This window comes from Belliella kenyensis, assembly GCF_022549675.1.
Classification (GTDB): domain Bacteria; phylum Bacteroidota; class Bacteroidia; order Cytophagales; family Cyclobacteriaceae; genus Belliella; species Belliella kenyensis.
On the sequence record NZ_JAKZGR010000014.1, the window covers coordinates 57,672 to 115,342 of the forward strand.

46 protein-coding genes and 6 tRNA genes (1 of these 52 only partly in view) are annotated in these 57,671 nt (G+C 38.0%); 16 read left to right on the top strand and 36 right to left on the bottom strand.

The window, feature by feature from the left end:
* From MM214_RS14635 to MM214_RS14655, 5 genes are all read left to right on the top strand, one after another.
* Positions 1–665 carry the 3' portion of a mechanosensitive ion channel family protein gene (locus MM214_RS14635; protein ID WP_241296446.1) on the top strand. 235 nt of this gene lie to the left of the window's left edge, so only the last 665 of its 900 coding nucleotides appear in the window; its start codon lies off the left edge, out of view; it ends in the stop codon at positions 663–665.
* 114 nt (positions 666–779) lie between these two features.
* Positions 780–1,682 carry a hypothetical protein gene (locus tag MM214_RS14640; RefSeq protein WP_241296547.1) on the top strand — a complete coding sequence of 301 codons (903 nt, stop codon included), beginning with the start codon at positions 780–782 and terminating at the stop codon, positions 1,680–1,682.
* Between the two features lie 91 nt (positions 1,683–1,773).
* Complete coding sequence (gene leuS / locus MM214_RS14645) at positions 1,774–4,548, top strand: leucine--tRNA ligase (RefSeq protein ID WP_241296448.1); 2,775 nt, start codon at positions 1,774–1,776, stop codon at positions 4,546–4,548.
* 161 nt (positions 4,549–4,709) lie between these two features.
* The gene (locus MM214_RS14650; protein WP_241296449.1) at positions 4,710–5,027 is read left to right on the top strand and encodes a hypothetical protein; all 318 of its coding nucleotides are present in this window, start codon (positions 4,710–4,712) and stop codon (positions 5,025–5,027) included.
* Positions 5,028–5,198: 171 nt separating this feature from the next.
* Complete coding sequence (locus tag MM214_RS14655) at positions 5,199–5,723, top strand: FKBP-type peptidyl-prolyl cis-trans isomerase (RefSeq protein ID WP_241296450.1); 525 nt, start codon at positions 5,199–5,201, stop codon at positions 5,721–5,723.
* 83 nt (positions 5,724–5,806) lie between these two features.
* Here MM214_RS14655 and MM214_RS14660 read toward each other — a convergent pair whose 3' ends face one another.
* The 5 genes from MM214_RS14660 to MM214_RS14680 all read right to left on the bottom strand — a co-directional run bounded on the left by MM214_RS14660 (position 5,807) and on the right by MM214_RS14680 (position 10,105).
* Positions 5,807–6,760 carry an ABC transporter ATP-binding protein gene (locus MM214_RS14660; protein ID WP_241296451.1) on the bottom strand — a complete coding sequence of 318 codons (954 nt, stop codon included), beginning with the start codon at positions 6,758–6,760 and terminating at the stop codon, positions 5,807–5,809.
* Positions 6,757–7,110, bottom strand: a complete 354-nt coding sequence (locus MM214_RS14665; protein WP_241296452.1) for an MmcQ/YjbR family DNA-binding protein — start codon at positions 7,108–7,110, stop codon at positions 6,757–6,759. The genes MM214_RS14660 and MM214_RS14665 overlap by 4 nt, the downstream gene beginning before the upstream one ends.
* 87 nt (positions 7,111–7,197) lie before the next feature.
* A complete protein-coding gene (locus MM214_RS14670; RefSeq protein ID WP_241296548.1) occupies positions 7,198–7,389 on the bottom strand; it encodes a DUF6728 family protein in 192 nt (63 codons plus the stop codon).
* A gap of 22 nt (positions 7,390–7,411) precedes the next feature.
* Positions 7,412–9,391 carry a (E)-4-hydroxy-3-methylbut-2-enyl-diphosphate synthase gene (ispG, locus tag MM214_RS14675; RefSeq protein ID WP_241296453.1) on the bottom strand — a complete coding sequence of 660 codons (1,980 nt, stop codon included), beginning with the start codon at positions 9,389–9,391 and terminating at the stop codon, positions 7,412–7,414.
* 6 nt (positions 9,392–9,397) lie between these two features.
* Positions 9,398–10,105 (bottom strand): SDR family oxidoreductase, encoded by a 708-nt coding sequence (locus tag MM214_RS14680; protein WP_241296454.1) that lies wholly within the window; start codon positions 10,103–10,105, stop codon positions 9,398–9,400.
* Positions 10,106–10,234: 129 nt separating this feature from the next.
* On the opposite strand from MM214_RS14680, the gene MM214_RS14685 reads away from it, so the two are divergent.
* Positions 10,235–12,505, top strand: a complete 2,271-nt coding sequence (locus tag MM214_RS14685; protein ID WP_241296455.1) for a helix-turn-helix domain-containing protein — start codon at positions 10,235–10,237, stop codon at positions 12,503–12,505.
* A gap of 71 nt (positions 12,506–12,576) precedes the next feature.
* Here the strand turns inward: MM214_RS14685 and MM214_RS14690 are convergent, their stop codons facing one another.
* The 18 genes from MM214_RS14690 to MM214_RS14775 all read right to left on the bottom strand — a co-directional run bounded on the left by MM214_RS14690 (position 12,577) and on the right by MM214_RS14775 (position 36,746).
* Positions 12,577–15,912 (bottom strand): hypothetical protein, encoded by a 3,336-nt coding sequence (locus MM214_RS14690; protein WP_241296550.1) that lies wholly within the window; start codon positions 15,910–15,912, stop codon positions 12,577–12,579.
* A 209-nt stretch (positions 15,913–16,121) separates the two neighbouring features.
* Entirely contained in the window at positions 16,122–19,847 is a 3,726-nt protein-coding gene (locus MM214_RS14695; RefSeq protein WP_241296457.1) for a sensor histidine kinase, read from the bottom strand.
* A 293-nt stretch (positions 19,848–20,140) separates the two neighbouring features.
* The gene (locus tag MM214_RS14700; RefSeq protein WP_241296459.1) at positions 20,141–20,422 is read right to left on the bottom strand and encodes a hypothetical protein; all 282 of its coding nucleotides are present in this window, start codon (positions 20,420–20,422) and stop codon (positions 20,141–20,143) included.
* Between the two features lie 31 nt (positions 20,423–20,453).
* Entirely contained in the window at positions 20,454–21,008 is a 555-nt protein-coding gene (locus MM214_RS14705) for a DUF420 domain-containing protein (RefSeq protein WP_241296461.1), read from the bottom strand.
* Entirely contained in the window at positions 20,998–21,663 is a 666-nt protein-coding gene (locus MM214_RS14710) for an SCO family protein (RefSeq protein ID WP_241296463.1), read from the bottom strand. The genes MM214_RS14705 and MM214_RS14710 overlap by 11 nt, the downstream gene beginning before the upstream one ends.
* Before the next feature lie 80 nt (positions 21,664–21,743).
* Positions 21,744–22,073 carry a cytochrome C oxidase subunit IV family protein gene (locus MM214_RS14715; RefSeq protein ID WP_241296465.1) on the bottom strand — a complete coding sequence of 110 codons (330 nt, stop codon included), beginning with the start codon at positions 22,071–22,073 and terminating at the stop codon, positions 21,744–21,746.
* Positions 22,074–22,198: 125 nt separating this feature from the next.
* Positions 22,199–22,975, bottom strand: a complete 777-nt coding sequence (locus tag MM214_RS14720; protein ID WP_241296467.1) for a cytochrome c oxidase subunit 3 — start codon at positions 22,973–22,975, stop codon at positions 22,199–22,201.
* A 23-nt stretch (positions 22,976–22,998) separates the two neighbouring features.
* Positions 22,999–23,580, bottom strand: a complete 582-nt coding sequence (locus tag MM214_RS14725; protein ID WP_241296470.1) for a cytochrome c oxidase subunit 3 — start codon at positions 23,578–23,580, stop codon at positions 22,999–23,001.
* Between the two features lie 4 nt (positions 23,581–23,584).
* Positions 23,585–24,487, bottom strand: a complete 903-nt coding sequence (gene cyoE / locus MM214_RS14730; RefSeq protein WP_241296472.1) for a heme o synthase — start codon at positions 24,485–24,487, stop codon at positions 23,585–23,587.
* Positions 24,484–25,566 (bottom strand): COX15/CtaA family protein, encoded by a 1,083-nt coding sequence (locus tag MM214_RS14735; protein ID WP_241296474.1) that lies wholly within the window; start codon positions 25,564–25,566, stop codon positions 24,484–24,486. The genes cyoE and MM214_RS14735 overlap by 4 nt, the downstream gene beginning before the upstream one ends.
* On the bottom strand, positions 25,547–27,436 hold the full coding sequence (locus MM214_RS14740; protein ID WP_241296477.1) for a cytochrome c oxidase subunit I: 1,890 nt from the start codon (positions 27,434–27,436) through the stop codon (positions 25,547–25,549). The genes MM214_RS14735 and MM214_RS14740 overlap by 20 nt, the downstream gene beginning before the upstream one ends.
* A 17-nt stretch (positions 27,437–27,453) precedes the next feature.
* A complete protein-coding gene (locus MM214_RS14745) occupies positions 27,454–28,491 on the bottom strand; it encodes a cytochrome c oxidase subunit II (RefSeq protein WP_241296479.1) in 1,038 nt (345 codons plus the stop codon).
* A 24-nt stretch (positions 28,492–28,515) separates the two neighbouring features.
* Complete coding sequence (locus MM214_RS14750; protein WP_241296481.1) at positions 28,516–29,808, bottom strand: quinol:cytochrome C oxidoreductase; 1,293 nt, start codon at positions 29,806–29,808, stop codon at positions 28,516–28,518.
* Positions 29,809–29,810: 2 nt separating this feature from the next.
* Positions 29,811–30,437, bottom strand: a complete 627-nt coding sequence (locus tag MM214_RS14755) for a c-type cytochrome (RefSeq protein WP_241296483.1) — start codon at positions 30,435–30,437, stop codon at positions 29,811–29,813.
* 13 nt (positions 30,438–30,450) lie between these two features.
* Complete coding sequence (locus MM214_RS14760) at positions 30,451–30,981, bottom strand: DUF3341 domain-containing protein (protein ID WP_241296485.1); 531 nt, start codon at positions 30,979–30,981, stop codon at positions 30,451–30,453.
* A 2-nt stretch (positions 30,982–30,983) separates the two neighbouring features.
* Positions 30,984–32,348: an NrfD/PsrC family molybdoenzyme membrane anchor subunit gene (nrfD, locus tag MM214_RS14765; protein WP_241296487.1), complete on the bottom strand. Its 1,365-nt coding sequence runs from the start codon at positions 32,346–32,348 to the stop codon at positions 30,984–30,986.
* Positions 32,349–32,366: 18 nt separating this feature from the next.
* Entirely contained in the window at positions 32,367–35,450 is a 3,084-nt protein-coding gene (locus tag MM214_RS14770; protein WP_241296489.1) for a TAT-variant-translocated molybdopterin oxidoreductase, read from the bottom strand.
* Between the two features lie 36 nt (positions 35,451–35,486).
* A complete protein-coding gene (locus tag MM214_RS14775; protein WP_241296492.1) occupies positions 35,487–36,746 on the bottom strand; it encodes a c-type cytochrome in 1,260 nt (419 codons plus the stop codon).
* A 329-nt stretch (positions 36,747–37,075) separates the two neighbouring features.
* On the opposite strand from MM214_RS14775, the gene MM214_RS14780 reads away from it, so the two are divergent.
* The 3 genes from MM214_RS14780 to MM214_RS14790 all read left to right on the top strand — a co-directional run bounded on the left by MM214_RS14780 (position 37,076) and on the right by MM214_RS14790 (position 40,263).
* Positions 37,076–37,146, top strand: a tRNA-Cys gene (locus tag MM214_RS14780).
* A 426-nt stretch (positions 37,147–37,572) separates the two neighbouring features.
* Positions 37,573–38,037, top strand: a complete 465-nt coding sequence (locus MM214_RS14785; protein ID WP_241296494.1) for a (2Fe-2S)-binding protein — start codon at positions 37,573–37,575, stop codon at positions 38,035–38,037.
* Positions 38,038–38,040: 3 nt separating this feature from the next.
* A complete protein-coding gene (locus MM214_RS14790; protein WP_241296496.1) occupies positions 38,041–40,263 on the top strand; it encodes a xanthine dehydrogenase family protein molybdopterin-binding subunit in 2,223 nt (740 codons plus the stop codon).
* 422 nt (positions 40,264–40,685) lie between these two features.
* Here the strand turns inward: MM214_RS14790 and rpsA are convergent, their stop codons facing one another.
* A complete protein-coding gene (gene rpsA, locus MM214_RS14795) occupies positions 40,686–42,455 on the bottom strand; it encodes a 30S ribosomal protein S1 (protein ID WP_241296498.1) in 1,770 nt (589 codons plus the stop codon).
* Between the two features lie 310 nt (positions 42,456–42,765).
* Between rpsA and MM214_RS14800 the strand changes: the two genes are divergently transcribed.
* A complete protein-coding gene (locus MM214_RS14800; protein ID WP_241296500.1) occupies positions 42,766–43,494 on the top strand; it encodes a lysophospholipid acyltransferase family protein in 729 nt (242 codons plus the stop codon).
* Between the two features lie 66 nt (positions 43,495–43,560).
* Here the strand turns inward: MM214_RS14800 and MM214_RS14805 are convergent, their stop codons facing one another.
* Genes MM214_RS14805 through MM214_RS14820 form a run of 4 tightly spaced genes read right to left on the bottom strand, consistent with a single transcriptional unit; the run spans position 43,561 to position 47,037 of the window.
* Positions 43,561–44,298 (bottom strand): 3-keto-disaccharide hydrolase, encoded by a 738-nt coding sequence (locus MM214_RS14805; protein ID WP_241296502.1) that lies wholly within the window; start codon positions 44,296–44,298, stop codon positions 43,561–43,563.
* 3 nt (positions 44,299–44,301) lie between these two features.
* Positions 44,302–44,727 carry a c-type cytochrome gene (locus MM214_RS14810; protein ID WP_241296504.1) on the bottom strand — a complete coding sequence of 142 codons (426 nt, stop codon included), beginning with the start codon at positions 44,725–44,727 and terminating at the stop codon, positions 44,302–44,304.
* 32 nt (positions 44,728–44,759) lie between these two features.
* Positions 44,760–45,812, bottom strand: coding sequence for a sugar phosphate isomerase/epimerase family protein (locus MM214_RS14815; RefSeq protein WP_241296506.1), 1,053 nt, complete (start codon positions 45,810–45,812; stop codon positions 44,760–44,762).
* A 55-nt stretch (positions 45,813–45,867) separates the two neighbouring features.
* Positions 45,868–47,037: a Gfo/Idh/MocA family protein gene (locus MM214_RS14820; RefSeq protein WP_241296509.1), complete on the bottom strand. Its 1,170-nt coding sequence runs from the start codon at positions 47,035–47,037 to the stop codon at positions 45,868–45,870.
* Between the two features lie 276 nt (positions 47,038–47,313).
* Here MM214_RS14820 and MM214_RS14825 point away from each other — a divergent pair, with 276 nt between their 5' ends.
* The 5 genes from MM214_RS14825 to MM214_RS14845 are packed head-to-tail and all read left to right on the top strand — an operon-like array spanning position 47,314 to position 52,680.
* Positions 47,314–48,549 (top strand): nucleoside permease, encoded by a 1,236-nt coding sequence (locus MM214_RS14825; protein ID WP_241296511.1) that lies wholly within the window; start codon positions 47,314–47,316, stop codon positions 48,547–48,549.
* Positions 48,550–48,558: 9 nt separating this feature from the next.
* A complete protein-coding gene (locus MM214_RS14830; protein ID WP_241296513.1) occupies positions 48,559–49,434 on the top strand; it encodes a hydroxypyruvate isomerase family protein in 876 nt (291 codons plus the stop codon).
* A 32-nt stretch (positions 49,435–49,466) separates the two neighbouring features.
* Positions 49,467–51,143, top strand: coding sequence for a GMC oxidoreductase (locus MM214_RS14835; RefSeq protein ID WP_241296515.1), 1,677 nt, complete (start codon positions 49,467–49,469; stop codon positions 51,141–51,143).
* An 18-nt stretch (positions 51,144–51,161) separates the two neighbouring features.
* The gene (locus MM214_RS14840; RefSeq protein WP_241296517.1) at positions 51,162–51,719 is read left to right on the top strand and encodes a gluconate 2-dehydrogenase subunit 3 family protein; all 558 of its coding nucleotides are present in this window, start codon (positions 51,162–51,164) and stop codon (positions 51,717–51,719) included.
* Positions 51,720–51,777: 58 nt separating this feature from the next.
* Positions 51,778–52,680 (top strand): sugar phosphate isomerase/epimerase family protein, encoded by a 903-nt coding sequence (locus MM214_RS14845; protein ID WP_241296519.1) that lies wholly within the window; start codon positions 51,778–51,780, stop codon positions 52,678–52,680.
* A 190-nt stretch (positions 52,681–52,870) separates the two neighbouring features.
* On the opposite strand, the gene MM214_RS14850 is transcribed toward MM214_RS14845, so the two are convergent.
* From MM214_RS14850 to MM214_RS14875, 6 genes are all read right to left on the bottom strand, one after another.
* A complete protein-coding gene (locus tag MM214_RS14850; protein WP_241296521.1) occupies positions 52,871–53,533 on the bottom strand; it encodes an MCP four helix bundle domain-containing protein in 663 nt (220 codons plus the stop codon).
* Between the two features lie 432 nt (positions 53,534–53,965).
* Positions 53,966–54,039: transfer RNA gene (locus tag MM214_RS14855), tRNA-Arg, on the bottom strand.
* A 218-nt stretch (positions 54,040–54,257) separates the two neighbouring features.
* Positions 54,258–54,330, bottom strand: a tRNA-Lys gene (locus MM214_RS14860).
* 85 nt (positions 54,331–54,415) lie between these two features.
* Positions 54,416–54,489: transfer RNA gene (locus MM214_RS14865), tRNA-Arg, on the bottom strand.
* A gap of 33 nt (positions 54,490–54,522) precedes the next feature.
* A tRNA-Pro gene (locus tag MM214_RS14870) sits at positions 54,523–54,596 on the bottom strand.
* 187 nt (positions 54,597–54,783) lie between these two features.
* Positions 54,784–54,856: transfer RNA gene (locus MM214_RS14875), tRNA-Lys, on the bottom strand.
* Positions 54,857–54,971: 115 nt separating this feature from the next.
* Between MM214_RS14875 and MM214_RS14880 the strand changes: the two genes are divergently transcribed.
* Positions 54,972–55,700, top strand: coding sequence for an SH3 domain-containing protein (locus MM214_RS14880; protein ID WP_241296523.1), 729 nt, complete (start codon positions 54,972–54,974; stop codon positions 55,698–55,700).
* A gap of 24 nt (positions 55,701–55,724) precedes the next feature.
* On the opposite strand, the gene MM214_RS14885 is transcribed toward MM214_RS14880, so the two are convergent.
* Positions 55,725–56,387, bottom strand: a complete 663-nt coding sequence (locus tag MM214_RS14885) for a hypothetical protein (RefSeq protein ID WP_241296525.1) — start codon at positions 56,385–56,387, stop codon at positions 55,725–55,727.
* 183 nt (positions 56,388–56,570) lie between these two features.
* Entirely contained in the window at positions 56,571–57,575 is a 1,005-nt protein-coding gene (gene gap / locus MM214_RS14890) for a type I glyceraldehyde-3-phosphate dehydrogenase (RefSeq protein ID WP_241296528.1), read from the bottom strand.
* Positions 57,576–57,671: the final 96 nt, after the last annotated feature.

A 57,671-nucleotide genomic window follows, 5' to 3' on the forward strand; every position in this document is an offset into this window, starting at 1 on the left:
TGGGCACGATAATCAAATACATCATAATCATAGCCGGGTCATTTTCTATTTTACAAACTACAGGTCTTGATTTGAGTGCTTTTGGGATTTTGGCAGGTGCTCTTGGTGTAGGTATAGGTTTTGGTCTTCAAAACATTACTAACAATTTCATTTCAGGATTGATTATACTTTTCGAACAACCCATCAAGATAGGTGACAGAATAGAAGTTGGTGATATTTCAGGGGATGTGGTGAAAATCTCCGCAAGATCTACCATGATCGTGACCAATGATAATATTTCAGTAATCGTTCCAAACAGTCAATTCATCGATAGCCAAGTAATCAATTGGTCTCATAATGACCGCAATATAAGGTTCAATTATCCAGTGGGAGTTTCCTACAAGGAAGATCCCGAAAAAGTCAAAACTATACTGATTGAGGTCGCAACGGCGAATATAGGAGTGCTAGATAAGCCAGCGCCTGATGTGCTTTTTGATGAGTTCGGTGACAATAGCTTAAACTTCACCTTAAGAGTATGGACTTCAGACTACATCAACAAACCCAAGGTGCTGAAAAGTCAACTCTATTTTGAAATCTTTAAAAGGTTCACAGAAGAGGGAATAGAAATCCCTTTCCCACAAAGAGATATTCATGTAGTATCTGGATTAGAAAAGTTGAAAAGTTGAAGTTTTTTACTTTATTTACCCTCTGAAAAATGATCACCACCTGTTACTCTTAAAGTTGTGTCAAAACTCTTATTAAAAAACTTAAAGTTAGCATTAACTGTAGGAACTCTTTTTATAATAGGTGAGCAAACATCTGCACAAAGCTTGTACAGGTATAGATTCGAAGAACCTTGGTCCATTTCTATATCTGGAGGTCCCACACAATATTTTGGTGAGTTGTATTCTTTATGGAAATACCATGAGGGGATACAGCCTGATTGGAATGCAAACATTGCCATCAGACGGACAATGGGAACAAGATTAAGAGCAAGAGCAGAATTTTCTTATTACCAGATTTCTGGAGGGGATCTTCCTTCGGATAGAAGGGCCAATCGAATACCTAGAAACCTTCACTTTAGAGCTAGAAATGTAGAGGCAGCACTTTTAGGTGAATATCATTGGAAACCTGTAAAACTATACAACATTACAAGGAACTTCTTCAACTTGTACGCCTTTGCTGGAGTAGGTGTATCTTCCAATAATCCCAAAGCCATGCTTAAAGGTGAATGGATTGACTTGAGACCTTTGCAATTAGAAAACAATCCATATAATAAATACATCATGGTATTCCCAACTGGAATTGGCGCAAAATACAAGCTGAATGTATACATGGATCTCACTTTGGAAATGAATTACCGCTGGACGCTTACAGATTATATGGATGACATCAGTGCGTACAATGTAAGTGAATTCTATATGGATCTGATCAGAGACTATGGTACTTTTGGAGAAGGACCAAACCCAGACAGGCTGCGTCTTGCTATCAGAAACCCAAATTTTTTGACTCCAGATGGTGAGCCGAACGTGGAGAGAATCCTTCAAAATGGGGGTAGAATCCGGAGAGGTTCAGGGCTCGACGAAAGGTATGACGGGTATCTAAGCTTTAATGTGGGGCTAGAAATCTACCTATCACCGGACATTTGGGACAACTGGATTTTTAGAAATCGACTTTACGAAAAACGATTCAGGTTCTGGTAATCAAATTGCTTTGCTTTCAGATAGGTCTTTTATGCCTATTTTTTCTATTTTTGCAATCAACTAGATAATATTTAAGCTTTTATTCAAAAAAATGGCCGATTACAATCCTTCCGTTATAGAAAAAAAATGGCAACAATACTGGGAACTAAACCAAGTATTCAACGCTAAAGTAAACCCTGACAAACCTAAATTCTATTCATTGGACATGTTCCCATATCCATCAGGAGCGGGGTTACATGTAGGTCATCCATTAGGATATATCGCCTCCGATATCATCACCCGATACAAAAGACTACAAGGCTTCAATGTACTGCATCCCATGGGTTACGATTCCTTTGGTCTACCAGCAGAACAATATGCTATACAAACAGGTCAGCATCCTGCAATTACCACAGAAGAAAACATTAAAAGATACACAGAACAGCTAAAAAACATAGGTTTTGCTTTTGATTGGGAAAAAGAAGTACGAACATCCAACCCTGACTATTACAAGTGGACACAATGGATCTTCATGCAGCTATTCAACAGCTATTACGACAAAAATGAAGGCAAGGCAAAATCTATATCTTCACTAATCGAAAGGTTCCAAACCAAAGGAAATATAGGTTTGAATGCAGTATGTGATGAAGATACAGTAGATTTTACTGAGGAAGATTGGGGGAATTTTTCTGAAGAAGCTAAGCAAAAAACACTTCTCAAATATAGATTGACTTATTTGGCTGAGACTACTGTGAATTGGTGTGCGGCTTTGGGTACAGTATTGAGTAATGACGAAGTCAAGGACGGTTTTTCAGAAAGAGGAGGACATCCTGTAGAGCGCAAGAAGATGATGCAGTGGTCAATGAGAATCACTGCCTATGCGGATAGACTTTTGGAAGGATTGGAAAAAGTGGACTGGAATGAGCCAATCAAAGAAATGCAAAGAAACTGGATTGGAAAATCCAAAGGTGCAGAGATGGTGTTTCAAATAAAAGGGCAAAACAAGGAGATAAAAGTCTTTACCACAAGAATAGATACAATATATGGTGTCACATATCTGGCACTAGCACCTGAGCATGACTTTGTAACAGAACTGATCACCAAGGAGCAGGAGAAGATAGCAAAAGAATATATCGCAACTGCAAAAAACAGATCTGAAAGAGATCGAATGTCAGATGTAAAAACTATCTCTGGAGCATTTACAGGCTCCTACGCCATCAATCCATTCAACGGAGAAGAGATCCAAATCTGGATAGCTGACTATGTATTGGCAGGATATGGTACAGGGGCTGTCATGGCCGTACCAGCACATGATGAGCGAGACTACAACTTCGCAAAGCATTTCGACTTAGAAATCAGACAAGTGATCGAGGGAAGTATGGAAAATGGTTCTTTCCCCGGAAAAGGTGGCACTATTATCAACTCTGGCTTTCTTTCGAATCTTCCTATGCAGCAAGCTATGGATAGAGCTATTGCATTTTTGGAAGAGAAGAAAATAGGAAAAGGCAAGATTCAATACAGGATGCGTGATGCGATTTTCACTCGTCAGAGATATTGGGGAGAGCCACTTCCTGTTTATTTCAAAGATGGCTTACCTTACCTAATAAATGAGCAAGACTTACCATTGGTTTTACCTGAAGTAGATAAGTACTTACCCACCGAGGATGGAGAACCACCCCTTGCCCGGGCTTCCAATTGGACCTATACTACAGATTCAGGAACTTTCCCTTTGGAAAAGAGTACCATGCCAGGCTGGGCAGGATCTAGCTGGTACTTCTTCCGCTATATGGACCCAAAGAATTCTGAAGAATTTGTATCACCCGAAAAAGCAGCTTACTGGGGCGCCGTAGACTTGTATATTGGAGGAGCTGAACATGCCACAGGTCATTTGCTTTACTCAAGATTTTGGACCAAGTTTTTGTTCGATATTGGCGCTGTTCCGATAGAAGAGCCTTTTCAAAAAATGATCAACCAAGGAATGATCCAAGGAAGATCAAACTTTGTCTACAGAATCAAAGGTTCAAATCAGTTTGTAAGTTATGGTTTGAAAGACCAATACGATACATCTGCCATGCATGTGGATGTGAATATTGTGCACAATGATCAGCTTAACCTTGAGAAATTCACCGCATGGAGGCCTGACTTGGTAGATGCTACATTCATACTTGAAGATGGGAAATACATCTGTGGATCAGAAGTAGAAAAAATGTCCAAATCAAAATACAATGTTGTCAACCCAGACGATATTATTGAAAGATATGGGGCTGATACCTTAAGGCTTTATGAGATGTTTTTAGGACCGCTGGAACAGTTCAAACCTTGGAATACTAACGGGATAGACGGTGTCTCTAAGTTTCTTAAAAAACTTTGGAAATTGTATCATGATAACCAAGGCAATGTAGCTGTCTCAAATGATAAAGCAAGTCCTGAAGAGTTGAAAACACTTCATAAGACCATCAAAAAAACTAAAGAAGATTTAGATAATTACTCATTCAATACTTCAGTAGCTTCATTTATGATTTGTGTAAATGAATTATCAGCTTTGAAATGTAATAAGAAGGAAATATTAGAACCATTGGCAGTGATCATTTCACCATACGCCCCTCACATTGCTGAAGAGTTGTGGTCGTTATTAGGCCATGAGACTTCAATAGTGGAAGCAGCATTCCCAGTGTTCAATGAGTCCTACTTGGTAGAAAGTAGTCATGAGTATCCAGTTTCCATCAATGGAAAAATGCGAACTAAACTAAGTTTATCCCTTTCCCTTAGCAAAGAAGAAATTGAAAAAGCTGCACTTGAGGATGAAACAGTCCAAAAGTGGCTTGAGGGTAAAGCACCTAAAAAAATGATCGTAGTACCAGGGAAAATAGTGAATATTGTTATCTAACACCGCTAATCATTAAAGAAAAATAAATCAGCTAAATAAGGTCAATTATGTCCGACCTATTTGAGACCCCAAGTTGTCAAAAATAGGTCGGAATATAATACAATCCATTCATTTGGATTGATTGTGCATCGCTAAAGTAGTGATGAAAGAACAAACACAGAATGAACAAAATTTTCATCAACATCGCTGCATGCCTATCCTCTGGAATTTTTGCTTATGCATACCTAAGAGAGTTTATAGGCGCTTTTTTCTTTGGTGAGGAAGTACAGCTACAGACTGACAATCCTGACGCACCTTATTACCACAACAGTTTAGACCTGTATCTCTGGAACACACTCACTTTTGGCCTCATATTTACTGGGATTCTGGGACTTGCTATATATGGTATATTCAAACGAAAGCATGGACTAGTATTTCTAAGCTTTGTATTGAGTATGATGAGTATTTTTCTAATGATGTTCAATGGTGCATTTAAGTAATGCCTTTTTGAATTCCCATTCCACCAAAAAATAAACGTACCTTTGTCCTGCAGATGTAATCAAAAAAGGGATAGGCATTGTCTATCTTGGTTATTCTCAAGTCAAGAAATTATTTAGGCAATTCTGATTTCGATTAGTCTTTGCCATTAAAAAAACACAAAATTCAAAGAGATGAAAATCACTCAGAATACAATCGTAGGACTTACTTACGAGCTTAAAGTAAGCAAAGAAGAGGAAGAAGTAGAATCTGCACCCTTCAGTGTGGAGGTAAGAGATGAGGAAGACCCTTTTTATTTCCTATTCGGAAATAGTGGCTTACCAGAAAAATTTGAAGAGTTGTTGGCAGGGAAAAAACAAGGTGAGTCCTTTGAGTTTACCTTGACAGCCGAAGAGGCTTATGGACAGGCGGACGACGACATGATCATGTCCTTACCTAAGGATCAGTTTTCCCAAGAAAGAGGTTTCGAAGCAAGTATGCTAGAAGAAGGTAATTTCTTACCATTGGTAGATGAAAATGGCTATCAAATGCAGGCAAAAGTATTGAAAGATCTTGGTGAAGAGGTACTATTGGACTTCAACCACCCTCTTGTAGGCTTTGATTTGCATTTTGAAGGAGAAATCCACGAAGTGAGAGAAGCTACTGCAGAAGAAATTGCCCATGGACATGTGCATGGTGAGCATGGACATCAGCATTGATTTAAATAATGATCACTGACTTTGGAATCAATTTTCAAAAGTTCAAAATTGATTCCAAGGTCGGTGATACTTCTTTCAATGTGTTAAAAAGAAATCTCATTTTTCTCTAACCACTTCAAGTAAACCCGATCTCCAATTTTGAAAGACCTTTTTTTATCTTCCGCTTTCCATATTGTCCCATCTTTCAACTGAAGTGTCAGTTGATCAAAGTGAATCAAGTATTGCTTATCCACTACCTTCGCAGACAAACCTTTACTTTTGTAAATCTCCAAATCTGAAGGCCTAACAAAAGTTTTATCTTTTCCTGGAAGCTCATTCAAATGGCTAAAGAGCTTGGCAGCATACATATTGTTTGGCTTCGAAAACACATCTTCAGGAGCGCCTCTTTGAATCAATTTACCTCCTTGCATGATCGCTAAGTCGTTGGTCATTTGCAATGCATCATCCAAATCATGAGTCACGAAAAGTACAGTGACTCGCAAAGACTCAAATATCTCCTTTAGTTCTCCGATCAACTCCCTTCGCTGAATACCATCCAAAGAAGAAAATGGCTCATCTAAAAGTAAAACCTCTGGCTCAAGACTCAAGGCCCTACCTATCGCAACTTTTTGTTGCTGCCCACCGGATAAGTTCCTAGGCAAAGTATCTTTAAAAGGCTCTAATCTCAGCATTTTCAACAAATGAGCTACCCTCTCCTTTCTGTAAGCTTTATCATACTGTATCAATGGTCTAGCTATATTCTCTTCTACTGTAGAATTGGGGTAAAGCTGGTATTCTTGGTAGACAAGCTGCACGTCATCATAGCCAGGCACAAGTCTTTCATTAGGATTTTGGACTTCAAGATCACCTATCACTACCTTCCCAGAATCTTTGTTTTCTAAGCCAGCCACGATTCTGAGTAAGGTACTTTTACCTGATCCACTTTCACCTACAAGTGAAAGTACTTTACCCTTTTCTAGGGATAGCGAAAAATCATGAACTACTTCATTCCCTTTTTGATAAGCTTTGCTGACAGCTTTGATTTCCAAAAAACTCATTTTATGGCTATTTCCTGTTTCACCTTTTTCGATAGGCTGTTATATACTAAATTATATGAATGATCCACCCATTGCAAAAGTTTAGAATCTGGCAAATCACTGTTAAAAGCAATTGTATTCCAGTGTTTTTTATTCATATGATATCCTGGAGATACTGCGTGGTACATTTCCCTTAATTCTACAGCCTTTTCTGGATCACATTTCAAATTGACACTTTCGAACTTTGTGATGTCAACAATTGCAAATATTTTCCCACCAACCTTGAAACAAAGCGTATCTTCATCAAAGGGTGTATCTTCTGTAACGCCAAGTTTGTCAAGGCAATATGATCTGAAAGCTATGATTTCCAATGTGATCTACGGATTAAAATACACTTACAAAATAATGAAGCTAGCATTTTGAATATTCAAAACAAATTGCCCCGACCTAAGGAATTATCAAAGTACTCGTTTCAAAATCCAAATGATAATCGCTGCCAAAAACATCACAATGGAAATCTTGTTGATTCCATGCATCATCCTCAGGTTGAAATTCGATTTTTGATTTGGATCGGGTTTTTGGAACACCCTCACAAAATAATTCCCCAACTCACCTAATTGAAAGAACTCCCTTAACTTACTATTTCCCATGATCTTTTCGTTCACTTGATTATCAATTCTCTGGATCAGTCCACATACCATCTTTCCTGATGATCTCTATCAACTCATCCACTGCCTTCTCAGACGGGACTGATCTTTTTACAACTTCTTTGCCTCTGTACAAGGTGATCTTGCCTTTACCAGAACCGACATAGCCAAAATCTGCATCTGCCATCTCCCCTGGACCATTCACAATACATCCCATGATTCCAATCTTCACTCCTTTGAGATGATCCGTACGCTTTCTGATCATCGCCGTGGTCTCTTGAAGGTCAAACAAGGTTCTGCCGCATGATGGGCAAGAAATGTACTCTGTTTTGGACATCCTAGTACGTGCTGCTTGAAGAACCCCAAAGCTCACTGAGTGGTTCAGTTTTATATGAGTAAAGCACGCTTCCCTCTCTAAGCCATCATCTCCTACATTTTCTATCATGATACCATCACCTAGACCATCTATCAGTAAGCCGCCAACGTCTGTGGCTGCATAAAGCATGATTTGATCTTGAGTATGTTGACTATACTTCACCTTTGGAACTACTGGAACCTTCACTTGGTTTGAAATCAAAGACACAAATGCCCTTCGTAATGCTGGATAAGTATGAGAATTTTCACTTGAAAGTATCACCACCAAGTCTTTTCTTCCTTTGACATATGGGATAGCATCTTCAATCTCCGTATCATTAATCATCAAAAAATTAAGATACTGGTGATAGACTTTTGATTCTTGAAATGCTTTCAATGAAAATGCTGGATACTTGTTTTGCTGATCGTCTGCATTTTCCCAAGTTGTAAAATCTTGAATTTCCTTCATTCCATTAGGAAGCATGAATGGAATAGGATTGCTTCCTGTATAAATATAGTCAGCACCTTGGTCATTCATCTTCCATTTATCAAGTTCCGGTAAATAAAAATGGCCTACATTCTTCATCTCTTTTGGGAGAATCTCGGATACATTCGAGATGTCTGTAATCACCCTAGGTACATTTGTCCCTCCAAAATTTGCCACTTCTACCGACTCTCTTCTCTGATATTCAAAAGGATTGATAGGGTATGTAGTTACTGATGGAATAGTATCATGCCCTACCCTTTGATCATATCTATCGACCAAAGCTTTGGCTACTGGGGCTTCGAATTCTGGATCTTCGGTCAGAGAAACCCTGACAGTATCCCCTAAACCATCCTCAAGCAATGTCCCAATTCCAACAGCAGATTTGATCCTTCCATCTTCTCCATCTCCGGCCTCTGTCACTCCTAAGTGTAGAGGATATGGTTTAAACCCTCCTTCATCTAACTTCTGAACCAACAGTCTATACGCCTGTACCATCACTTGGGTATTGGAAGATTTCATCGAAATCACAATATCATAAAAGGCTTCTTCTTCACAAATCCTCAAAAATTCTAAGGCGGATTCCACCATGCCCAAAGGTGTATCTCCATACCTACTCATGATCCTATCAGAAAGAGAACCATGATTGGTACCTATTCTCATAGCTGTACCATGTTCCTTGCATATTTTCACCAAAGGAAGAAATCGCTCCTTTATCCTTTCCAACTCTTCCTGATAGCTTTCATCAGAATAGTTGATGACTTCAAACTTCTTCTTGTCAGCATAATTCCCAGGGTTGATCCTGACCTTTTCTACAATTTTAGCTGCCAGCTCTGCTGCGTTTGGGGTAAAATGAATGTCTGCGACAAGCGGTGTGGTATATCCCCTCTTTCTCAGTTCATCTTTTATTGCTTTTAGATTCTCAGCTTCTTTGATGCTTGGGGCAGTTATTCTCACCAATTGACAACCACTCTCTATCATCCGGATACATTGCTCTACAGAACCTTGAGTATCCATGGTATCTACCGTGGTCATGGACTGCACCACAATAGGATTATCCCCTCCGATGATCACATCCCCTACTTTGACAGGTATCGTCTTTCTTCTAGAATATGAAGTCAGGCTATTGCAATAATTGACCTTCTCCAGCAATGCTTTGGTTTCCATAAAATTTTATAAATCTCCTAATTGTGGTCTAATCACTATTTCTTCAACTACTGCACCAGGAGAAAGTCTGAATGCTCCCCAGACTGACTCTGCCACATCTGAAGCTTTCATCAACCTTTCCTCTGCCACATCTACACCTTCCCAACTAGCCGTGTATGTGGCTCCAGGAAGTATTGAAGTCACTTTGATGTGAAATGGACTTAGCTCTTGACGTAAGCATTTGGTAAAACCTAACATCGCCCATTTTGAAATCGCATAACTTCCCCCATTGGGATATGCTGTAAGTCCTGCTATAGAACCCATTGAGAATATATGACCATATGCTCTAGCGATCATTTCTGGTACAAAAGATCTCGTTAAGTAATAGGCCGAATATAAATTTGTCTCTATCATTTTCTCCAAATTCCCCTCTTCTTCAGTATGAATTGCTCCTGGTAGAAACACCCCTGTATTGTTCACCAACACATCCGGGGTACCTAGCCTTTCTTTTACTTCATTAGAAAATTTCAGTACATCTTCTCTTTTAGACAAATCTGCTCGAAATGCCAACAGCTGTTGATTTGGATAGTTGCTTGAAAAAAAAGTTTCCAGATCTTTCAAGTCTTCCTCGCTGCGTGCACAGGTGGACACATCAAATCCTTCCTTCGCAAATCGCTCAACAATTGCTCTTCCTATACCCTTGGTACCACCAGTTACTAATATATGCATTGACATTTCTTGTTATCTTTAATAGTTAGCATAACAACTATCTTCCTTGAGCAAAGTTACGTTTTTTTAAAAGATTTGCGAACTTAAACGGTTAATCCTAGGCAGCTCATATTTTTTTCTACTAATTTTATCCTTATGGAACATCAAAGAACGGATAGACTGGAGCTAGCGGCACATTTTGTCAATACGACAAACAGTCCAATATTTTTGACGGGAAAAGCAGGAACTGGAAAAACTACTTTTTTAAGAAATCTAACTTCATTGACGCATAAAAACCATATCATCATCGCTCCCACTGGCATAGCAGCACTTCATGCTAAAGGTGTAACCGTTCATTCTCAATTTCTCCTTCCATTTGGATCATTTTTACCAACGAAAGAGCCCGAGGGAAATTTCTCTGGAGATGGGAATTTCTATACCCAATACACGCTCAATAGAAAGCATCCGCTTAATGCTGCTAGAAAAAAAGTCCTTAACTCCATTGACCTTATCATCATCGATGAAGTCAGTATGCTCAGAGCTGACCTGCTTGATGCCATAGATTATAGAATGAAAAGGGTCAAACAAAATTATGATGAGCCATTTGGCGGAGTACAAGTCCTCATGATTGGTGACCTCTTTCAGCTGCCGCCAATTGTCAAGGATCAAGAGTGGCAAGTGTTAGCCAAGTTTTACAACACGATGCATTTCTTTGCTGCAAAAGCATTGCAGCAAGTGGGACTAGTCTATATAGAACTCAATAAAATCTTCAGACAAAAAGATGATATCTTCATCGATCTTCTAAATCATTTGAGAGATAATCGCATCACCAATGAAGACATCAAATTTCTAAATGGATACTATAAAACACCAGAAGAAATTGAAAAATTGAAGGAAGTAATTATCATTACTACACATAATACCAAAGCAGAAAATCACAATAAAAAAGAACTTTCTGCACTTAAATCTCCATCGCATAAATTTGAGGCTGTTATTGATAAAGACTTTCCTGAAAGTCTCTACCCGATTCCAAAAACTTTGGAAATCAAAGAAGGTGCTCAAATCATGTTTATCAAAAATGATAGTAGTGGAAACGCATCCTATTTTAATGGAAAAATGGCGACAGTAAAATCTATCCATGATGATGAAATCACCGTTTTCCTAAATGAAGAAAAGGCCGATTATATCCTTAGAAGAGAAACTTGGGAGAACAAACGCTACATTGTCAATGAAGACACCAAAGAACTTGAAGAAGAGATAATAGGAACCTTCGAGCAGTTCCCTATCAAGCTAGCTTGGGCTGTCACTGTCCACAAAAGCCAAGGATTGACTTTTGACAAAGCCATCATTGATGTGGGTCAGGCCTTTGCTCCAGGGCAAGTATATGTAGCGCTTAGTAGGTTGAGAAGTTTGGACGGACTAGCTCTTCGCACGAGGATTCAGTCTCATATCATCAGCTCCGACCCTCAAGCTGTTCAATTCACAAAGCAGACTACTGATCATCAACAGCCTTTGGATACATTGCTAGAGCAGCATCAAAAGCAATACATTCAAAAATTGCTAGCGAATACTTTCGACTTTCAGACTCTTGGTCTAAGCATCGTCAACTTTCAAAAAGAGCATGCTAGCAGCATGGTGTTTGAAGATGAAGAGATCAGAATGGCTATGGGGCTCATTCAACAGCTTCTGAAAAACGAGGAAGAAAATACTTTCAAATTTTCAAGACAACTCCAGCACTTACTGTATAAAAATGACTTGCTTTTTATGATGGATAGGCTTGAAAAAGGTAGTGAATACTACAGCAGACTATTCAAAAAAATCCTTAAGCAACTTCTTGTACACCAAGCAGAGGTAGAACAGTTCACGCAGACGAAAAATTATCTTGAAGGTGTATCGGAAATTGAAATCATTCTATTGAGAAAATTGAATGAAATCATGAAAATCAGCACCCTTGTACCTGCCATATTGAATGGAGAAGAGATTGGAAGACTCTCATCCATCACTGATAGTATTACCCAGCTCCGTATCAGTTTAGCTCATGAAGCCAAGCAAGAAGTGAAAGACAACCCAAAATTCACAACAAATAAAACAGGCAGAAAAAAAACAAAGGACAACAAACCAAAAATGAAACTTGAGAAAGGTGAAACCTATGAGATCACCTTTCAAATGAGTCGTGAAGGAAAAAGCATAGAAGAGATTTGCCAGATCCGAAATATGGCTAAATCTACCATAGAATCTCATCTTACAAAAGGAATTGCTCAGGGGAAAGTGGATATTAACCAACATTTGACATACGAACAGATCAGTGAAGCTGCTGTACTTTTGGAAATTGAAAACGGTGAAGTCGGAGAAGTATTCAAAAAGTATCCGGAAAAATTCCCCTACGCAATCTTAAGAATGGTGGCTGCTCACATGGCTCGAGACTAGTTTGAGAATTGGATAGATGAATTTCAAAGCATCAAATTTATTTCACTTTTACTCATAAATCATTGCCTTTGTCAAAACAAAGCCGTCACCTGCATCCTCCCCACATGAACCAGTCTTCCTAAGCCCTCGGAATTCCTGCCTTCATACACCATATTCATCTGCAACCCTTCTCCGATTTTTTGTAGCCAATTGAATGTCCAAGTTAAATTATTGCCCGTATTCAAAGCTTGAAGCATTTCATAGCCAGTTGGGGAGTTAGCTTGTCCATTATAGTCGATATATATGTACTTCAATTGTGCATTCAAAGTAGTACGTATGGCACGAGCAAATCGTAAATCTAACCCAATTTGGTGGATTATTGCCTTTTCATCTTGCAATTCATTACTCAAATTGACCTTGTCTGTATATTGATACATGATCGTAGACCGAAAAGTACTCCCAAGCTGCCAAGCAAGTTCTGGACCTAAGCCATATTGCTCGATCAAATAATTTCTATTATCCAAAAAATCTGACCCTGCATACCTACTTCCTGACATCAACAGGAATCTCATATTCCAGTTAGGGTTAAAATTAAAGCGTGTATTCAGCCTTAAGTCTTTCTGTGCCAAATCTTCAAATCCCCCAGCAAGCAACTGTTTGTTTTGACTGTCAAAAATTGAAAAATCAAATCCATATTTGGGTGAAGATCTATTGAAAAAAAATGAACTTCTGATCACTTGCCTCACAGACACCAAGTCTTCGTCTGTGAATCCTCCCACAAAGGGATTTACCCTATCCCAAAATTGATCGGAAGTGATCTTCTTTTCAATACTCAAGCTAGTATTATTAGAGAATTTTTGTAAGATCTTTCGAAGTCCAGATGCTGCTTTCCAAGTATCTGGAAATTTTGCATTCAATCTGTAATTGAGTATTGTGGAGTAAGCTTGAATGAAATCTGTCGTAGGCACAAATACTTTTATAAAGTTCTTTTCTTCTGGGTTTACTGCAAGATAAAATTCATTGAGTTGCTGAATACCATCACCATTATCGTCTCTCCAGGCATGTGTCCCTTCTCCAGCGGGTACAGGAAGAAAAACAAATTCTCGTCTAAATTCTCTCCCATTGCCTAAGGCATAAGAAAGTTCATTTCTAAAATTACCCTTAAGTAAATCACTGTAGTAATCAATTTTTCCTAGGACAGTAGTCTCTACTTCACCTGACAACCTTGAAAATCTCAATTCTCTGTAGGTAAAAGTGCCCTTAAAATCATGTAACCCAAAACGTCTCTTCAGACCAATGTTGGTGGCAAATGCTTCAGTATCTTTCACTAACACACCCTCTACTGGAAACTTATCTTCTCGCTTACTCACATCTGCAAAAAACGAATAGCGTAAGGTATCATTACTTTTGATGTATGCTGTGTGGTCGATAAAGTTCATCGCCGTACTTACTACAGAATCTGTTGCTGCATCTCTTACTGTATTGCGATCTAACGTTAATCTATATCCCGGTACGATCACATTACCTCTAAAACTTATATCCCCCGTATATCTTAGCCAATGAGAGTCAAGGTTTCTCACATCACTATCTAGTTGAAAAAAATCCTGTTTCAGGAAAATTCTATTCCCTATTACCTGATTGACAGTAGCGAGATGTTGTGTTCCAGCCAGCACCCCCTCACGGTTGCGCAAGTTGAAGCGATAAAAAAGTCTCCTATCTGCATCTTTTTCCAACGCAAATTGGGTGTTGAATATTCGCTCTGCTCCATGCTCCTTGAGATCCTCTGGATTCAAACTCCAGTCCCTATCAAATTCAATGTACCTGATACGATCTATAAAACTAAAATGCGCTGAATTGTACTCAAACTCAGTCAGCGCATTGAACTTATATCCTTCAAGTTTCTCAAAAGTTCTGTTTTCGGATGAAATACCTGACTTGATTCCAAAACCAGTGTTATCCTCATTATCTAATGTTGAGAAAAGGTTGTTGTCTGTATTTGAAAAAGCGACTTCAGTATAGGCATTTTCAAATGCGCTAAGCTTCACTTTAGTGCCAGCAGTCATCATCTGTCGTTTATTTGGCGCAGGAAGCTGAGAAAAAATGCTAAACCTACCTTGAGGCTGACCATTGATACGGGGCACATATTCATATACGGGACCGTTAGCTACTTGAGCTGATCTGATATAGTCCCCATTCCCCTGCCCTACTTCTGAAAAACCTACAGCAAAAAATGCTTCTTCCGGATTGGTCGAATATTCAAAAAAAGACACTGGATTCCCAGCAGCATCTATGGTATCAATTCTTCTATACAAAATCCTACTCGGGTCAAAAGAAACAGAATCTATCCTAGGTACAGCAGCAGCTTCCAAATCATCTCCTACTGAGGCTAGAAGGCGTTTTTCAGCGTCAGAAAACTCAAAAAAAAGCGGACGATTCCTATTATCTTGCTCACGATAATAATTCATATAGAAAGCAAGCTTATCAGACTCTTGAATATGGTTAGCTGTCAAAATTGATCGTGAGTAATTTCTCTCAGCATATTCATAATCTATCCTTACACGTGAATACTGAGTAATCAGGACATTGGGTGTAAATGTAATTTCTCCTTGATTATAGTCGATCACATAGTCGTAATTGAATCCTCTCTGAAGTTGCTTTCCATCTAAAAAAACACGCTCTGAGTTCGCCATGATAATCACAAATCGTTCGTTTTGAGGCCCAGGGATCCTGTATGGCCCGAGTGTTCCTTCAAAAACATCGAGTTGAATAGAAGCAAATTTCCCTTTGGCTACTGAAGCTGCGGCCTGAGTAGATGCTTTCCATTTGTCGTTCAGCTGATAGTTTGTAGTCACTTGAGCACCTTGTACATTTTTATAATATCTCAAAAACTCCGACTCACGTTGTCTCAATACGACATCTCCAGCGGACAAATTGAACTTATCATTGTATAATTCCACAAGCACATTATCAAAATCCTGTAACTGCTGGGTATTTCCCTCTGGCTGAAAAGGTACATTTTGATCTGTGATACTTGCTCGGATATTCAAGTTATCTGCCAATTGTCCTGACATTTGGAGATTGAGTGAAGAGTTTACAAATACGTTTTGAGTATTGCCAAAGGATACTCCTCGGGTCAAGTTGCCAGACTTCTGCAGATTAGTCGCCGGAAAAAGTTCTTCCCTAAAATCAAATGCCGGAATAGCCTGTACTCTTCGGTCTTTAAAAAAAGCCATTGAGTCATAGTCAGTATCCAAAGATCTTTTTGCTACTGGCAGATGGAAACTATATGGGAAAGTTTTATAGCATATACGGATAGAATCAAGAGCATCTACAGACTCTATATCCACCTTGATCATTCCTGTATTCAAATTATACTCGTACTCAAAATATCTATCGACACCATCACTGACCTGAATATACTCCTCCATGACCGACAAGGAATCGAGCAAAACCCAACTTGAAAGCTGATCTGTTGACCACCATTTACAATGATTTTCCTGAGCATAAAGCTCTGTCAATACGAGTAAAGTACACCCTAACAGTAAAAGTTTCTTCAATTGAATTCTTGATGATGAATACTTTTACTAAGGTAGTATATTAGATCAAAAAAAATAATCACTACAAATCTAGATTGCTATCAATCGATCTGGATATCTTGCTGTACTATATCAAATGAAAGGAAAAAACTGGTCCCTTTACCTTCCTCAGTCTCAAACCATATCTTACCTCCTGCTGTCTCTACTCCTCGCTTAGCAATGGCCAATCCTAAACCTGATCCTTCGGACTTGGTGCTAAAATTAGGGATGAAAATTTTATCCTTTAGATCATCAGATATACCCTTTCCATTATCTCTTATCTCCAAAACCACTTGTTGATATGGCTCAACTTTTAGTACAACATCGATAATTGGTTGCTTTCCAGATTCCACTGCTTGTATACCATTGATAATCAAATTCCCTATCACTCGACCAAACAACTGGTCATCACCCATTATGCAAAGGCTGTTGTTTTGGCTAAAATCATGAAGAATAACCGTGCCTTTGTCTCGGTTTTTGAAAAGTTCAACACTCTCTTGAACCACTTTCCTGAAGTCCATGAGTTCATTTTTTGGAAGTGGCATTTTTGCAAATGTCGAAAAAGAAGTAGCTATATCGCTTAGGGTATCCACTTGATGAATGAGGGTTTGTATTGGCTTCTTGAGCTTATCTGTATCATCAAGGTTCCCCATTGCCTGAAGTCTTAGCAAGTGTTGCAAAGTCAATTTCATTGGAGTAAGCGGATTCTTGATTTCGTGTGCCACTTGCTTAGCCATTTCTCTCCAAGCAGATTCTTTTTCGGTATTAGCTAAGGTTTTTTTACTGGCCTCTAATTTAAAAAGCATATTGTTGTACTCATTCACCAATAGGCCAATTTCATCATTTGAAGGCCAATACATAGGCTCATTACTATCCAAATCAGTATCTTTTAATTTCTGTGTGAGCAGATTAAAAGGGAAAGTGAGTTTTTTGGACACAAAATAAGACACAAACAAAAACACAATAAATATCAACACAAATATATTGGCAATATTACTCAACACATCCGCGATAAGCATATCTAGCTCCGACTCCGACTCAAAGAATGGAATGGAAACTATAGCGCGCACTTGTTGACCATCTGTAGATCTTATAGCTACATAGACAGTCTTAAAATTCAAGTTTCCTATTTTTTCTTCGAGAATCGCCCTGTTATTTTGTTCACTTATGATTTGTGACCAAGCGGCTGGATTGATGTAGTGGGTAACAATTCGCTTATCGAAAATATTAGGTTGAGAAGTTGCTAATATGGTGCCATTGGACTGGTATACGTTGACTTCCACATTTGTAGTACCTGCCAGATTATTTACCATTTCTGCTAAGTCGTCTCTATCAGCCTCACGCATTGAGAGACGCTCTAAAACCGCAGAAAGATTATCCGCAACCAAGGAGGCCTTTTGAAAGTACTGTCTATGCAATTCCTCTTTGTAAGAGCTTGTCAATAGACCTATTATAATAAGGCTTATAGTCAATATCGGAAAGAAAAAGGCGAAATTAAGATACATCTGAAGTCTAGTAGCGTAGTTAAAACTGAACTGCCTCAAACCATTCCTTAGCGTAAATGCCAATATGCTAATTAAAGTCAATAAGATAAAAGAAACAAAAAATAAGGAAATGTCAGCAAGTATATAGTAAACTGGGTAAGTTGGAGAAGAGACCACGACCTGACGGTCTTCATTTTCCACGCTAAAATGATGATACTTTTTCACATATGCTCCTTTGCCTCTTAGTTTACTTGAACTCAAAAATTCATCCAAATCTAGTACCCTATAGTTGAAAACACCTACTGAATACTGCAATTTACCATCTTGAAATATTGCATAGTCAAAATTACGCTCTCCAATATTTGCGTTGTACTTTCTGTCCAAAATCAATCGCGGGAAAACCGCAGTAGGATGAATTTTTAATTGCCTCATTTCTAATACCACAGTACCTACAAAGATGTTTTCACGATAAAGTGGTATAAAAACCACATACTTATTACCTAAACCTTCTCCTGATCCTTTGACAAAGTACAAGTCGCGCACTGATGTAGCATTGTCACTCTTGATAAAGTCTAATCGTAAATCTTGTAAATTCTCTGAACTTGTCCTTTCTATTGCGTTGTCCCCTCGTACATTAAATACGCGAATCTTTACATCATACTGTTCAAAATAATTTGTAATATGAAACTTCCTTATCTTCCTCTCGATCACATCGTTGGGTTGAAATGGGTCTGTAAGTGTATTTTTGATAAACAAGTCACCCTTAATTCTCTCCATGATGCCACCAAGATAAAATTCCGCCATCACATCATTTTCGACCAATTGCTGCATACCAAATCTAACCTTGGCTTGATGTTGACGATCCAAAAACACCTCATGGGATGCTATTCCTGTCACAACTGCTCCTATCAGGCATCCAAAAAAGAATGTAAGAAAAGTATTAAGTCCAAGCTTAAATATATTCTTGTACAGCTCAAAACTCACAATAGAGAATAAAAGGAAGAAATGAGATAAAAATGCTATAAAATACACCCAATTATAATATCCGAGAAAAATCCCAATTGGCACTGAAAAGTAAACTAGAATCCTCAATGCAAATATCTTCTCGATTCTATCCCCACTTAACACCAGGTTGATCCCAAGTATTGAGAACAACAAATACATAGCACCACCAAAGAAAATAATCAACAAACTGATCATTTTGAAATAATCAAATGAAGGCAAGGTAAGTATATTAAGATCCCATTGAGCATTACTTAGAATATTAATATAGAGACTGTAGAAAAGTGCTAAAAGAATCGTAGAAACCAAATAGGATAATAAGACGAAAATCCCTGGCTTGAAACGCTCTCTAAACTTATTGAAGTTGATCTGAAAATGTTGACTAGCAAATACCTTCAAAATCAAACCAAAAACAATCATGTAACAAATGGTATTCAAGAGCAAATCTCCCAGACTAGGATTGACCCAAGAAGATGCATATTTACTGGGATCAAACAGCTCAAATTCAAAAAAGTCCTGAGGAAAATGAAAAAACAACATAAATGAACGGATAATTAAGAATATCACACTCGTATAGATAATTGCTAATGCACGCTTACCACGTCTCCATATCATAGATATAAAGCCATAACCCACTATCAATACCAACAGCAATAATGAAAAGAAAAATATGAGAACAGTATGATTGCTTTCTTTGTGAACAGGTTGGTAACCATTATCAAATCGAATAGAAAATATAAAATCTCCCTTTATGCTTTTGACTTCATGTGCAGATGAGATTTTATCCGGAAATAAATTTAGCTTGTTATTTCCAAAAAGCTTTGGATTATATCCGGAAACTAGAAAGTCATTTTGAATTTCACTTTTATAATTAAGTGGAAATAATTGAACCAACCAATAATTTCCCTCTCCCCTTTTGATTTGCCTTATTTTGGAGTAGTAGATACCTCTAGCGTCCTCATACAATTGGTATGTCTTAGATTTTTTCAACCCTGATAGATCAGGTAAATGTTCAAAATTTGACCAAAAGATCAAACTATCCTTGTCATCAAAAAGAAAAAATGGCTGTCTATTATTTTTAATAAGCAAATTTTCAAATTTCAATTCGTCCTCTGGTCTATTCTTCATGAGGATTTCGATAAAATCCTCATCAAAGTCTCTTTCTACATCATGAAGACTATTCTCTATATCTTTCAAAAATTGATCTGAACGTGCAGGTTGACCAAAAAACTGATGAATTGCTAATAGAATTCCTATAGCAATGATGGATGAAAATAAAATAAATCTTCTCTTCTTAAGCATATTTTTTTGCAAAGTAAAAAAGCAAAGTCATATTACAAACCTTGCCTTTTCACTAAGTATCTATTAAAATCTTTTAACTTAAAATTGAAACCACAGCTTTTGAATAAAGTTTACATTTACACTAAAAAAATCATATTATTTCTACAAAAACATCACGTTCATACCACTAAATCTCTGAGAGTAATTATAGAAATCAATAGTTGCGCTTGAAAATCATTTTACCCCAAGCTAACCACTAGTCTTATTCTCAATTATTTGGAAGAAAATTCCCTTGACATTGCTACTTTTCGAAATTACATCATAGCGTTTCGACGCCTGTAGAGTGGGTTAGACAATTCTTTCAATCTCCTTTTTTTGGCGTTTTTGTACCAAAAGTATCCAATCACAGCTGCTATCAAATAAGGCATAGTAAATAAATATAAAATCCCTGTATTCAAGCCCGCGCCTATAGTAGTTTCCCCATTGCTCACATTATTCTCTACAGAAGCCCTACACATCGCACATTGTGCCATAGATTGAAAGCTCAGCATCATTACTCCCAATACCATAAAGCCTATTTGTACTATCTTATTCATACTAAAACAACGAAAGGTTCTTCAAATAAGTTTAGAAACTATAATATGGGCTAATCATCAAATAAACTACCACACCAGTAACAGTGACGTACAACCAAATTGGATAAGCATACTTAACTATCTTTTTGTGCTTAGATCTCTGATCTGTATAACCATAATAATAGGCCAAAAGAATGGGAAACAATGCTACAGCAGCAAGTAAAATATGGGTGATCAAAATAAAATAATACACAGACTTAATCCATCCCACTCCACCAAAAGTAGTACTTTCAGCAGCAGCGTGATATATCACATAAGAAACCAAAAAAACAGCACCAAGTGCAAATGCTGTTGTCATCGACGCCTTATGAAGCTGAATATTCCCACTTTTAATAAAATAAAGTCCAGCAATCAGCGCTAAGGTAGAAGCACTGTTAATGACAGCATTGAGATGAGGAAGGAAATAAACCCATTCCGCAGCCAAATCCAATTTGGAGGGCATGAACAATAAGATAGCCACTACTATTGGTACAATTACAGCAATCACTGTAACCCATTTTATGATTGCCTTGTCATTCGAGTTGTTAATCACGTTACTATTTTCCATAAAGTAATATTTTGGTTTCTAAAATCAATCTGTCTACATCCTCGCGGCTTGTCCCACTATAATACCCCCTTATTCTACCTTCACCATCTACCAATACGAACTTGTCAGAATGTACAAAGTCATCTGCTACACCTTCACCATCTATCGTTGGTAATATAAATCCACAGCGTGCGAGTTCATAAATATCAGATTTATCCCCTGTCAAGAAATGCCATTTATCAGGATTTGCATTATGCTTCATCGCGTAGGACTGTAGCACTTCAGGTGTATCATACTCAGGGTCTATAGAAATAGAAAAAATTTGCACATCTTCTACATTTCTAAATACATCATCCACACGTTCCATTTCAGTAGACATCACAGGGCAGATACTTGGACAAGAGGTAAAGAAAAAATCTACAATAGTAACTTTACCGTTCATATCTGTTCTACCAATTGTTTCATTATTTTGAGAAATCAAATTGAACTCTGGAATTTGATGTTGAATGCCTTCCTCAAATTCACAAGCTTGGAGAGGGTTTTCAACACCAGCCTCGTAGAAAACGGGGATTTCATAAGTGTTGGTTGTCATTGTCTTAAGAAAGACAATAATCAAAACAGGAACCATCAAGATACAGAGTAAAACAAAACCTTGTAATATTCTTAACCCTTTCATAAATTTCATTTAGATACATAACAAAAAAGTAGGTTGAAGAGTCTCTCTCCAACCTACTTTTTTTTAAAATTATTTGAAGATTACCACCTCAAATTAAATATATCTGAGCCTTCTCTTACCAAAGCAATAACTAACCAAACTAAGAAAATCAAAGGAACAATGATAGAATAAAACAAAGGTTTAGCCTCCTCACCTAAGTGCATGAAGTCCATCATGATGTATTTTGCTTTCCAAATGGTCAAAGCAATAAAAAGGAAATATAATAGCACACCTCTTTCCATTGTGAATGCCATCAAAAATTCTACAGCCGTTATTGCTAATAGAATACCTGCTGTTTTCCAGATTTTCCAAAACTTCGCATCATCTCTTGGAGTCACTTCCAAAGTCGATTTATTTTCTTGTATAGCCATAATTGTAAATTTTTAAATTTTGTAACCTTCATACAATCAAACGATTTTTGAAGGAAGTATTTTGATTACTATTGAAATCAGTATAAATCTTTCATTAAAGAAACTGTCTCTGACTCGGCTTTGAGTTAGATAAGGTAGAAGAAGGTAAAGACAAATACCCAAACCAAATCAACAAAGTGCCAGTAAAGACCGATTTTTTCGATCATCTCGTAGTGACCCCTTCTTTCATATACTCCGACAGCTGCTTGATAGAAAGCCAAGAAAAGGAGAACTACACCGATGGTAACGTGAAATCCGTGGAATCCAGTAATAAAAAAGAACAATTGTGCAAATGCAGCTGGACCATATTCATTGACTGCCAAATTAGCTCCAAATACTGTTTCTGTTACTAACTTATTGACAGAATTCACATATGTGATCACTGATCCTGAATCTGAACCATGAATAAAGTGAGACCACTCCCATGCTTGACAGCTTAAGAAAGCTATACCTCCTAATAAAGTCCAAAGCATCCATTTAACTACATCTTTTCTATCATTTCTATGTCCAGCTTCTACTGCAAGTACCATTGTAACTGAACTCAAAATCAAAATAAATGTCATCAAACCAACAAAAACCAAAGGCATATGCACCCCATGGAAAAATGGAAAAGCATCGAATACAAGTTCAGGAATCGGCCAATATTCATTAGATCCCTGGAATGTATCCATTGAGCCAGCATATCCTGGATAACTTACCCTGATAGCGGCATAAGTAATCAGAAATGCAGCAAAAGTAAAGATATCAGATAGTAGGAAAAACCACATCATTAGCTTTCCATAACTGGCTTTAAGTGGCTCATTACCACCTCCCCAGATTCCTCTTTTGGAGCTCACTCCAATCGCTGTTGCAGTCGTAGACATATAAAGTAAATTAAATTATATTTTTAATGATTTAATTGCAGAAACATAAATAAATACAACCATAAGCCTCCTAAGAAGTGCCAATAAGTAACACACATCTCCATAGGCGTCATAGATTGTGAATGAACTTTGTATCTAAAGGACGAAATTAATACAATAATTAGAAATATCACACCACTAATCAAGTGTAATGCATGAAGTCCTGTAAATACATATAAGAAAGAACCCGCCGGATTACCTACAAAATAAACATCTTTATCAACTAGAGCTACCCAACTATACCACTGTCCTATCAAAAATAGTATACCCAATATCGTAGCTATAGAAATACCAATCCTTAACTGAAGCAATTCATCCCTCTTTGCAGATACATATGCCCAATGAAGAAATATACTACTCAGTATTATAACTGCTGATGTATAATAAAATATTGCAGGCAAGTCATATTCCAGCCAATTCCCCTCAGATTGACGAACTATATAAGCACTTGTCAAAGCAGCAAAAATCATCACCACTGTCACCATGAACAACCAAAGTGCAAACTTTTTTGGATGCATGGCTATGGGCTGTTCGGCGCCTTCTACATAAGCTAACTTCTCTTCCATTTCCCTAAACCTTATCTAATAAATATGCAATCTGAACAATTGGCAAGTATAAGAAAGATCCAAACATGATCTTTAATGCTGATTTCCTACTACAATCTCTCATCAATGAGAAAGTTTGAGCTAGAAAAAGGACACCACAAACAGTAGCTACTATACCTGAATTAATCCCAGTCAGTCCAAAATAAGTAGGAAGTAAGCCTAAAGGCAATAAAAATAAAGTATAAATCATTATCTGAATTGCTGTATTAAGATCTTTCTTTCCACCAGAAGGAAGCAATTTGAATCCAGCTTTTTTGTAATCTTCATCTCCTACCCAGGCTATAGCCCAAAAGTGAGGGAACTGCCAAATAAATTGAATTCCAAATATGATTAAAGCTTCATGACTGATCATTCCTGTAGCAGCTGTCCAACCTAATAACGGAGGCATTGCACCAGGTATAGCACCTACAAATACAGCTACAGGGCCTACACGCTTGAGTGGAGTATATACAAAAACATACAAGATCATACTTAAAACCCCTAGAGCAGTCGTCAAAGGGTTTGTAAATAACCAAAGTATTGCAACACCAGATACAGCCAAAATAACCGTAAACCAATAGGCTTCATAAAGGGATATTTGATTTTGAGGAAGAGGCCTGTTTTGGGTCCTTTTCATCAGCTTATCATAATCTCTTTCTAAAATCTCATTGGCTGCACCAGAAGCACCACTGATCAAAAATCCACCAATCATTAAAGCAAAAAATCTAACCCAAGAAAATGACGTACCAGAGTCACCCAAAATAAAACCAAATACCGCAGAAAAAGTGACGAGTGCACTTAATCTAAACTTGATTAATTCATAGTATGCCTTAGCTCTAAAAGCTATTGCATCCAATAGAGTGTTTTCAGAAATATTTATAGTTCTCATGAACTTAATGAATCTAAATTAATATTTTTTTGATCATTGAGATTAAGCAACAATAGAAACTGAATACCAATAATCAATGAACCAAACAAAAGATGTATTGGCTGCAAGAATGCAGGAATACCAAAGTAGGCCATTCCAACACCAGTCAATATCTCCAATATTATAATTGCCAAAAGCCAAAAAGACATTTTATAAATACCTGAATGTCTCAAGGCATATTTATACACTTTAAATAGAAATACAATATGTATACCTAGTAATAAAAGTGAATATGATCTATGTATAATAAACGCTATGCCGAGTTGATCTATCCATGAATGGCGAAGTAAATTACCAAAGGAATTGGCTACAACGTCAATCTGTTCCCTTACTTGAGTCCCCAATATAATTTGAATAAACATCAAACTAAGACCAATAAGTAAAAGGTTATAAAGAACATTTGCCTTTTCTGTCCTTTTGATGATAGTTTTTTCAATATGATGAACTCGAAAATGAACGTAAATTAATACGCAAACTAGAAGCAAGGCTAGCACCATGTGAATAGTTATAATCCAAGACAATAGATTTGTAGAAACCACTATAGATCCAATCCATCCAATAAATAAGACAAGAAGCAAACTGAATATACTCATAATTGGGATAATCCTATCATACTTCCACAAAGACAAAGACCTGTATGTGGTAAGTATAATAAAGAAACCAATAAGAACTCCAATAAGCCTATTGATATATTCTATCCATGTTTTGGTTGCATTAAACTCTTCTTCTACAAGAATCGACTTGTCATTTCTTATTTGAAAAGCCAGTTCTTTGAACCCCAACTTTTCAAGGCTAGCAACAAAACGAAAATTTTTCTGAACTCTTTTGTCCAAATAAACTTCCAGATAATCATTTGGGAGCTGATCCTCGCTTGTAGGCGGAACCCAGCTCCCAAAACATTTTGGCCAATCAGGACAACCCATACCTGAGCCCGTACTACGTACTATCCCTCCAACCAATATCAGAAAGTAAACAGCTATCACAGTGATCAAAGAGATCCTGCGAAAGCTGTTAATATTTTTAAGCTTCTTTTGATCCATTAGCTACCAAAACTTGCTCTTCTTCTGCGATGATTTCTTTTTCCAACTTAACAAGCTCTTGCTCATGAGGAAGATTAGATTCAGGAGTAGCAGACAAAGGTACTGTTTGAGGGATAAAATCCTCTTTTGCACCAGGTTTAGAGTAGTCATATGGCCATCTGTATACTGATGGAATCTCACCTGGCCAGTTACCATGACCTGGAATCAATGGTGTAGTCCATTCAAGCGTAGTAGATCTCCATGGATTGAGCGATGCCTTTTTACCCCTATACATGCTATAGAAGAAGTTGAATAGGAATATAAACTGAGCTGCAAAAGTGATTATTGCCGCAGCAGAAACAAACATATTCAGGTCAGTATACATGTTGGAGAATTCGAAGTTCGTCCAAGAATAATATCTCCTAGGGAATCCAGCTATACCGATGTAGTGCATTGGGAAAAACACCAAGTAAACACCTACGAAGGTTAACCAGAAATGGATATAACCAAGCTTAGCATCCATCATTCTGCCAAACATCTTAGGGAACCAATGATAAACACCAGCCATCAATCCGAAGAATGATGCAGAACCCATTACTAAGTGAAAGTGAGCTACTACAAAATAAGTGTCGTGTAATTGAATATCAATGGCGGAATTTCCTAGGAAAATACCAGTAAGTCCTCCTGATATAAAGAATGATACAAGACCTATTGAAAACAACATACCTGGAGTAAATATCAAATTACCTCTCCAAAGCGTAGTTAAATAATTGAATACCTTTACGGCTGAAGGAATAGCGATGATAAGAGTCAAGAACATGAAGATAGAGCCCAAGAAAGGATTCATTCCTGACACAAACATGTGGTGAGCCCATACTACGAAAGAAAGGATCGTAATACCTAGCATCGAAATGATCATAGCTTTGTATCCAAAGATTGGCTTTCTAGAATTGGTAGCAATAACTTCTGAGGTAATACCCAATGCAGGAAGTAAAACAATGTATACCTCAGGGTGACCTAAGAACCAGAACAAATGCTGATACAATACTGGGCTACCACCCGTATTTGGCAAAGCACCTTCACCTGAAATATAGATATCAGCAAGGTAGAATGAAGTACCAAAACTTCTATCAAATACAAGTAATAAAGCAGCGGCAAATAAAACAGGGAAAGACAATAGACCAATAACTGCTGTCAAGAAGAAAGCCCAAATGGTCAAAGGAAGTCTAGAAAAAGACATACCCTTAGTTCTCAGGTTGATAACAGTCGTTATATAATTGATACCACCTAATAAGGATGAAGCAATAAAGAAGGTCATTGCAATCAACCAAAGTGTCATACCCATTCCAGATCCAGGTATAGCTTGCTCCAAAGCAGATAATGGAGGATAAACCACCCAACCACCACCAGCAGGTCCATTCTCTAGGAATAGAGAGCAAAACATGATCACACCAGAAATAAAGAAGAACCAGTATGACAACATGTTCATAAAACCAGAGGCCATGTCTCTGGCACCAATCTGTAGTGGAATCAAGTAATTGGAAAATGTACCACTCAATCCAGCTGTCAATACAAAGAAAACCATGATGGTTCCATGCATCGTTACTAGCGCTAGGTAGAAGTTAGGATCGAGCTTTCCAGCATCATCTATCCATCCGCCCAACAATGGTTTCAAGAAGTACAACTCCATATCTGGAAAACCAAGCTGCAACCTAAAGAGAATAGATAGGAAACCTCCAATCAAAGCCCAAAAGATACCAGTAACCAGAAACTGTTTACCGATCATTTTGTGATCCGTACTGAAGATATACTTGGTGATGAAGTTATCGTGATGCTCATGATCATGATCGTGATCATGGGTATCATGCAAAGCGACGTTAGCTGCTGCCATAATTTTACCTTTTATAATTACTTATATTCGCTGATTGTGATGTCAGCCAATTCTTTCAATTCAGAGGAAACATTTTCTACTAAAGTAGGATCATTCACAATATATGGTTTCTGCTCTTTTAACCATTCCTGATATTCTGCTGGCTCGACCACTCGAATCTCTCTTCTCATAGAAAAGTGACCTCTACCACAGATTTCTGTACAAGCGATTTCATAAACAAAATCATCATCTCCTAACTCCTGGCGCATTTCAGCAGTAGTTTTAGTAGGTGTGAACCAAAATCTAGTCGGCATACCTGGCACTGCATCCATTTTAAGTCTCATGTGAGGAGCAAATACAGAGTGCAATACATCTCTTGCTCTAATCTTCAACAATACTGGTTCACCTTTAGGCAGTACCATCACTGGGGAAGTAAAATCGTCGAAAGCATTTTTATCAGAGAAATCAACACCCGATGGGTTATTTACTTCATTGATCAATCTATAATCATGATCTCCTAATACATTATCAACGCCAGGATATCTAATTTCCCATGCAAACTGATACCCCATGATTTCCACAACATGCGCATTTTCTGGAGCCGGTGCAGTTATATCTGACCAAGCTTTCCACCCACCAATTACCAATACTGCAAGTACTACAGCTGGTACAATTGTCCAAATAACCTCAAGTTTGTTATTATCTGGATAGAAAGTTGCTTTTCTACTTTCTTTATATTGGTATTTGTAAGGAAATATAAATAAGAGGATATGAGTGATGATAAACACAATACCTGTGACAGCCATGGTTATCCAAAATAGATTATCCGTAACTGCTCCATGCTCTGATGCCAAAGGCAGGTTATAGTTATCAAATTCCTTTATAGAATACCAGAACATTAAGAAACCGGCTCCTAATAGAAAAACAATAAATAAAATGGCATTGATTTTATTACTGCTTGACGCAATCTTCTTGTCTGAACCTTTGACTACCGAAACTAAAGTTTGTATCCTGTATACCATCCATATTAAGGATAATAATAGTAGAACACCAACTGCAATAAGAAATCCGTACATAATTATAACTTTTTCGGATAAATATTAAATATGATGATGATAAGACTCTTCTAACATCGGATGATTTTTAGCTACCAAGTTCTTACCAGCAAGTGACTTGAAGACTACAAAGGCGAAAGCAGATCCGTAGATCAAAAGCATTCCGATTTCCATCAATCCAAATCCACCATTGTGACCCAGAGTACCTGGTTGCACCATGAGAAAGAAGTCAAACCAGTGACCTAAGATGATCAAAGAGCAGACAACCTTAAGGAATATTCCATGTCTTTTCGCATCTCTTGTCATAAGAACAAGGAAAGGAAGTACAAAGTTTAATACTAGGTTTACAAAAATGAACGGGCTATACACATCACTTTGTAACCTCTCTACGAAGTACACTGATTCTTCTGGAATATTGGCATAATAGATCAATAAGAACTGAGAAAACCAGATATAAGTCCAGAAAATAGAGAATGCAAAAACAAACTTACCAAGGTCATGAATGTGGTTTTCGTTAACCATTTCCAAATATCCCTTACCTTTAAGATAAAGCGTAATTAAAGTGATCACTGACAAACCAGCCACAAACCAAGAGGCAAATACATACCATCCAAACATTGTAGAGAACCAGTGAGTATCGATTGACATTACCCAATCCCAAGCGGAAATTGAAGAAGAAACAGCGAAAAGAATCAAAAAGATTGCTGACCATTTTCTAATGTTAGACCAATCATGTGCCCCACTCAAATTATCTTCTGCGAAAGAAAGATTCTTTAACTTATTAAAGAAAAAGACCCATATGCCAAAGAATGCTACCATTCTAATGATATAGAAAATAGGGAATGACCCTTTTTCCATTGGCCAATAAAAGAAGCCACCTTTTCCATCTATGATTTTGTCATAATGAGGATCATTTTTATCAAACAAGTAGCTATGCGTCCAGTGAAATAAGTCATGATTGGCAATAAAGAAAACAACGATCATCAAAACACCAGCAATTGGTAACCAATTACCAAGAGAAATCATTACTCTTAGCAAACCAGCAGACCAACCAGCCTGAGCGGCATATTGAATCGCAAAGAAGAAAACACCAATAACTGCAATTCCCGTAAAATATACGTTATTAATCCAAAGGTTTGCAAAAACTCTCTGATACCAATGAAAAGCATGACCACCAGCATCAGCAGCCTCATCATGGTGACCACCGCCTACCAATGATAGGATAACACCTGCAACAAATAAAAGTACTCCAATACCTAAAACAATCAGGATAGACTTTTTTAATGAAGCTGTGAAATCAAATTTCTGATCTAAATTATAATTTGAAACGTGCGCCATGATTATTGCTTCTGTATTTCTTGTTTAACATAGTGAACAATTTTCCAAATCCTCTCTTGAGGAATTTGGCTTCCGTGAGCTCCCATTCTTCCTTTACCTTTCATGATAACATGGAAAATATGACCTTCTGGCAAATCAACGTAAGCTCCACCTTTAAGATTGGCAACACCTCCGATTACTTCTCCAGCAAGACCATCACCTTCTCCATTGATACCATGACAGGCTTTACAATACTGAAGAAAAAGTAGACGACCATCTTCTAATACTTCATCATTGAGTTCGATTGGATTTTTTAATTCTGCTGCTTTTTCTAATTCAAAAGCTTTTAGTCTATAAGGAAGTAAACCATCCTTCGTTCTAGGAACAGTGTTCGCTACTGGCTCACGCATATTCATCCTATGAGGATTGTTTACGTTTGAGTTAAAAAACTCACCCTTTTCATCTTCTCTAGTTGATACCCACTTACCTTCTTCTTCATTGACTATCTGAGTCAATGGCTCATAAGCTACTGAGTTATACATCTGAGGCGCATATTCGTAGCCTGGATGATCTCCAGAAGCTCCGCAAGATGCAAAACCCAGTGCAACACCTGCTGTAGCAATTACATATATGGATCTAATCAGTTTCATATTGTCTGAGTTACTATTCAAAACTTTTTTTATTTACCTCCGATGCACCAGAAGATTTCAAAATATCACCTATTTTTTCTTCTCCAAGACCTGCATTAGTTGCCAAATCAATCGCCACGACATGTTTATCATCTGTAATCCTAAGGTCAAAAATCCTAGGCTGAGCCCAAGGCTTAAGATTAGAAGAAACGAAGAATACTCCACACATACCAAAAGCTGCAAGAAGAACTGTCAATTCAAAGGTAACTGGAATAAAATCAGGAAAAGCAGCGTGGTCTTTACCACCAATGATCATTGGCCAATCAAATTTCATCATGTAAAACTGCATGGTCAGAGCCAATGTAGTACCAAGTAAGCCAAACAAGAAAGCTGCGATAGGGAGCTTGCTTCTTTTGTACCCCAGTACATCATCTATTCCATGAACAGGAAATGGAGAATAAACTTCATGAATCTTAACTCCATTACCTCTTACTTTGGCAATAGCATCTAATAATACATCCTCATCATCAAATACACCGAGGACAAAATTCTTATCTCTTTCCATGATTATTTATTTACTTTTTCTGATGAAGACTTAACAATTGACTTAACCTCTGCCATGTTGATTACTGGGAAGAATTTAGCAAACAATAAGAACAAGGTGAAGAACAAACCGAAGGTAAACAAGTACACACCTATATCTGACAAAGTTGGGTAGAACATCGCCCAAGAAGATGGCAAGAAATCTCTGTGTAGTGAAGTTACAATAATTACAAATCGCTCAAACCACATTCCTATATTAACCACAATCGAAAGTGCAAATGTCGCCACAATAGAAGTTCTGATTTTTTTGATCCAGAATAATTGTGGTGAAATAACATTACATGTCATCATCGCCCAATATGCCCACCAATATGGCCCAAACGCTCTATTGATAAATGCATATTGCTCTGCTTCTACACCCGAATACCATGCTATAAAGAATTCAGTAATATACGCGATACCTACTATGGAACCAGTGATGATAATTACAATATTCATCAATTCTATGTGGCCTATGGTAATGTAGTCCTCAAGTTTGAAAACTTTTCTGGTAATAATCATCAAGGTCAATACCATAGCAAAACCTGAGAAAATCGCACCTGCCACGAAGTAAGGAGGGAAGATTGTAGTGTGCCAACCTGGAATCACAGAAGTAGCAAAGTCAAAGGATACAATCGTGTGAACAGAAAGTACAAGCGGAGTCGCAAGACCAGCCAAAATCAAAGCCACAGATTCGTATCTGCTCCAAGTTTTAGCAGCTCCATCCCAACCAAAAGATAGGGCGCCATAAATGGTTTTTCTTAAACCAGTAGCTCTATCTCTAATCGTAGCAAAATCAGGAATCAAACCAATATACCAGAAAACAAGGGATACTGAGAAATAAGTAGAAATCGCAAACACGTCCCAAAGTAGTGGTGAGTTGAAATTCACCCAAAGAGATCCAAATGTGTTTGGAAGCGGTAGGGCCCAGTAAGCACCCAACCATGGTCTACCCATGTGGATAATTGGGAACATCGCTGCACAGATTACAGCGAAAATTGTCATAGCTTCTGCTGCTCTATTGATAGCCATTCTCCACTTTTGTCTGAATAGCAACAATACAGCTGAGATCAATGTACCAGCGTGACCAATACCAACCCACCAAACGAAGTTGGTAATATCCCAAGCCCAACCAATAGTTTTATTCAAACCCCACATACCAATACCTTCCCATAGGGTAGCTACCAGTGCAAGGCTTCCTAATAATAATGTACCTACTGCTACCAAAAGTCCAAGTATCCAACCTAAAGTTGGTTTGCCTTCTACCTGTCTTGATACGTCATGGGTAACGTCTTTTAAGGTTTTACCGCCTGTAATCAGCGGCTCACGTACGGATGAAGTAACCTGCATATCTTATAAAATTATTTATTAAGCTTCTGATTTATCCTTATTTCTGATTTTGGTAAAATACCAAACGTTCGGGTTCACATTAACCTCTTCCAATACATGGTATGCTCTCTCTTCATTTACCTCTTTGGTAGCCGAAAGGGTGTCTTCCTGTATCTTCAAAGTAGCTGTAATCTTACTGTTTGGATCATTCATATCACCGAATACGATCGCATCAGTAGGACATGCAGTAGCACATGCAGTATTAATCTCTCCGTCCTGAATTTTTCTATTCTCTCTCTTCGCAGTCAATTTACCTGATTGAATACGTTGCACACACATAGAGCATTTTTCAATAACTCCCCTTGCTCTTACAGTCACATCTGGATTTAGTACCATTTTACCTAAGTCATCATTCTGAGCTACGTTTACTGTAGCAAATGATTTGTTGTCATGGTATTTGAACCAGTTGAATCTTCTTACTTTATACGGACAGTTGTTTGCACAATATCTTGTACCTATACATCTGTTATATGTCATTTGATTCAGCCCCTCAGAAGAGTGAGTCGTTGCAGCTACTGGACATACAGTCTCACATGGAGCATTGTTGCAATGCTGACACATCATAGGCTGGAACACAACTTCTGGATTCTCTGAAGCAATCTCTAAACCTGCATTATCTCCAACTTCTGCATCAGAGCTATAGTATCTATCGATACGAATCCATGCCATCTCTCTTCTATTGAGAACCTCTTGCTTACCAACTACAGCCACGTTGTTTTCAACTTGACAGGCTACAGTACAAGCTCCACAACCAATGCAAGAGTTCATATCAATAGCAAGTCCCCAGTGGTGTTGGCTATACTGATGTCCTTTCCAAAGTGATATTTTGGATGGTTTTACAAACTCACCTTCTTTATATATTTTTGGTTGATATCTTCCTGCAAAAGCATCCTCTTTATACTCAGGCAATATAGACTCTTGAACCACAAAGTCACGCCCCATATAAGTCTGGTGTGTTTGTGTCTGAGCTATTTTGTATTTATCCGAAGTCAATTCTACAGATACTCCCTCAGTTATTGCAAAATTAACAAAACCATCTTTTAAGCTAAGTAATTCGTAAGCATTGACACCTACTCCATTTGCAACTCTACCAGCCTTTGTTCTACCATACCCTAGTGCCAAACCTACAGTCCCATTAGCTTGACCTGGTTGTACAAGCACTGGAACTATTACAGACTTATCACCTACGGTAAGTTTAGCCTTTTGAGTAGCTCCTTCAAACATTTTTAAGCCATTATCATTAGCCCACTTTTGAGAAACTGTCAAATAGTTATCCCAAGTGGCTTTTGAAATTGGATCAGACATTTCTTGAAGCCAAGGATTATTAGCAAAAGTACCATTACCAATACCAATTTTAGTGTAAACAACTAATTCAGTACCAGTATTATCTGCCTTGTAAGCTTTAGCTACAGCAGATGCCGCAGCTGAAATATCACCCACAGCAGAGGCTGCCACAGATTCTGAGGCAATGCTATATACACCGTTGAATAATGATCGATCCCAGAACTCTTGGAAATCTGAAATTTCAGATTGAGTTCCATATACATTCGATCTCCAATTTTCTTGTAAGAAATCGTAGTAGTTAGTAGTATCGCCTGACCAAGTCAAGAAGCTTTCTTGTGCTTGTCTTGTGTCAAAAAGTGGTGAAATAGTAGGTTGAGACAACGAGTACTCTCCTTTTCTAGGATTGAAATCATTCCAAGACTCTAAATAGTGATGATCTGGTGCTACATATTGTACCAAAGAAGCTGTCTCGTCCATTGTACCATTTGTAGCCACTGAGACCTTCGCTTTTGCAATTCCCGCAGACAGTTCTGCACCTTTTGCAAAATCATACGCTGGGTTACAGTTGTAAAATACGACTCCTCCTACTCTACCTGCATTCAAATCTGCTACAAATTGATTCATTCTAGCATCATCACCTTTTCTAAAGTAAGAAGGCTTTGAGTAATCTACTGTAATTCCATTGTTATTTAGCAAATCATTGATTGCATTGATCACCACTTGCACATTAGGATCATTTGATCCTGATACCACTATAGATGACCCTCTATTTGCCCAAAGTTCATTTGCAGCTTTTTCTAAATAAGCAACTTCTACAGCTGAAGCTGTGTATGTTGAAGAGCCAGCTTTCTTTGCAATAGCATTGTAAAGTGCTAAAACTGCAAGTCCACTTTGAGAAGCTTTGATTGGTGTTCTATAATCAGCGTTCGAACCAGTCAAAGAAAGGTTTGATTCAAACTGATAATGTCTTGACATTTCTGGTTTCTCCTTTGTAATCTTTCTGCCCTTTGCGTATTGCTTAGCAAATTCGATTGGAGAAATCCACGTTCCTAAAAAGTCTGCTCCAAAGCTTACTATTACCTTAGCCTTGTCGAAATGATAGGTAGGTAGTGCAGCAGCACCATAGCTTACTTCAGCAGCTTTTGTGATACCGTAATTGGAAACTGGATCATAAGTGATTATTTCTGCACCCCCAAAAGCATCTGCGAATTTTGCCAAGGCTGCTTCTGTAGAGGGGGAGATTAGGGTATTGGTGACGATTTTAACTGCACCAGCAGAAGCTAGTTTAGATTTTACTTCTGAATCTAATTTCGCCCAGTCAGATTTTTCTCCATTGATATAGGGACCAGTTAATCTTTGTTTGTCATACAATGACAAAACAGAAGCTTCAACGATAGCACTTACACCTTTTCCATTGATTGAGGAAAGCTCATTTCCATCAACTTTTATTGGTCTACCCTCTCTAGTTTTCACTACGATGGACGCATAGTCCCCACCAGAAGCAAATGTAGAGGCGTAGTAGTTAGGAATAGAAGGATTTATGTCTACGGGCTTGTTCACATAAGGAATCGCCTTTCTTACAGGCGCTTCACAAGCTGCTAAAGAAGCTGCTGCCAAACTGAAACCCATTAATTTTAGGAAATCTCTTCTTGAAGGGCCTTCTTCTCCACTTCCAGAAGATGCAAACTCAGGAAATTCCTTATCTGCATTTTTAACAAACTCAGGATCGTTTGTTAATTGTTCAATTCCTTTCCAATATTTCTTGTTATTTTCTTTCATTTTATATTCAAGAAAAGTAGTTCTCAATAGATTTAATTAATAGTGACATTTAGCACATTCCAAGCCACCGATATCTTTCACCTTCAAGGCGTTCTTGCTGTCAGAATGTAGTTGCACCAATTTATCATAATATTCATTTCCAGCTGTATTGATATTAGTCTGTCTGTGACAGTCTATACACCAACCCATTGTCAATGAACTATGCTGATGAACAACTTCCATTTCTTGTATTTGTCCATGACATGTCTGACAATCGATCCCACCTACTGCCACGTGCTGTGCGTGATTGAAATAGGCTAGGTCAGGTAAATTGTGAATCCTTACCCACTCAATAGGCTCATTCTTCTCAACAGCGTTGTAGATTTTCTGTATCTCTGGAGAAATACCATCTTTTCCACCAACATTCTGAATATGAGTATGGCAATTCATACAGATATTTGCAGATGGTATATTGGCAGATTTCCCAAGTTCTACACCTGTATGACAATATTGACATTCAATTTCATATTGACCTGCATGTAGTTGGTGTGAGAAAGCAATTGGCTGCTTCGGTGCATATCCTTGCTGAATACCTACACTATACAACCCATCGATTGCTGTTTTTGCAACCAAGGCAATTACTAACGCAGTAACGATGATCACAAAAGCATCACTCTTCAATATTTTACCAAAATCAAATTTTTGGTTGATGAATTCTTTATCATCTTCATCCAAGTTCTGATTGTTCAAGTATTTCGTCAATACAGAAATAATCAACCCTAGAACGATAAGAATGAGTAATAATACGACAACCATTACCGCTACGATAATAGTCAAATACTCACTAGGTACTCCTGAACCACCCGAAGATGCCTGAGATCCTTCACCAGCTGCTACTTCACCTCCAGTAGATCCCTTATCTCCATACTCGATGTAGGAAAGTAGATTTTCTAAATCTGTGTCACTTAAGAAAGTGTGAGAAGGCATGGCAAGGTTATTGAACTCCTTGTAAATGGCTACTGCCTGAGCATCCCCAGAGGCTATCAATGCACTTGAATTCTTGATGAAATTCTTTGCCCAGTCTATGGTTCTTCTCTCTGTCACACCGCGAAGGGCTGGCCCGGTGTATTTTTGATCTAGTTTATGACAGGTCTTACAGTTGGCATTGAAGAGGGTTTTACCCGCCGCAATGGCTTCTTCACTGTCAGAAACATCCGGATGAGCAGCGAAGGCTTGTGCTCCTATCATTAGGAATAACACCATAGCCAGCGTGCTAATTCTTAAGGGAACACTTAATAATGAGCGTTTGATTGACATATTTATTACTTATTAAACAGTTTAATTCACGGTTTTTAAATAAACAGTGCAAATGTACTACCCCGTTTCTACATTTCAAACTTGACATCATTTCTTGACAATGAAGCGCACAAAGCTGATAGTATATCGTATTTAATTGTTTATCAATTATTTACATCACAATAAATCATTTTAACATTAATTTAGAATCTTTATAAATAAATCTTTGTTTGCAGATTTTGGATGATTGGAGAATTCCTAATACTTTCAAAATTTTCATTTACATAAATTTCTAATCATTTTTTGGAAAATTTGATATTATACCTACATTTGCATTCCATTTACATAATGGTCGGGTGGCCGAGTGGCTAGGCAGAGGTCTGCAAAACCTTGTACAGCGGTTCGAATCCGCTCTCGACCTCAAAAGCACTTCATTTAAAGAAGTGCTTTTTTTATTTAAATTCATCTATTTCTCACCATTTCAGTTTTCATACTAGTAGATATTTTTTTACTAAAATTCAGCATCATTTCTTTTTCCATATTTATCGACAACTAGCCTTTTACCAAAGACATCAAGTTCCCACTTAAGTCTGATTTTCAATAAAATTCTCAATGATGTAATTTCATTTACCTTTGCAGCTATGTAGCTTACTTTTTACTCATTTGACATATTGCCGTTATATTTTTCGTTAGTGCCAATTTCACATTTTTGGAAAAATGATTTGATTTTACGCCCCACTGAGAACATATATCTTCCTCTCTTCAAAACACTTCTGTCAACAATGGCTTATTTCAAGTATATTAAAAGTTGTTAATCACATTCCTGAAAAATGACAAATGATCGGCCATGAAAAAAATCACCCTTAAAGTAAATGGTAAAAAAACCAAACATGAACTAGACCCAGAGGAGCCTTTACTCTATGTGCTGAGGGAGGAGTTTAAATTGTCTGGTGCCAAATATGGATGTGGCCTTCATCAATGCGGCGCATGCATGGTTTTAGTAGATGATCAAGCGGAGCCCACGTGCATGAACTCGTGTGAATATTTTGAAGGCAAAGACATTGAGACTATTGAACACTTATCTCAAAATAATAAGCTCCATGCAGTTCAGAAAGCATTTTTTGAAGCACAAGCGGCTCAATGTGGGTATTGCTTGAATGGCATGCTGATATCAGCTGTAGCCCTTTTACGCAATATTCCCCAGCCTAATAGATTACAAATCAAGGATGCACTACAACAAGTAATCTGTAGGTGTGGTACCCATGTCAGATTTATTAGAGCTGTAGAAAATGCTATAGCCCAAAAAGAATAAGATATGAAAGACACCACCACCAACAATCAGAACAGAAGATCATTTCTCAAAACAAGTGGTCAATTAATCATTGGTTTCAATTTGTTCCCATTTTTACAGTTTTGTACAAACCCAGAAAATCAAACGGATCTAAGTACATACCCAGGCATAGCGATAAGACCTAACGCTGGAAAGGATATTATGGACTCTTGGATCAGATTAGATGCTAAGGGTTTTGTCACGGTTTTAACTGGAAAACAAGAATTAGGACAAGGTATCAGAACAGCACTTTTGCAAATAGCCGCAGAAGAATTAGAAGTGCCCTTTGACATTTGCCATATCATCAATGGAGATACTGCTCAGACTGCAAACGAAGGCTATACCGCAGGAAGCAACTCTGTAGAGGGCAGTGGTAGTGCAATAAGACAAGCTGCAGCAGAAGCTAAATACTATTTGATCCAAGAAGCTGCCAAACTTTGGCAAGTCAATATCGATCAAGTAGAAGCAAAAAACGGAGCAATTCTGGGGCCAGAAAACAGGAAAATCAGCTACTGGGAACTATTAAATGGAGAATTTATAGAAGGCAAGATCACTGGTGAAGCTCCTATCAAAAACCCTAAAAATCATGTAATTGTCGGGAAATCCATCCCAAGAGCTGACATTTCAAAAATGATAAAGGGTGAGCCACATTTCATACATGATCTTCGACTCGAGGGAATGCTTCATGCCAGGGTAGTCCACCCTCCAAGCTATAATGCTAAGCTAGAAGCATTAGACGAAAGTAAAATTTCTCAACTACCCGGAGTCGTGAAACTTATCGTTGACGGTAGTTTTGTAGCTATTGTGGCCAAAAGAGAATATCAAGCTATCAAAGCTCGTGAAAAGATAATAGAGATCGCTAAATGGGAGTCCACCAATATTGAGCCAGCTATGGGAGACCTTTTCTCCAATATGAAAAATAAAGCTAGCAATCCAAAAGAAGTAGAAGCTAGCCCCACCATCAATCAAACGATAAAACAAGCTAAAAATCAGCTAAAATCAACTTATAGAAAGCCATATACCATGCATGGGTCAACAGGACCTGGTTGCGCCGTTGCCCAATGGGATAATCAAAAATTAACCGTTTGGTCACCTACACAAGGTGTGTATCCATTGCAAAACACTTTGGCAGACTTGTTTTCTATAGAGAAAGAAAGTATTCGATGTATCGGTATGCCTGGCTCGGGATGCTATGGACACAATAGTGCTGATGATGTCTCAGCCGAAGCAGCTATGATTGCAAGACACCTACCGAATCAGCCTGTGAGGCTTCAATGGATGCGCGACAATGAGCATCGATGGGAGCCTTATGGAAGTGCTATGCAGCTCACTTTAGAGGCGGGCTTGGATCAAAATGGAAATATCACCTCTTGGAAAACAGAGATATGGTCTGATACACATAGCACAAGACCAAATGGGAATGCTGGGCACTATGTTTCTGCTAGACATCTTGCGAAGCCGTTTGAGTTTAAGAAGGGCGGATTTTCTGGAGGATCTTATAGGAATGCTTCACCATTATATGAGATCACTGACAAGGCATTATTGCTATATGATTATGAAGGACCACTTCGAACCTCTGCCTTGAGGGGTCTTGGCGCTTATGGAAATATTTTTGCCTTGGAATCTTTTATCGATGAGCTGGCAAGTATAGCCAAAATGGACCCATTCGATTTTAGAATTCAAAACCTCAAAAACAATAGGGCCATAGAGGTCTTGAAAACTTTAAAATCTAAAACTGAATGGGAAAACCTTTCTGAAAGAACAAAATCAAAAAGCGGAATTGCCTTCGCTCAATATAAAAACTCGGCTGCTTATTTTGCTGTAATGGTAACCTTAGAAAATGAAGGAGAAAAACTGAAAATCAAGAAAATGATCAGCGTAATAGAAGCTGGACAATGTATCAACCCTGACGGCTTGATCAATCAGACTGAAGGCGGCATGATACAATCTGCAAGTTGGACAATCCTTGAGGCAGTTCAATACAATGAAAAAGAGATTATCAGCAAAGATTGGAACTCCTACCCCATCTTTAGAGCTAAAGATATTCCTGATATCGAAGTACACATCATTAATCGTCCTGAAGAAAAACCACTGGGCGCAGGTGAGGCTGCTCAAGGCCCTGTTGCTGCGGCAATAGTAAACGCATTATCAAATCACCTAGGGAAAAGAATTTATGAATTGCCTTTAAGGGAGTATTTTGAAAATTAAGTCTTACAAAATACTCTATCCAACAAAAAACACTTTCATTAATTCCCTTCCTCCTTCTGGAGATAAAACAGGTATTAGCTAAGCTTCACCGTCATCCAAACAAGAAATTGTAACAACAACTTTGCTCACGCTGTAATCAGTCTCGATTATGCTAAAAAAGTCACCTGGTTCAAAGCCATGGAAACCAAATCAAAAATCCAAACCTGAGAAACTCCAGAAGAGTCAGAAAGAAAGTCCATCTCATAGAAAAACATTACTATTTGAGGAGAAAGCTAGGTTTTGAAAATCGACTATTGACCACAGAAAGAAAAATAGCTTTTCCCAAGACTAAATAGAATAAAAAAAGTGGCCACCTCTTGGTAGCCACTTTCTGAAATATGGTATAAGCTAAGTCTAAATTCTTACGTCTTTAGTCTATTCTCTTATTTCTTTCCACCTTCCATTTTCTCTTTCAACTCTGCCAAAGCATCTAAGTCACCAAGGGTGGACTTTTCAGCTGGTGCAGATGATGCAGGAGCATCTTCTTTCTTCTTAGCTTTCTTAGGAGCAGCCGCTGGCTTAGCTTCTTCTCTGAAAGTAGCTGTATGAGAAAGAACGATTCTCTTATCGTCTTTAGAGAATTCAGTTACTTTGAACTCGATAGACTCACCCACTTCTACAGAAGTACCGTCAGCTTTCTCTAGGTTTTTGGTAGTTGCGAATCCTTCTAATCCGTAAGGAAGTTCAAGTACTGCGCCTTTATCATTTTTAGACACTACAGTACACTTGTGATCAGATCCTACTGGGAATACATTTTCAAAAGTATCCCATGGGTTTTCTTCCAACTGCTTGTGACCAAGAGCCAATCTTCTGTTTTCAACATCAAGTTCAAGAACTGCTACTTCTAGCTCATCTCCTACTTTTACGAATTCAGATGGGTGCTTGATTTTCTTAGTCCAAGAAAGGTCAGAAACGTGAACTAGACCATCAATACCTTCTTCCAATTCAAGGAATAAACCGAAGTTAGTCAAGTTTCTTACCACACCTTTGTGCTTAGTACCTACAGCGTACTTAGCAGCCATGTCACCTTTGGTCCATGGATCTTCAGTCAACTGCTTGATGCCAAGAGACATTTTTCTTTCGTCTTTGTCAAGTGTCAATACTACAGCCTCGATTTCATCACCTACTTTTACGAAATCAGCAGGGTTTCTCAAGTGCTGAGACCAGCTCATTTCAGATACGTGAATCAAACCTTCTACACCTGGAGCAAGCTCAAGGAATGCACCATAGTCAGCTACGTTTACAATCTTTCCTTTTACTCTAGAACCTACCTCAAGTTCAGCAGAAAGCGCATCCCAAGGATGAGCAGTAAGCTGCTTCATACCCAACGAAATTCTCTTCTTATCATCATCGAAGTCAAGAACAACGATCTGAACTTTGTCATCAAGGTTAAGAACTTCTTCTGGGTGATTGATTCTACCCCAAGAAATATCAGTAATGTGAAGCAAACCATCAACACCACCCAAATCGATGAATACACCGAAATTAGTCATATTTTTGATCACACCTTCAAGTACTTGACCTTTCTCAAGGTTATTCAAGATCTCAGCTTTTTGCTTCTCAAGATCTTTCTCGATCAATACTTTGTGAGATACTACAACGTTATCGTTAGTGTGGTTGATTTTCACCACTTTCACTTCCATTTTCTTACCTACATAGATATCGAAATCTCTGATAGGCTTCACGTCGATCTGAGAACCCGGTAGGAAGGCTTCTACACCGTAGATATCTACGATCAAACCACCCTTAGTTCTTCTCTTAACAAGACCTTCGATCACATTGTCATGCTCAAGCGCTTCTTCGATATCGCTCCAAGCACGTACCATTCTTGCTTTCTTTCTAGAAAGTACAAGCTGACCCAAAGCATTCTCTTGCTCTTCGATGAACAATTCTACCTCGTCACCGATCTTTAGGTCTGGAAGGTCTCTGAATTCTGTTCTTGGAACCAAACCATCAGATTTGAAACCAATGTTGATGATCACATCTTTATCATTGATACCAACTACAGTACCTTTGATAACTTCTTTTTCTGTGATCTCATTCAGAGTTCCAGCATAAAGAGCTTCCATTTCGGCTCTTTTGTCTTTGGAGTAACCTTCACCAAAACCTTTGGTTCCGAAATCGTCCCAGTTAAAATCTTTTTGATTAGACATATTATAAAATAATCCTGATTTTCAACAACCCTAGGATCATCGGGTTGAGGTTTTTAGTTTTAGAAAAGTCCCTGATAATCAACACCAGAAACCCCGTCCGACCGAACGGATTGCAAAGGTAGTGATTTTTAATTAATTGAAAATATTGAATAGAAAAAGTTTTGTCTAAAGCCTCAGCTTCATAAAGCTTTACCAATAAAATGAATATAGAAAAATAAAACCCTTGAGAACGTTCTCAAGGGTGAATTTTGCAAGCAAAGAGTTAGTAAATTGTTTAAACTTGTACAAAAATAGCAAAATTAACCGAGCTATGAAAATCATTCAGTGGGTTTATACAATATATGCAGCTTTATTATTTACCTTATTCATGCTGACATTTGGCTGGTTTGTGGTGATTCCTTATGCTTTATCTCCCAAGGGAGGCAAGATAGCCTTTATCGCTATCAGAATATGGATCAGTACATGGTCTACTTTGGTAGGAATTCGATACCGAGTCCATGGCAAAGAACATATCGACTTAAACCAGCCGTACATTTACATCTTCAATCATCGCTCATTCATAGATGCTCCTGTAATCCCTATGGCCATAGCTCAAGAAGTAAAAGCAATTGGCAAAAAGGAATTATCTCGGATCCCGGTTTTTGGCATAATAGCCTCCCGACTGGCTGTTTGGGTAGATAGAAAAGACGCTTTGTCAAGGAAAAAATCGGTGAAAGCATTATTAGAAATTCTACAATCGGGCATTTCTATTGTCGTGGCACCCGAAGGAACTAGAAATAACAGCAGCCATGCTCTTCTCCCTTTTCAAAAAGGTGCTTTTCGAATTGCAATAGAAACAGGTATTCATATCATTCCCATGGCAATCATTGGCGCTGACAAAGTAATGAAGAGAGGATCTATCTTGCTTAAACCTGGTTTGATCAATATCTACTTCTCAAACGCAATAGACCCAGCTTCTTTCCAAGCCAATCAAAACATCAATGGACTAGCTGAAAAGTGCTTCAATAGGTTAGAGGCTATGATTTTGACACACGAATAAAAAAACCGAGTGGCAATCACTCGGTTTTTCATTGAAATACGGATTTCTATTAAAACTTAGAAAAAGTTACAGTTTTTTGATTTCAATATTTCTAAACCAAACTTCATCTCCATGATCCTGAAGAGCAATCTTGCCTTTTTTGAACGTCCCAAAACCAGGCATGTCTTTAAATTTGCTCCCAGCTATTAGCTCTTCCCATTCAGGAGTCCACATGGTAGTCTCCACGATCTTCACACCATTCAAGTGCAATTCTAAATGACCATTGTCAGCAATGATTTCTGCAAGATTCCACTCACCTACTTCTTTCACAGTCTCTTCTGATGACTCGATCAAGTCGTACAAATCACCTGCTCTGTGTGTAGTGATTTTAGCATCCGGGTGGCCATCATTGTCGAGGATTTGCATTTCCATTCCTGTATTCCAAGGATAGCTGTACTCATCAGATTCGTGTACAAAGAAGATAATACCACTATTGCCATTTTTGGCAATCTTCCACTCTAATCTCAAGTGAAAGTTATCAAACTCTTCCTCAGTTACGATATCTCCACCATCCCCTGTTTGCCAATCAGCCTTGTTTGTAGCATCAAGATAAATTGTGCCATTTTGAACTTTCCAAGCCTCTCCTACTTCTTCCCCTCCATATTTTTTCCAGCCTTTAAATGATTCACCATCAAATAGGCTTGTCCATTCGGGCTCAACTTCGATTTCTTCTGCTTGTATCGTAACTTCCCTTATTTCTTGTGTTCGGCTACAAGAAAATGCTAAAGAAGCAGCAACAATTGCAGCAATCATAGGTTTTTTCATGATTTATTTTTTAAGTAATAAGATGTATTTGATCATATCCTCCACATCAGCTCTTTCCAAGTGTGGATGCGAAGGCATTTGAATTTCTCCCCAGTTTCCAACATTTCCATTGATCACATGATCGGCTAGCATGGAGATATTTTCTGGAGTATTTTCATATTTCGCTGCCACATCTGCATAGGAAGGACCTACTACTTTTCTCTCTATCATATGACAAGCTGTGCAACCAGCTTCCTTTGCCTTGGCAGACCCAGTGATAAATACTGGGTTATCTTTATACTTGTCTTCTAAGCTGATATTTGCTTCCTGTGTAGAGGCCGAATTGGCACCATCAGCCGATTGTGTTGACTCTTGACTGCCTCCTCCACATGCATAAGCAAGAGTGGTAAGTGCTACTAAACCAAGGGAAAGTGTTTTTCTTGAATTCATTATGTGTTTTGTGTTATTAAGGTATGGTAATATTAAATTCCTAAAATCTTTTTATTGAATGCTTCATCTGCGCCACGACCTGCAAAATCATCGAATGCTTTCTCTGTCACCCTAATGATCTGATCCGAAATAAATTGAGCTCCCTCTATCGCCCCTTGCTCAGGATGCTTGATAGCACATTCCCATTCTAGCACTGCCCATCCATCGAAATCATATTGAGAAAGTTTGCTAAATATACCATTAAAATCAACTTGACCATCTCCTAACGAGCGGAATCTTCCTGCTCGCTCTACCCATCCTTGATATCCACCATAAACACCCTGCTTCCCTGTCGGGTTAAATTCAGCATCCTTGACATGAAACATTTTGATTCTTTCATGATAAAAATCGATGAATTGCAAATAATCCAGACACTGCAATACGAAGTGACTTGGATCATACAAAATATTGGCTCTCTTGTGATGATTCACCTTTTCCAAAAACATCTCAAAAGTAACACCATCGTGCAGATCCTCTCCTGGGTGCAATTCATAACATACATCCACCCCATTTTCTTCAAATTCATTCAAAATAGGCATCCACCTTCTGGCCAATTCCCCAAAACCTGTATCTACAAGACCTGCAGGTCGCTGAGGCCATGGATACACGGTATGCCACATCAATGCACCAGAGAAAGTAGCATGTGCTGTGAGTCCCAAGTTCTTTGATGCTTTAGCCGCATACTTAAGCTGCTGGGTCGCCCAAGCTGCCTTCCCTTTTAGGTCTCCTGACAATTCAGCAGGTGCAAAACCATCAAATAATTCGTTGTATGCAGGGTGAACGGCTACTAACTGTCCTTGCAGGTGAGTAGAAAGTTCAGTAATTTCTAATCCAGCCTCATTCACAATACCTTTGATTTCATCTGCATAAGTCTGACTTTCCGCAGCTTTCTGGAGATCAATCAATCGACTATCCCAAGAGGGGATTTGTACACCATAATAACCTACTGAAGCCATCCATTCACAGATACTCTTCAGGCTATTAAAGGGTGCTTGATCATCTACAAATTGTGCCAGAAATACTGCCGGCCCTTTTATTGTTTTCATAGGTTCAAATAGTTTTTGTTATTTTATGTTTATTATTCAATAGCTATTCATAAGCTTACTTTTCTACCACTAGTGGAGTCCATTTCATATCTGACTCAGCGCTATCCAATACATGCTGCACAAAGGCCATTCCTCGAATGCCATCCTCTGCTCCCGGATAATCTAACCATTCCTTTTTAGGTTGCTGCCCTTTTTGCTTAGCCACTATGCATCTTGCAAAGTTTCGGTAAATATTAGCAAAAGCCTCAATGTAACCTTCTGGATGACCTGCAGGTGTCCTTGTGTTTTCTTGTGCTAAGCTAGAAAGATAAGGTGTCCCAGCCCTATATATTTGATCTGGCTCATTTGGCCACCTTACGATTAAAGTATTGCAATCCTCTTGCTGCCACTCTAAACCTCCTTTATCTCCGTAAACTTTAATTTTTAAATTGTTTTCAGCTCCAGTATCAATTTGAGATGCTGTGAGAATCCCCGAAGCATTGTTTTCAAACCTCATCAAGAGAGCTCCATCATCATCAAGCTTTCTCCCAGCAACTTTGATATCTATATCTGCACAAATTTTTGCTACTTTCTGACCAGATACATATTCTGCAAGATTGAATGCATGAGTTCCGATATCACCGAAACATCCCGAGCTGCCACTTCTGCTAGGGTCCGTTCTCCACTGAGCTTGTTTATTATCCTCTGTCTCTAAAAGCTTCCATAGCCAACCTTGCGGGTATTCGACATAAACTTTTCTCACTTCACCTATGACTCCATCAGCCACCATTTGCTTGGCTTGCTTGACCATTGGGTAACCTGTGTATGTATGCGTTAGTGCAAATTCGGTTTTTGCATTATGGATAATTCTGTATAACTCTTTGGCTTCTGAATAATCTAGTGTCATGGGTTTGTCTAAAATCACATGAAAACCTAGCTCCAATGCCTTTTTGGTTGGTCCAAAATGGGCATGATTTGGGGTAACAATACTCACAATATCAATGCGCTCAGAGGCAGGCAGTCGGGACTCCATTTCGAGCATTTGATCATATGATTCATAAACTCTTGAAGGATCAAGCATTAAGGCTTCACCTGCCTGCTTAGACTTCACTGGATCACTACTAAAAGCCCCAGCAGTCAATTCAATAAGCCCATCTAAAAGTGCCGCACTTCTATGAATAGCACCGATAAACGATCCTGGTCCACCGCCTATCATTCCCATCTTCAATTTTTGAGTATTTTGCATCTTGATCAATTTTATTATTAAAATTAAATTATGATATTGCTGTATTGTTCAGAATAGAATAATATACCCTAAGACAAACACCGAATACTATTGTAAATCAAAATCTTTTTTGATTTACCTTTTTGGTATAGCTGAAGTAGGCAATATTCATTCATTATTTTGAATCAGTAAAACTTAAAATTAAGAGAAAAAGGCTAAAATTTAAATTTAAAATTAATAGTTTGGCAAATCATTTCTTTAAATCTAACTACTTAAACCTATTAACCAATTAAATTAATGAGTACAGGAATTCGCTTTCGCCTATCTTTCATGATGTTCCTAGAGTTTTTTGTCTGGGGATCATGGTTTGTTACTTTAGGCACATTCTTAGGCACCAATCTAAATGCCACAGGAGCTCAAATAGCTACAGCCTTCTCAACCCAATCTCTGGGGGCAATTATCGCACCTTTTATTATAGGATTGATCGCTGATCGTTTCTTTAATGCAGAAAGGATTTTGGGATTTCTTCACTTAGTGGGAGGTGGCTTGATGTTTTACATGTATAATTCAACAGAATTTGCGAGCTTCTATCCATTCCTTTTAGTGTACATGATATTATTTATGCCTACACTGGCATTGGTTAACTCAGTTTCCTTTAATCAAATGTCTGATCCTGAGAAATCCTTTTCTGGAATTAGAGTATGGGGAACAATAGGATGGATCATTGCAGGTGCATCCATCAGCTATCTCTTTCATTGGGATTCTTCAGAAAACCTGGCTCAGGGTCTATTGAGAAACACTTTCCTAATGGCAAGTATAGGTTCTATAGTTTTAGGAATATTCTCATTCTTTTTACCAGCTACACCTCCAAAAGCTGACAAAACTCAAAAGTTAAAAGTATCTGAAATACTAGGCCTTGATGCCATAAAACTCCTTAAAGACAAAAATTTCGCTGCATTCTTTGCTTCATCTATTCTAATATGTATCCCTTTGGCCTTTTACTATCAAAATGCTAACCCATTTTTAGCAGAAATTGGAGTAAGCGACCCTACAGGAAAAATGACAATTGGACAAGTTTCAGAAGCGTTGTTCTTGTTGCTGTTACCACTATTCTTTAAGCGATTTGGTTTCAAAAAAACATTGTTGGTCGGAATGATTGCATGGGTAGTGAGGTATTTACTTTTTGCATATGGTAATGCAGATAGTGGACTTCCACTCCTGATTGTCGGTATCGCTTTACATGGAATATGCTATGATTTCTTTTTTGTGTCAGGACAGATCTACACAGACTCTAAGGCAGGGGCACGATTCAAATCTGCTGCTCAAGGCTTAATCACTTTAGCTACCTATGGTGTAGGTATGCTGATCGGCTTTTACATAGCGGGTATTGTCGCTGACATGTACTTACTGGAAGACGGCTCACATATTTGGCAATCCATTTGGTTAATACCTTCTGGAATTGCGTTAGCCGTGGTGATTTTCTTCTTGGTTTTTTTCAAAGAAGATTCCAAAAAAGTTTCAAACCTAAATTAATCCAATACCATGAATCAAATCAATAGGCGAGCAAGCATCAAGAAAATTATGGCAGGAACTTTGGCTGCTAGTGCTGCTCCTTTGATACAAATCAATGCAGAACAAGTGAAGAATCTTAGCCTAAAAGGTAATGTAAACCATGCTGTTTGTGCTTGGACTTTCCCACACTTATCCTTAGATGAACTATGTAAAGCTGTTAAAAAAATTGGCTTCAATGCCATAGATCTAGTAGGTCCAAAAGATTGGCACATTCTAAAGTCTAATGGAGTAACTTGCTCCATGTGCAACGGCGCTGAAATCTCTCTTGTAAAAGGATTCAATAATAAAGCTTACCATGATCAATTGGTTAAAAATTATTCTGAAGCGATCCCACAAGTAGCGAAGGCAGGTTATAAAAATTTGATCTGTTTTAGTGGAAATAGAGATGGGATGGATGATGAAACTGGACTTCAAAACTCTGTCGAGGGTCTAAAGAAAATAATAGGAATAGCTGAACAATATGGCGTAACACTTGTCATGGAGCTCCTGAATAGCAGGGTGGATCATCCAGATTATATGTGCGATAGGACTTCATGGGGTGTAGAGTTGTGTAAAAGACTGGGAAGTGAAAATTTTAAACTTTTATACGATATTTATCACATGCAAATAGATGAGGGGGATATCATCCGGACTATCAAAAACAATCATCAATATATTGCTCATTATCATACAGCGGGGAACCCTGGCAGAAATGAGATTGATGATTCTCAAGAAATAAACTATCCTGCTGTAGTGAAAGCTATAGTGGAGACAGGATTCAAAGGATATGTATGTCAAGAATTTATCCCAAAAGCAGAAGACAAACTAGCTTCTTTGGCAGAAGCTGTTAGCATCTGTGATGTTTAAGATTGAAATTAAAATAAGCTCAAAATAAGATTATGGCAAATCAATATGATGCAATAGTAGTCGGCTCCGGAATCAGTGGTGGCTGGGCTGCAAAAGAACTGACTGAAAAAGGTCTGAAAGTTCTACTTTTAGAAAGAGGTAAGAATGTAGAACACATCAAAGATTATAAGAATGCAACTCAAGCCCCTTGGGAAATCCCTCACAGAGGTAGGAGGACATTAGAAATGATCGAAAATCATCCCAACCTTAAAAGAGATTATGTTCTTAATGAACAAAACCTTGATTGGTGGGCACACGAATCAAATTCTCCATATGTAGAAAAGAAACCTTTTGCATGGTTTAGAGGCAATCAGGTGGGTGGAAGATCACTTCTTTGGGGAAGACAAAGTTATAGACTTGCAGATTTGGATTTTGAAGCCAATCTAAAGGAGGGTATAGCTGTGGATTGGCCTATCAGGTACAAAGACCTCGCTCCATGGTATAGCTATGTTGAGAAATTTGCAGGAATTTCAGGATCCAAAGACGGCATACCTCACCTTCCAGATGGCGAATTCCAAAAGCCAATGGATCTTAATTGCGTAGAAAAGGATGTAGCTGCTCGAATCAAAGATAAATATGGCAATTCCAGACACATGACCATAGGTCGAGTAGCGAATATTACAGAGCCGCTACCAGGAAGAACCAATTGTCAATACAGAAACAAGTGTTGGTTAGGCTGTCCATTTGGAGGATATTTCAGCACACAGTCTTCCACATTGCCTGCTGCCATGAAAACAGGTAATTTGACTTTGAGACCGTATTCGATCGTCAGCAGGTTGCTCTATGACAAAGACACAAAAAAAGCAACTGGCGTAGAAGTAATTGATTCTGAAACAAATGAAGTCATAGAATTCAATTCAAAAATTGTATTTTTATGTGCATCTGCTATCGGGTCCGCTGCAATTTTAATGAGATCAGCTACAGATGTTTGGCCAGGAGGTTTAGGAAGTAGCTCAGATCAATTAGGTCACAATATCATGGATCACCATTTTAGAGTAGGTGCAAATGGCACTGCTGAAGGATACGAGGACAAATACTATTTTGGAAGAAGACCAAATGGGGTATACATCCCAAGATTCAGGAATATAGGTGATGATAAAAGAGATTACTTGAGAGGATTTGGGTATCAAGGAAGTGCTTCAAGATCTGGATGGAGCAGAAATGTCGCCGAGATCAATTTTGGGTCACAACTTAAAGAAGCACTGAGTGAGCCAGGTCCATGGAGTATGGGGATTACTGCTTTTGGAGAAATCCTTCCTTATCATGAAAACAAAATCTCCTTAAGCAAAACTGTAGTAGATAAGTGGGGTCTTCCAGCCTTGGAAATGGATGCTGAAATCAAAGAAAATGAAAACAAAATGCGTGTAGACATGATGAATGATGCAGCTGAAATGTTAGAAGCCGCAGGACTCAAAAATGTAAACACTTTTGATGCTGGATATACTTTCGGTCAAGGAATCCATGAAATGGGTACAGCAAGGATGGGTAGAGACCCAAAATCATCCGTCCTCAATGGTAATAACCAAGTATGGGATGCCAAAAATGTATTCGTCACAGACGGTGCATGTATGACCTCAGCTGCGGCTCAAAACCCTTCGCTGACTTATATGGCACTTACGGCACGTGCAGCTGCATTTGCTGTAGAAGAACTTAAAAAAGGCAACCTTTAATCAAAAAAGTACTGAATTATGGCAATGAATAGACGTGATGCAATAAAAAGCTTTGCTTTGATGATGGGCGGAGCTATGGTAGGTGCTAATGTAATCCTTACAGGATGTAGTCCCGAAGACCAAATCGTAGGTCTGGAATTCACCCCAGATCAAATCGCATTTCTTGATGAAATTGGCGAAGCTATTATACCTACCACAGACACTCCTGGCGCAAAGGCTGCTGGAATAGGAGAGTTTATGGTCATGATGGTCAAAGACACCTACAATGGAGATCAACAAACTGTTTTTATTTCAGGATTGAATCAGTTAAGAAAGGATTTTAAAGACGCAAATGGAAAAGACTTCATGAATGCGTCTACAGATGAGCGAACCGCATTTCTCAATGAGATGAACAAAAAAGCGAAAGAAAGCGAAAATGGAGATCCAAAAGTTATCGGAATGCTCAAGGATCTTACTGTATTAGGATATTTCACCTCAGAAATTGGCGCAACTCAACAATTGCGTTTTGTAGAGGCTCCTGGAAGGTATGATGGGTGTATGGATTACAAAAAGGGAGACAGAGTATTTGCTCTTTAAAAAGTAAGAGAGACTTAAAAGAGTCTCTCTTTTTATATTAACAAAACCCTAGTTTCAAATGAAAAATAGAAGAAAATTCTTACAAGTAAGTGCTGCATTAGGAATCGGTGCACTTTTACCTTTACAATTTTGTAGCCCAAAAAAAGAAAGCGGTAATTCTAATGAAGAGTCAAAATTCAGCTCTTCAAGTGGAAATTTAGGCCCATTTGGGATTCAACTATGGTCAGTCAAAGAAGACATGATGAAAGACCCAAAAGCTACAATAGAAGCACTTGCTAGCTATGGTTACAAATATATAGAAAGCTGTAATCTAGGAAAAGGTATTTTTTGGGGTATGAAAAACACCGAATTCAAAGATCTAATGGACAGCTTAAACATAGAAATAATAGCTTCTCATACCAACACTTTTGAAAACCTTGAGCAACAAGCGAGGGAAGCTGGGGAAATTGGCATGAAGTACCTTATCAACCCGTATGTAGGCCCTCAAAAGTCCATGGATGATTTTAAACGTCTTGCAGATGAATTTAACAAACAAGGAGAGATATGTAAACAGAACGGTTTGAAATTCGCCTACCATAATCACGGATATACTTTCGACGAATTGGACGGAGAAATCCCTCAAAAGTACCTTATCGAAAATACTGATGCAGACCTTGTCAATTATGAGCTTGATCTTTATTGGGTATATACAGCTGGAGAAGATCCAATCAATTGGATAGAAAAATACCCAAATAGATTTCCTCTTGGACATGTTAAAGATAGGTTGAAAGAGGCAGATGAATCGCAGCTTGATGCTTCTACATTAATAGGCGAGGGTTCTATAGATTATGCAAAGATCATCAATACTGCAAAAAATAAAGGAATGGAATACTTCATGGTAGAACAGGAAAAATTCGATGGTCTCACACCTATGGAAGCTGCTGAAAAAAATGCAAATTACATGAGGAACTTGACAATATGAGTCAAATCAATCACATTATAACATATCATCAAGCTGTATCAATAACTTTAACACCTTCGCCTATATGAAAAGTGATTCAAAGTCACTGAAAAAACACATTTGACAGCTTGTTAAGAAACAATATTTAGCCGTTTTAGATTTAATTGAGATAGTTTACTAACTTGATTAAATCTAAAACGGCTATTAATTTTTATTCCTCCTCAATTAGCGTGGATTTTATATTTCTTGAAGCATATATCAGAATGTAAATAATCAATACCAAAATTAATAGTGCTGCAATTTCAAATTGTGCCCAAATTCTAGATCTATTTACTACTTTTTCTGAGTTCTCCGCCATTCTCTTGCCTTCTTCTATCTGTATTTGAGAGAGCTTTTCTAAATCACTCAGCGCTCGCTCTATATAGCCATTATAAATGTGAACCTGCTCTTCATTGATACCGTTTTCCTCAGAGTAGAGCAGATCATAGTCTCCAATTCTTAAATTGTTCTCTATGATTTTTCTAAAATCTGTCAAAAACTCATTTTCTGAATCTGTGAGTTTGGTAGATTCGAAAGTAGCAACGATATCTAATATATTGTCCTCATATTCTTTGATATCCTCCAATACGTGGGAGTAATCCCCTTCATCCCAGCAATGATTTACTAGCAGCTTTATTCTGAACAAGCTTTCTGATATTGAAAATATATAACTTTCTACGACTAGCCGATCCTCATAAACCGAAACAAAGGACTCTTCTAACTCAGTAAAATTCTTTCTGTCTAGGATATTTTTGCCAAAAATAACTAGTAACAAAAAAGTCAATACAACAGCTGCTTTCAGCTTATTATTCAAGGACCTGCGCGCTTTCATCATCACTTAAATTTGGGTTTATAATCCAGCTATATTACTGAAATTAATACGAATTGAACCACAAATAAAACAAAACAAAACCTATCATCAAAGCTGAAAATTAGGATAATGTGAAACAAGAATAAATGAATCGTCAAACACTACTAAATCTGGGTAAAAGAAATATAAACTTTTATGGATATACGGAACTTTGCCAATAACATTACAAAACTCCGATTTATCTAACTTCCGATATAAATTGATATTGGATACTTATGGATATTGACCATTAACAACCTGTTGAGCCAATGAATTGACGTTAATGGCAAAAAAGCGTATAATCAGATAAACTATTAAAAGATATTAACTATGCAATGATTTTCATAAAAGCTATTGAACCTAGAGGATTCAATCTAATATAATGTAAAAAAAAAACCTCCGCAATTCGGAGGCCTGTGATCCTGTCAGGACTCGAACCTGAAACCTACTGCTTAGAAGGCAGTTGCTCTATCCAGTTGAGCTACAAGACCAATAAACAAGAAAACCCCCATCTGGAGGTAACTTCTAAAATTCATATGATGCCTTCCTGAATAGACTATATAATTGCATAGTCATCGGGGAAAGGCTTCTCTCTCATACACCTTGTGTGTAATAAATGTGATCCCGCTGGGGCTTCCCGATATTGACTCCGCATTCGCTTCGTCATCGGGACAGGCTTCTCGCCCATACATCTTGTGAGTAATAAATGTGATCCCGCTGGGGCTCGAACCCAGGACCCTAACATTAAAAGTGTTATGCTCTACCAACTGAGCTACGGAATCATATATTTTTGAGAACTCATCTCTTATGACAAGTATTGTTTCTAGTCATCTATTTTCATTGTAGATGATTTGAAATGTTATTTTGTGATCCTGTCAGGACTCGAACCTGAAACCTACTGCTTAGAAGGCAGTTGCTCTATCCAGTTGAGCTACAAGACCTTGAAGTATTGATATATGGAATTTAGCAAATTGTCGGGGTGGCAGGATTCGAACCTACGACCTCCACATCCCAAATGTGGCGCGATACCGGGCTACGCTACACCCCGAACTATACTTTCAACTCCTAAATATCTATTTCAATATGAACTATTAAACATTATTAATAGTCTTTCAATTACTATCTTACATCTTAAGGTAACAACTGCATCAGCTCTGGGCTTCCCGATCTTGACTCAGCATTCGCTACGTCAGTGGAACAGGCTTCTCGGCCATACACCTTGCGTAATATTCTTGTGATCCCGCTGGGGCTCGAACCCAGGACCCTAACATTAAAAGTGTTATGCTCTACCAACTGAGCTACGGAATCTTAATAATTTACTCAACTCTCCCTTTTAGAAAGCTTTATTTTTTCCGGTTTTTGACTTGTTTTTTGTTAAATCATTGCCGTAATTGGACTGCAAATTTAAGCGGACTATTTTAAAATGCAAAACTCAAAGACAAACTTTCTTACAAAATTTACAATATTTTTACTGACAGTTATACAAAGCTTTAACTGTCAAGCCAATACAAATGAGCTTCAAAAAGCAGATTCTTTGTTTGCTACGAAGAATTATCAAGAATCAATGGTAATATATGAAAATCTACTAAATCAAGAGCAAGCTTTCTCCCCTGCAATGCTTCTGAAAATGGCTTTTATTGAAGAAGGAAGAGGTGATTTTTCAAAAGCGAGCTATTATTTGGCTAAATTTTACGACATCAATCCAAATCCAAGAGTGATTACCAAAATCAAAACATTGACTGAACAATCCAACCTAGTAGGATACGAACTAAATGATTGGGATAGATTTCTCAATTTTGCAACAGACTTTCAGATTGAAATCACTTCGACATTAAGTCTCTTACTTCTTGTTTCGGTTTTTCTATTGATATTCTTAGGCAAAAGCCTCAAAGCTCCAAAATATTACGTCCCTACATTTGCTTTGATTTTATTAACCTTTGCGTCTAACAACTTCTTGAGTGGACCTGACACTGGGATAGTGACAGGTAGCCCTACCATCATCATGGATAAGCCTACAGCAGGAGGAAAACTCCTTTACAATGTAGACCCGGGCCATAGGGTGATTATCAAATCATCAAAAGATAACTGGTATGAAATTGATTGGGAAGACAAAAAAGGATATGTGAAAAAGGAAAGCATTACAAAGCTTTAGTGTTACTTCGATGGGTAATTCCACTTATCCATCACTATTTTCAAGCTCTTCTTGTAAGCTTAAAATTTGACTAGGTGACATATACAAGTCCCGTATTTTACTTCTGTATTCCTCGCTAAAACCTTCTTGATTTAAGATGAAATTCTTAACCGTCATGATTTGATGCCCCATCCCACAAGATATGGCATAAGTATCAGCTGCAATTTCAGCCTCTGTAAGCCTTTTGTTGGACATGATGTATCTCATGCCAAAATACATCATGTTCGTGGTGCTACGCTCTTTATAATCCATTATATGACCAAGTTCATGACCAATCCAACCAACTAATGCATCATGAGGCACATCCTTTATTGCTAAAAGTGTATCTCCAAGATCCAATTCTCTGGTTATTTTTATCCTGTATTCCCGAGTTTCTTTCCCAGTCACTAGCAAAGTCAAAACCCTAGGCTGGGCTTGCATCACAGCTCCCCTGATCCTATCTCTAAACTCAAAATCAATCCTTACACCTGCCAATTCAGGAAAATAGGCTAAAGCTTCCACAACAGCATCTTTGATCTCCCAAGGAATAGTTTTGTTGTCTACTTCAAATTTATTATTGTTGACTACTTCAGGGGAAGATTCCCCATCACCACATTGACTTGTATAAGGCAAAAAAATCAAAAGAACTTTTAGGACTAAATTAAGCATACTATTATATTTATTTTCAATCAGTTATAATAGCAAATCACAAGAACTATTCCAAAATTCTTTGCCAAAAAATTGAAAAAGCTCCCAAAAATCCCCATATCAATCAACTAAAATGGATCAATACAAGACTTTTCAGGAGCTTTTGATAAAACTTAATGAATTAAGTTAAACTATATTTTGATTTTACTTGCTAGCAATGTAAGACAAAAGATCTACTACTTTATTTGAGTATCCCCACTCATTGTCATACCAAGAAACAACCTTAACAAAAGTATCGCTTAACTGTATACCTGCATCTTTATCGAAGATTGAGGTTCTGCTATCACCGTTGAAGTCTGTAGATACTACAGCGTCTTCAGTGTAGCCAAGAATTCCTTTCATACTTGACTCAGAAGCTTCTTTCATTTTGGCACAAATTTCCTCGTAAGAAGCTCCTTTCTTTAATCTAACGGTCAAATCCACAACGGATACGTTTGGAGTAGGAACTCTAAAAGCCATACCAGTCAACTTACCATTCAACTCAGGAATCACTTTACCTACAGCTTTTGCAGCTCCAGTAGATGAAGGAATGATGTTCTGAGAAGCACCTCTGCCACCTCTCCAGTCTTTGGCAGAAGGACCATCCACTGTCTTCTGAGTAGCAGTGGTAGCGTGTACTGTTGTCATCAAACCTTCTTCAATACCCCAATTGTCATTCAATACCTTCGCAATAGGAGCAAGGCAGTTTGTAGTACAAGAAGCGTTTGAAACAAATACCATATCAGATGTGTAAGACTCATGATTCACACCCATTACAAACATTGGTGTGTCATCTTTCGAAGGGGCAGACATGATTACTTTCTTTGCACCAGCATCTATATGTCCTTGAGCAGTTTCTTTGGTCAAGAAAATACCTGTAGACTCTACAACATACTCAGCACCTACTTCTGACCATTTAAGATTCGCAGGGCTCTTCTCTGCCGTCACTCTAATCTCATTGCCATTGACTACCAATTTCCCATCTTTCACTTCTACAGTGCCATCAAATAGGCCATGAGTAGAGTCATATTTCAGCATATAAGCCATATAATCTACATCGATCAAATCATTGATAGCGACTATCTGTACATCTTCTCTAGCTTGTGCTGCTCTGAAAACCAATCTACCGATTCTTCCGAATCCATTGATTCCTACTTTAATTTTGCTCATAATTATATTTAATTTATTGTTTATAGGTTTGATTACAAAATGGACTATTTCACATTGTCAAAATTTTTCACCTAGAATTATTGAATAAGTTAGTGT

Bases quoted from the DNA above. Each gene is read 5' to 3' on its own strand.
- leuS (WP_241296448.1), top strand. From the start codon at position 1,774: ATGGCCGATTACAATCCTTCCGTTATAGAAAAAAAATGGCAACAATAC.
- MM214_RS14650 (WP_241296449.1), top strand. From the start codon at position 4,710: ATGAACAAAATTTTCATCAACATCGCTGCATGCCTATCCTCTGGAATT.
- MM214_RS14655 (WP_241296450.1), top strand. From the start codon at position 5,199: ATGAAAATCACTCAGAATACAATCGTAGGACTTACTTACGAGCTTAAA.
- MM214_RS14660 (WP_241296451.1), bottom strand. From the start codon at position 6,760: ATGAGTTTTTTGGAAATCAAAGCTGTCAGCAAAGCTTATCAAAAAGGG.
- MM214_RS14670 (WP_241296548.1), bottom strand. From the start codon at position 7,389: ATGGGAAATAGTAAGTTAAGGGAGTTCTTTCAATTAGGTGAGTTGGGG.
- ispG (WP_241296453.1), bottom strand. From the start codon at position 9,391: ATGGAAACCAAAGCATTGCTGGAGAAGGTCAATTATTGCAATAGCCTG.
- MM214_RS14680 (WP_241296454.1), bottom strand. From the start codon at position 10,105: ATGTCAATGCATATATTAGTAACTGGTGGTACCAAGGGTATAGGAAGA.
- MM214_RS14685 (WP_241296455.1), top strand. From the start codon at position 10,235: ATGGAACATCAAAGAACGGATAGACTGGAGCTAGCGGCACATTTTGTC.
- MM214_RS14690 (WP_241296550.1), bottom strand. From the start codon at position 15,912: ATGGAGGAGTATATTCAGGTCAGTGATGGTGTCGATAGATATTTTGAG.
- MM214_RS14695 (WP_241296457.1), bottom strand. From the start codon at position 19,847: ATGCTTAAGAAGAGAAGATTTATTTTATTTTCATCCATCATTGCTATA.
- MM214_RS14700 (WP_241296459.1), bottom strand. From the start codon at position 20,422: ATGAATAAGATAGTACAAATAGGCTTTATGGTATTGGGAGTAATGATG.
- MM214_RS14705 (WP_241296461.1), bottom strand. From the start codon at position 21,008: ATGGAAAATAGTAACGTGATTAACAACTCGAATGACAAGGCAATCATA.
- MM214_RS14710 (WP_241296463.1), bottom strand. From the start codon at position 21,663: ATGAAAGGGTTAAGAATATTACAAGGTTTTGTTTTACTCTGTATCTTG.
- MM214_RS14715 (WP_241296465.1), bottom strand. From the start codon at position 22,073: ATGGCTATACAAGAAAATAAATCGACTTTGGAAGTGACTCCAAGAGAT.
- MM214_RS14720 (WP_241296467.1), bottom strand. From the start codon at position 22,975: ATGTCTACGACTGCAACAGCGATTGGAGTGAGCTCCAAAAGAGGAATC.
- MM214_RS14725 (WP_241296470.1), bottom strand. From the start codon at position 23,580: ATGGAAGAGAAGTTAGCTTATGTAGAAGGCGCCGAACAGCCCATAGCC.
- cyoE (WP_241296472.1), bottom strand. From the start codon at position 24,487: ATGAGAACTATAAATATTTCTGAAAACACTCTATTGGATGCAATAGCT.
- MM214_RS14735 (WP_241296474.1), bottom strand. From the start codon at position 25,566: ATGGATCAAAAGAAGCTTAAAAATATTAACAGCTTTCGCAGGATCTCT.
- MM214_RS14740 (WP_241296477.1), bottom strand. From the start codon at position 27,436: ATGGCAGCAGCTAACGTCGCTTTGCATGATACCCATGATCACGATCAT.
- MM214_RS14745 (WP_241296479.1), bottom strand. From the start codon at position 28,491: ATGTACGGATTTCTTATTGCAGTTGGTGTTCTACTATTATTATCCTTA.
- MM214_RS14750 (WP_241296481.1), bottom strand. From the start codon at position 29,808: ATGGCGCACGTTTCAAATTATAATTTAGATCAGAAATTTGATTTCACA.
- MM214_RS14755 (WP_241296483.1), bottom strand. From the start codon at position 30,437: ATGAAACTGATTAGATCCATATATGTAATTGCTACAGCAGGTGTTGCA.
- MM214_RS14760 (WP_241296485.1), bottom strand. From the start codon at position 30,981: ATGGAAAGAGATAAGAATTTTGTCCTCGGTGTATTTGATGATGAGGAT.
- nrfD (WP_241296487.1), bottom strand. From the start codon at position 32,348: ATGCAGGTTACTTCATCCGTACGTGAGCCGCTGATTACAGGCGGTAAA.
- MM214_RS14770 (WP_241296489.1), bottom strand. From the start codon at position 35,450: ATGAAAGAAAATAACAAGAAATATTGGAAAGGAATTGAACAATTAACA.
- MM214_RS14775 (WP_241296492.1), bottom strand. From the start codon at position 36,746: ATGTCAATCAAACGCTCATTATTAAGTGTTCCCTTAAGAATTAGCACG.
- MM214_RS14785 (WP_241296494.1), top strand. From the start codon at position 37,573: ATGAAAAAAATCACCCTTAAAGTAAATGGTAAAAAAACCAAACATGAA.
- MM214_RS14790 (WP_241296496.1), top strand. From the start codon at position 38,041: ATGAAAGACACCACCACCAACAATCAGAACAGAAGATCATTTCTCAAA.
- rpsA (WP_241296498.1), bottom strand. From the start codon at position 42,455: ATGTCTAATCAAAAAGATTTTAACTGGGACGATTTCGGAACCAAAGGT.
- MM214_RS14800 (WP_241296500.1), top strand. From the start codon at position 42,766: ATGAAAATCATTCAGTGGGTTTATACAATATATGCAGCTTTATTATTT.
- MM214_RS14805 (WP_241296502.1), bottom strand. From the start codon at position 44,298: ATGAAAAAACCTATGATTGCTGCAATTGTTGCTGCTTCTTTAGCATTT.
- MM214_RS14810 (WP_241296504.1), bottom strand. From the start codon at position 44,727: ATGAATTCAAGAAAAACACTTTCCCTTGGTTTAGTAGCACTTACCACT.
- MM214_RS14815 (WP_241296506.1), bottom strand. From the start codon at position 45,812: ATGAAAACAATAAAAGGGCCGGCAGTATTTCTGGCACAATTTGTAGAT.
- MM214_RS14820 (WP_241296509.1), bottom strand. From the start codon at position 47,037: ATGCAAAATACTCAAAAATTGAAGATGGGAATGATAGGCGGTGGACCA.
- MM214_RS14825 (WP_241296511.1), top strand. From the start codon at position 47,314: ATGAGTACAGGAATTCGCTTTCGCCTATCTTTCATGATGTTCCTAGAG.
- MM214_RS14830 (WP_241296513.1), top strand. From the start codon at position 48,559: ATGAATCAAATCAATAGGCGAGCAAGCATCAAGAAAATTATGGCAGGA.
- MM214_RS14835 (WP_241296515.1), top strand. From the start codon at position 49,467: ATGGCAAATCAATATGATGCAATAGTAGTCGGCTCCGGAATCAGTGGT.
- MM214_RS14840 (WP_241296517.1), top strand. From the start codon at position 51,162: ATGGCAATGAATAGACGTGATGCAATAAAAAGCTTTGCTTTGATGATG.
- MM214_RS14845 (WP_241296519.1), top strand. From the start codon at position 51,778: ATGAAAAATAGAAGAAAATTCTTACAAGTAAGTGCTGCATTAGGAATC.
- MM214_RS14850 (WP_241296521.1), bottom strand. From the start codon at position 53,533: ATGATGAAAGCGCGCAGGTCCTTGAATAATAAGCTGAAAGCAGCTGTT.
- MM214_RS14880 (WP_241296523.1), top strand. From the start codon at position 54,972: ATGCAAAACTCAAAGACAAACTTTCTTACAAAATTTACAATATTTTTA.
- MM214_RS14885 (WP_241296525.1), bottom strand. From the start codon at position 56,387: ATGCTTAATTTAGTCCTAAAAGTTCTTTTGATTTTTTTGCCTTATACA.
- gap (WP_241296528.1), bottom strand. From the start codon at position 57,575: ATGAGCAAAATTAAAGTAGGAATCAATGGATTCGGAAGAATCGGTAGA.